44 protein-coding genes and 2 pseudogenes are annotated in these 43,658 nt (G+C 68.3%); 27 read left to right on the forward strand and 19 right to left on the reverse strand.

The window, feature by feature from the left end; translation table 11 throughout:
• Positions 1-39 precede the first annotated feature (39 nt).
• Positions 40-2,487 carry a CHAT domain-containing protein gene (locus RWO82_RS06195; protein WP_314424795.1) on the forward strand — a complete coding sequence of 816 codons (2,448 nt, stop codon included), beginning with the start codon at positions 40-42 and terminating at the stop codon, positions 2,485-2,487.
• Positions 2,488-2,709: 222 nt separating this feature from the next.
• Here the strand turns inward: RWO82_RS06195 and RWO82_RS06200 are convergent, their stop codons facing one another.
• Genes RWO82_RS06200 through RWO82_RS06220 form a run of 5 tightly spaced genes read right to left on the reverse strand, consistent with a single transcriptional unit; the run spans position 2,710 to position 7,234 of the window.
• Entirely contained in the window at positions 2,710-3,486 is a 777-nt protein-coding gene (locus tag RWO82_RS06200; protein WP_314424797.1) for a DeoR/GlpR family DNA-binding transcription regulator, read from the reverse strand.
• A 27-nt stretch (positions 3,487-3,513) separates the two neighbouring features.
• Positions 3,514-4,386, reverse strand: a complete 873-nt coding sequence (locus RWO82_RS06205) for a class II fructose-bisphosphate aldolase (RefSeq protein WP_314424799.1) — start codon at positions 4,384-4,386, stop codon at positions 3,514-3,516.
• Complete coding sequence (locus tag RWO82_RS06210; protein ID WP_314424801.1) at positions 4,383-5,324, reverse strand: 1-phosphofructokinase family hexose kinase; 942 nt, start codon at positions 5,322-5,324, stop codon at positions 4,383-4,385. Before RWO82_RS06210 ends, RWO82_RS06205 begins: the two co-directional genes overlap by 4 nt.
• Positions 5,321-6,313, reverse strand: coding sequence for an ROK family protein (locus RWO82_RS06215; RefSeq protein WP_314424804.1), 993 nt, complete (start codon positions 6,311-6,313; stop codon positions 5,321-5,323). The genes RWO82_RS06210 and RWO82_RS06215 overlap by 4 nt, the downstream gene beginning before the upstream one ends.
• A gap of 24 nt (positions 6,314-6,337) precedes the next feature.
• Positions 6,338-7,234 (reverse strand): sugar isomerase, encoded by an 897-nt coding sequence (locus RWO82_RS06220; protein WP_314424807.1) that lies wholly within the window; start codon positions 7,232-7,234, stop codon positions 6,338-6,340.
• A 289-nt stretch (positions 7,235-7,523) separates the two neighbouring features.
• Here RWO82_RS06220 and RWO82_RS06225 point away from each other — a divergent pair, with 289 nt between their 5' ends.
• The 3 genes from RWO82_RS06225 to RWO82_RS06235 are packed head-to-tail and all read left to right on the forward strand — an operon-like array spanning position 7,524 to position 10,716.
• Entirely contained in the window at positions 7,524-8,768 is a 1,245-nt protein-coding gene (locus tag RWO82_RS06225; RefSeq protein ID WP_314424809.1) for an extracellular solute-binding protein, read from the forward strand.
• A 50-nt stretch (positions 8,769-8,818) separates the two neighbouring features.
• Positions 8,819-9,793 (forward strand): sugar ABC transporter permease, encoded by a 975-nt coding sequence (locus RWO82_RS06230; protein WP_314424812.1) that lies wholly within the window; start codon positions 8,819-8,821, stop codon positions 9,791-9,793.
• A 2-nt stretch (positions 9,794-9,795) separates the two neighbouring features.
• The gene (locus RWO82_RS06235; protein WP_194285985.1) at positions 9,796-10,716 is read left to right on the forward strand and encodes a carbohydrate ABC transporter permease; all 921 of its coding nucleotides are present in this window, start codon (positions 9,796-9,798) and stop codon (positions 10,714-10,716) included.
• A gap of 72 nt (positions 10,717-10,788) precedes the next feature.
• On the opposite strand, the gene RWO82_RS06240 is transcribed toward RWO82_RS06235, so the two are convergent.
• Both RWO82_RS06240 and RWO82_RS06245 read right to left on the reverse strand, forming a co-directional pair.
• Complete coding sequence (locus RWO82_RS06240; protein ID WP_314424815.1) at positions 10,789-11,970, reverse strand: ROK family protein; 1,182 nt, start codon at positions 11,968-11,970, stop codon at positions 10,789-10,791.
• A 111-nt stretch (positions 11,971-12,081) separates the two neighbouring features.
• Entirely contained in the window at positions 12,082-12,381 is a 300-nt protein-coding gene (locus RWO82_RS06245; RefSeq protein ID WP_241795736.1) for a chorismate mutase, read from the reverse strand.
• Positions 12,382-12,475: 94 nt separating this feature from the next.
• Between RWO82_RS06245 and RWO82_RS06250 the strand changes: the two genes are divergently transcribed.
• Positions 12,476-13,756 carry an AI-2E family transporter gene (locus RWO82_RS06250; RefSeq protein WP_314424819.1) on the forward strand — a complete coding sequence of 427 codons (1,281 nt, stop codon included), beginning with the start codon at positions 12,476-12,478 and terminating at the stop codon, positions 13,754-13,756.
• Positions 13,757-13,766: 10 nt separating this feature from the next.
• Positions 13,767-14,735, forward strand: a complete 969-nt coding sequence (locus RWO82_RS06255; protein ID WP_314424822.1) for a phosphotransferase — start codon at positions 13,767-13,769, stop codon at positions 14,733-14,735.
• 101 nt (positions 14,736-14,836) lie between these two features.
• Here RWO82_RS06255 and RWO82_RS06260 read toward each other — a convergent pair whose 3' ends face one another.
• The 7 genes and pseudogenes from RWO82_RS06260 to RWO82_RS06290 form a co-directional block, all read right to left on the reverse strand.
• The gene (locus RWO82_RS06260) at positions 14,837-15,757 is read right to left on the reverse strand and encodes an ABC transporter substrate-binding protein (protein WP_314424824.1); all 921 of its coding nucleotides are present in this window, start codon (positions 15,755-15,757) and stop codon (positions 14,837-14,839) included.
• A gap of 48 nt (positions 15,758-15,805) precedes the next feature.
• A complete protein-coding gene (locus tag RWO82_RS06265; RefSeq protein ID WP_314424826.1) occupies positions 15,806-16,606 on the reverse strand; it encodes an ABC transporter permease in 801 nt (266 codons plus the stop codon).
• On the reverse strand, positions 16,603-17,283 hold the full coding sequence (locus RWO82_RS06270; protein WP_314424828.1) for an ABC transporter permease subunit: 681 nt from the start codon (positions 17,281-17,283) through the stop codon (positions 16,603-16,605). Before RWO82_RS06270 ends, RWO82_RS06265 begins: the two co-directional genes overlap by 4 nt.
• A complete protein-coding gene (locus RWO82_RS06275; protein ID WP_314424830.1) occupies positions 17,280-18,167 on the reverse strand; it encodes an ATP-binding cassette domain-containing protein in 888 nt (295 codons plus the stop codon). The genes RWO82_RS06270 and RWO82_RS06275 overlap by 4 nt, the downstream gene beginning before the upstream one ends.
• Before the next feature lie 64 nt (positions 18,168-18,231).
• Complete coding sequence (locus RWO82_RS06280; RefSeq protein ID WP_314424832.1) at positions 18,232-18,534, reverse strand: DUF427 domain-containing protein; 303 nt, start codon at positions 18,532-18,534, stop codon at positions 18,232-18,234.
• Between the two features lie 202 nt (positions 18,535-18,736).
• The gene (locus tag RWO82_RS06285; protein WP_314424834.1) at positions 18,737-20,170 is read right to left on the reverse strand and encodes an NAD(P)/FAD-dependent oxidoreductase; all 1,434 of its coding nucleotides are present in this window, start codon (positions 20,168-20,170) and stop codon (positions 18,737-18,739) included.
• A 102-nt stretch (positions 20,171-20,272) separates the two neighbouring features.
• Positions 20,273-20,359 (reverse strand): annotated as a pseudogene (locus tag RWO82_RS06290) (helix-turn-helix domain-containing protein); the annotation flags it as partial.
• A 255-nt stretch (positions 20,360-20,614) separates the two neighbouring features.
• Here RWO82_RS06290 and RWO82_RS06295 point away from each other — a divergent pair.
• The 5 genes from RWO82_RS06295 to RWO82_RS06315 all read left to right on the forward strand — a co-directional run bounded on the left by RWO82_RS06295 (position 20,615) and on the right by RWO82_RS06315 (position 25,228).
• The gene (locus RWO82_RS06295; protein ID WP_314424836.1) at positions 20,615-21,781 is read left to right on the forward strand and encodes a glutathione-independent formaldehyde dehydrogenase; all 1,167 of its coding nucleotides are present in this window, start codon (positions 20,615-20,617) and stop codon (positions 21,779-21,781) included.
• Between the two features lies 1 nt (position 21,782).
• On the forward strand, positions 21,783-22,352 hold the full coding sequence (locus RWO82_RS06300) for a type 1 glutamine amidotransferase domain-containing protein (RefSeq protein WP_314424838.1): 570 nt from the start codon (positions 21,783-21,785) through the stop codon (positions 22,350-22,352).
• Positions 22,349-22,651, forward strand: coding sequence for an antibiotic biosynthesis monooxygenase (locus tag RWO82_RS06305; protein ID WP_314424840.1), 303 nt, complete (start codon positions 22,349-22,351; stop codon positions 22,649-22,651). Before RWO82_RS06300 ends, RWO82_RS06305 begins: the two co-directional genes overlap by 4 nt.
• A gap of 140 nt (positions 22,652-22,791) precedes the next feature.
• Positions 22,792-23,925 (forward strand): FAD-dependent oxidoreductase, encoded by a 1,134-nt coding sequence (locus RWO82_RS06310; RefSeq protein ID WP_314424841.1) that lies wholly within the window; start codon positions 22,792-22,794, stop codon positions 23,923-23,925.
• 751 nt (positions 23,926-24,676) lie between these two features.
• Entirely contained in the window at positions 24,677-25,228 is a 552-nt protein-coding gene (locus RWO82_RS06315) for a zinc-binding dehydrogenase (protein ID WP_314424843.1), read from the forward strand.
• Between the two features lie 270 nt (positions 25,229-25,498).
• Here RWO82_RS06315 and hxlA read toward each other — a convergent pair whose 3' ends face one another.
• Both hxlA and hxlB read right to left on the reverse strand, forming a co-directional pair.
• Complete coding sequence (gene hxlA / locus RWO82_RS06320) at positions 25,499-26,122, reverse strand: 3-hexulose-6-phosphate synthase (RefSeq protein ID WP_314424845.1); 624 nt, start codon at positions 26,120-26,122, stop codon at positions 25,499-25,501.
• A gap of 28 nt (positions 26,123-26,150) precedes the next feature.
• Positions 26,151-26,729, reverse strand: a complete 579-nt coding sequence (hxlB, locus tag RWO82_RS06325) for a 6-phospho-3-hexuloisomerase (protein WP_314424848.1) — start codon at positions 26,727-26,729, stop codon at positions 26,151-26,153.
• A gap of 100 nt (positions 26,730-26,829) precedes the next feature.
• Here hxlB and RWO82_RS06330 point away from each other — a divergent pair, with 100 nt between their 5' ends.
• Together RWO82_RS06330 and RWO82_RS06335 are read left to right on the forward strand one after the other, a co-directional pair.
• Entirely contained in the window at positions 26,830-27,654 is an 825-nt protein-coding gene (locus RWO82_RS06330; protein WP_314424850.1) for a LuxR C-terminal-related transcriptional regulator, read from the forward strand.
• A 144-nt stretch (positions 27,655-27,798) separates the two neighbouring features.
• Positions 27,799-28,380, forward strand: a pseudogene (locus RWO82_RS06335) (recombinase family protein).
• 248 nt (positions 28,381-28,628) lie between these two features.
• On the opposite strand, the gene RWO82_RS06340 reads toward RWO82_RS06335, so the two are convergent.
• Together RWO82_RS06340 and RWO82_RS06345 are read right to left on the reverse strand one after the other, a co-directional pair.
• Positions 28,629-29,738, reverse strand: a complete 1,110-nt coding sequence (locus RWO82_RS06340; protein ID WP_314424852.1) for a beta-propeller fold lactonase family protein — start codon at positions 29,736-29,738, stop codon at positions 28,629-28,631.
• 6 nt (positions 29,739-29,744) lie between these two features.
• The gene (locus RWO82_RS06345; protein ID WP_314424854.1) at positions 29,745-31,031 is read right to left on the reverse strand and encodes an adenylosuccinate synthase; all 1,287 of its coding nucleotides are present in this window, start codon (positions 31,029-31,031) and stop codon (positions 29,745-29,747) included.
• A 335-nt stretch (positions 31,032-31,366) separates the two neighbouring features.
• On the opposite strand from RWO82_RS06345, the gene RWO82_RS06350 reads away from it, so the two are divergent.
• The 14 genes from RWO82_RS06350 (at position 31,367) to RWO82_RS06415 (ending at position 42,615) form a co-directional block, all read left to right on the forward strand.
• Positions 31,367-32,299 carry a DMT family transporter gene (locus RWO82_RS06350; protein WP_314424856.1) on the forward strand — a complete coding sequence of 311 codons (933 nt, stop codon included), beginning with the start codon at positions 31,367-31,369 and terminating at the stop codon, positions 32,297-32,299.
• 199 nt (positions 32,300-32,498) lie between these two features.
• Positions 32,499-33,203, forward strand: a complete 705-nt coding sequence (locus RWO82_RS06355; protein WP_314424858.1) for a Pr6Pr family membrane protein — start codon at positions 32,499-32,501, stop codon at positions 33,201-33,203.
• Between the two features lie 414 nt (positions 33,204-33,617).
• The gene (locus tag RWO82_RS06360; RefSeq protein WP_314424884.1) at positions 33,618-34,583 is read left to right on the forward strand and encodes an AAA family ATPase; all 966 of its coding nucleotides are present in this window, start codon (positions 33,618-33,620) and stop codon (positions 34,581-34,583) included.
• A 7-nt stretch (positions 34,584-34,590) separates the two neighbouring features.
• Complete coding sequence (locus RWO82_RS06365; RefSeq protein ID WP_314424860.1) at positions 34,591-35,478, forward strand: DUF58 domain-containing protein; 888 nt, start codon at positions 34,591-34,593, stop codon at positions 35,476-35,478.
• Positions 35,465-35,956 (forward strand): hypothetical protein, encoded by a 492-nt coding sequence (locus RWO82_RS06370; RefSeq protein WP_314424862.1) that lies wholly within the window; start codon positions 35,465-35,467, stop codon positions 35,954-35,956. The genes RWO82_RS06365 and RWO82_RS06370 overlap by 14 nt, the downstream gene beginning before the upstream one ends.
• Positions 35,947-36,933: a VWA domain-containing protein gene (locus RWO82_RS06375; protein ID WP_314424864.1), complete on the forward strand. Its 987-nt coding sequence runs from the start codon at positions 35,947-35,949 to the stop codon at positions 36,931-36,933. The genes RWO82_RS06370 and RWO82_RS06375 overlap by 10 nt, the downstream gene beginning before the upstream one ends.
• Entirely contained in the window at positions 36,930-37,964 is a 1,035-nt protein-coding gene (locus RWO82_RS06380) for a VWA domain-containing protein (protein ID WP_314424866.1), read from the forward strand. The genes RWO82_RS06375 and RWO82_RS06380 overlap by 4 nt, the downstream gene beginning before the upstream one ends.
• On the forward strand, positions 37,961-38,803 hold the full coding sequence (locus RWO82_RS06385; protein WP_314424868.1) for a hypothetical protein: 843 nt from the start codon (positions 37,961-37,963) through the stop codon (positions 38,801-38,803). The genes RWO82_RS06380 and RWO82_RS06385 overlap by 4 nt, the downstream gene beginning before the upstream one ends.
• Positions 38,797-39,906: a hypothetical protein gene (locus RWO82_RS06390; RefSeq protein ID WP_314424870.1), complete on the forward strand. Its 1,110-nt coding sequence runs from the start codon at positions 38,797-38,799 to the stop codon at positions 39,904-39,906. Before RWO82_RS06385 ends, RWO82_RS06390 begins: the two co-directional genes overlap by 7 nt.
• Positions 39,907-39,986: 80 nt before the next feature.
• On the forward strand, positions 39,987-40,277 hold the full coding sequence (locus RWO82_RS06395) for a WXG100 family type VII secretion target (RefSeq protein WP_314424872.1): 291 nt from the start codon (positions 39,987-39,989) through the stop codon (positions 40,275-40,277).
• Positions 40,274-40,795 (forward strand): hypothetical protein, encoded by a 522-nt coding sequence (locus tag RWO82_RS06400; RefSeq protein ID WP_314424874.1) that lies wholly within the window; start codon positions 40,274-40,276, stop codon positions 40,793-40,795. The genes RWO82_RS06395 and RWO82_RS06400 overlap by 4 nt, the downstream gene beginning before the upstream one ends.
• Before the next feature lie 8 nt (positions 40,796-40,803).
• Positions 40,804-41,127, forward strand: a complete 324-nt coding sequence (locus RWO82_RS06405) for a hypothetical protein (RefSeq protein ID WP_314424876.1) — start codon at positions 40,804-40,806, stop codon at positions 41,125-41,127.
• A complete protein-coding gene (locus tag RWO82_RS06410) occupies positions 41,124-41,927 on the forward strand; it encodes a hypothetical protein (protein ID WP_314424878.1) in 804 nt (267 codons plus the stop codon). The genes RWO82_RS06405 and RWO82_RS06410 overlap by 4 nt, the downstream gene beginning before the upstream one ends.
• A 7-nt stretch (positions 41,928-41,934) precedes the next feature.
• Positions 41,935-42,615, forward strand: a complete 681-nt coding sequence (locus RWO82_RS06415) for a hypothetical protein (protein WP_314424880.1) — start codon at positions 41,935-41,937, stop codon at positions 42,613-42,615.
• Positions 42,616-42,648: 33 nt separating this feature from the next.
• On the opposite strand, the gene RWO82_RS06420 is transcribed toward RWO82_RS06415, so the two are convergent.
• Positions 42,649-43,353 (reverse strand): hypothetical protein, encoded by a 705-nt coding sequence (locus RWO82_RS06420; protein WP_314424882.1) that lies wholly within the window; start codon positions 43,351-43,353, stop codon positions 42,649-42,651.
• Positions 43,354-43,658 lie beyond the last annotated feature (305 nt).

Consider the following 43,658-nt stretch of genomic DNA (forward strand, 5'->3'; position numbering starts at 1 on the left):
ACACTTCCCTGCGGTCAGACATAGCGGCATTCTGGTGCAATGCCCCTGTCTGCTCTCGAGCTGCATCAGCGCGGCGTCGACGCAGCCAACTCCCGACGGTTCGCTCAGGCTCGACGCGCGCTGACCGCGGCATCCGCCCGCACCGACGACGCCGATCTGCGCGCGCGCATCGACGGGACCATGGCCTATGTGCTCGCCCAGACGGGTCGGCCGGCCGAGGCCGAGCAGCTGTCGCGCGAGGCGCTGTCGCGGCCGGGCCTCAGCGACGCGACCATCGCACTCGCGAACGGGCAGCTGGGCACGCTGCTGCTGCACGGCGGACGCCTGGACGAGGCTGATGTGCTTCTCACCCGGGCGATCGACGCGCTCGAGGACGGCTCGATCGAGAGCGCGAACTGTCTGATGAGCCGTTCGATCGTCGGCATGCAGCGACACCGGCTCGACGCGTGCACGGCCGATCTGCGGCGGGCGATCGCCGCATACGAGGCCCATGGAGCCGAGGAGCCCCTCGCCGAGGCTCGCCACAACCTCGGCTACGCCGCACTGCTGGGCGGCGACCTCGTCACCGCGCTCGCTCTCATGACCCGATCGCGCCCGATCCTCGCCGCGACGAGCGACCTCGCGGCCGCGATCAGCGACCTCGACCGTGCCGAAGTCCTGCGCGACGCCGGCCTCACGACCGAGGCGGAGGAGCTGCTCGGTGCGGTCGCCGTGCGGTTCGGCGCGCAGCGCATGCGGCAGGCGCGAGGCGAAGCGGAGTTCCATCTCGCCCGATCGCTGCTGCGACACGACGTCGCATCGGCCGAACGGGCCGCCGCGACAGCCGCCCGCCGTTTCACCGCGTTGGGCAGCGAGGGATGGGCCGCCCGCGCCGAGGCGGTGCGCCTGGAAGCCCGACTGCGAACCCGACCGCAGAAGCCGCCGAGCGCCGCGGAGTTCGCCCATGCCGTCGACGCCCTCACCCGAGGGGGATTCCGCACCGAAGCCACGGCCGTCTCGCTCACCGCCCGACTGGCCGACGGTGGGCGACTGCCCCGGCTCTCCGCTGACGCCCCCACGCCGCTGCGGCTGCGCGCGTACGAGATGCGAGCACTGCGTGCCGCCGCCCGGGGCGAGGATGCACGGGCTCGCCGCATCGCCGCCGAAGGACTCGACCTTCTCGCCGCGTGGCAGCAGTCGTTCGGCGCCCTCGACCTGCAGGCGTCTGTGGCGATGCACGGCACCGAACTGATGTTCACGGGTCTCGCGGCGGCCGCCCGGTCTCGCGACCCCGAGGTGCTGTTCGAGTGGTCCGAGCGTGCCAGGCATCTGAGCCAGCACGTCGCCCCGGTGCGCCCGCCGCACGACGGAGACCTCGCCGCCGACCTGGCCGAACTGCGGATGCTGCGCGCCGACCTCGCGGGGTCGGACTGGACGACCGATGCCCGCGTGCGCGAGCTGCGCGACCGGGTGCGCGACCGGCAGTGGTCGTCGACCGGCGTCGGCGGGAGCCATGAACGCCTGGGGCTCAGCGAGACACGGTCTCGGCTGGGCGACGACACCGCGATACTCGCGTACGTGTTCACTCGCCGTGATCTGCTGTGCGTGGTCGTGACGGCATCCGGTTCGTCGATCGTCGAGCTGTCGCTGCCGCGCATCGAGTCCGCGCTCGACGGACTCCGCGCCGACCACGATGTGGCAGCGCTGACTCATGGGGGCTCGATGGCGCGCGTCGTGGCGCGCTCGCTCGACGACAGGCTGCGACGGCTCGACGACGCCCTCCTCGCGCCCGTCCTCGCCGCGGCAGGCGGTGCGGCACAGCTCGCGCTCACGGTGCCCGGCATGCTGGGCGGGATCCCGTGGGCGATGCTTCCCGGGATGCGCGGCACGCCGTTCACGATCGCGACCTCGGTGTCGCGCCTGCTCGGCGACCCCGATCGCACCGCGATGCCTCCCGAATCGCCCATGAGGGCCGTGACGGCCGGATTCGCGACCGGCCCTCGCGTCGTGCGCGCCGAGGAGGAGGTGCGGCGGGCCGCCTCGTCGTGGGGCGACGCACGTGTGCTCACCGGCGAGCACGCACGGGTGTCGGCCGTCACCGAGCTCGCCGAGCAGGTCGACGTGCTGCACATCGCCGCCCACGGTCGCCACGCGGTGGACAATCCGATGTTCTCGGGATTCGAACTCGCCGACGGCACGCTGTTCGGATACGACGTCGACCTGATCTCGCGCCCACCCGAGACCGTGGTGCTGTCGGCGTGCGAGCTGGGCCGCTCGTCGGTGCGCTGGGGCGAGGAGGCGCTGGGGATGACACGCGTCTGGCTGCATGCCGGCACGGGCTGCGTCATCGCCGCCCCCGTGGTCGTCGCAGACGACGTCGCCTGTGAGCTGCTCGCCGCCGTGCACGTCGAGCTGGCGGCGGGTGCGAGGCCGGCGGTCGCGCTGGCCGCGGCGGCCGAATCGACGGGAGTGAGCGCACCGTTCCAGTGCCACGGCAGCGGGCTCTGAAACTTTTCTCCAGTCGATGTATCAGAACATCGGTGGTGCGCTCCTTATCTCCAGAAGGTGCCCGGCGAAGGGCTTCGGAAACGAAGCGCGAGGGAGGCGCAGTCGAACTGGGGACCCTCGTGCACTGGGGAGTGTGAGGGAACGACAGGGACACCATCTACTGGGGGGTGCCGCGAGAGGGGTCGCGGCACCCCCGCTCCGCGCCGCCAGGCGATCAGGCGATCAGGCGATCAGAACCTCGTAGCCCGCGTCGCGGAACGCGGCCAGGGAATCGGGGTCCGCGCCGTCGTCGGTCAGGAGCACGGGGAACAGCTCCGGGCCGCCGACGGCTGCGAACGTCACCGTGCCGATCTTGCTGCTGTCGGTGACGACCACTGCGCGGCGAGCGCGCTCCGCCATCATGCGGTTCACGGCGGCTTCGCGTTCGTCCTGCGTCGTGGCGCCCGCCGCGGCATCCATCCCGTTCACCCCGATGAAGGCGATGTCGAGACGCACCCCGCGCAACAACTGTTCGACGAAGGGACCCACGAGTTCGTAGCTGCGGGAGTGGATGACGCCTCCCGTCACGACGACCTTCATGTCGGGGCGGGTGGCGAGCTGGGCGGCGATGTTCACCGCGTTCGTGACGACCGTGATGCCCGATCCTGCGGCGAGATCGTCCCTCGCGGCGAGCGCTGCGGCGATCGCCGTCGTCGTGGTTCCGCCCGAGAGCCCGACGACCATGCCGGGTGCGACGAGCGCGGCCGCCGCCTGCGCGATGCTCTCCTTCTGCTGCGTCCGCTGATGGCTGCGGTAGCGCACGGGCAACTCGTAGGCGACGTCGTGCGCGACGGCTCCGCCGTGGGTGCGGGTGAGCAGGCGCTGCTCGGCCAGCGTGTCGAGGTCGCGGCGCGTGGTCGCGGCCGAGGCACCGAAGCGCTCGACCAGTTCGTCGACGTTCACCTCGCCGTCCGCGGCCAGCAGGTCGAGGATCGCGTTCAGGCGTGCGGCTCGCTTCATGTCATCATCCTGCCCGGGTTCCGGCGCTCATCGTGCCACCGCGACACCCACGGCGGCATCGCCGGATTCCAGGGCGAACAGCCGCAGCATGCGAGCGGCCTCTGCGGCGAGCGCCTCGCGGGCCGGTGCGAGGTACTTCCGTGAGTCGACCAGCCCGGGGTCGGCGGCGAGCGTCGAGCGGATCGCTCGCGTGAAGAAACCGTTGAGATGCGTCGAGCCGTTGATCTTCGTCATCCCTGCACGCACGGCGGCGTCGATGACGGCATCCGCCACACCGGACGATCCGTGCAGCACGAGCGGCACCGGCAGCGCCTCCCGCAGGCGTGCGATGAGCGCCAGATCGAGGGATGCGGTGCGGTCGGTCATGGCGTGCGACGACCCCACCGCCACGGCGAGCGCGTCGACGCCGGTCGCTGCGACGAACGCCCGGGCCTCGTCGGGGTCGGTGCGCACTCCCGGGGCGTGTGCGCCGTCCTTGCCCCCGACCTCGCCCAGTTCGCCTTCGAGGTACACCCCGGCCGCGTGCGCGCGTGCGGCGACGGCTGCCGTGATCGCGACGTTCTCGTCGTAGGGCAGCGCGCCGCCGTCGAACATGACCGAGCCGAAGCCGAGCGAGATGGCCTCGTCGACGAGTTCGGGTCGCTCGGCGTGATCGAGATGCACCGCGACCGGAGTCTCAGCACGCCGCGCCAGGGCGAGCGTGGCCACCGCGATCGGCTCGAGTCCGCCGTGATAGTCGGCGCAGTTCTGCGAGATCTGCAGGATGACGGGCAGCTGGGCCAGGGTCGAGGCCCGCACGAGCGCCTCGGCGGTCTCGAGGTGGATCACGTTGAACGCGCCGATGCCGGTGCCGCGGGATGCGGCATCCGTCACCAGCTCTCGGGCGGATACCAGGGTCACAGACGTTCCTCTCGAGCGGTGGGGTCGTAGGGCGTGACGATCAGGCGCGATTCGAGCGCCGGCCACTCGTCGGAGATCTCGCCGGCCAGCGGCATGAGCACGGCGGCGGCCGACCACGCCGTCGCGCGCGTCAGGATCATCGCAGGGTCGCGGATGCCGTCGGCGTAGAGCACGGCGCAGGCGGCCACTCCGGCGTCGCCTGCCCCGGTCGGGTTGCCTGCGAGCGGCGCATCGAGACGCGCATGGAGCACCTCCGACGCGGTGACGGCGAGCATCCCCCGCGCTCCGAGCGAGAGGAGCACGAGTTCGACGCCGCGCGCCGTGAGCGAGCGGGCGCCACCGACCGGGTCGCTGATGCCGGTCGCCTCGACGAGCTCGGCGGCGTTGGGCTTGACGACGGATGCTCCGGCGTCGGCCGCGTGCAGCAGGGCGGGGCCGGACGTGTCGACGATCACGGGCACACCGGCGTCTCGGGCGGTGCCGATCAACAGGGGCAACAGGGTCGGGGGCGCCCCAGGCGGCAGGCTGCCCGAGATCACGAGCACCTGTGCACCGGGCAGGGCATCGACCACTTCGCCGAGCAGCTCGGCCCACTCGGGATCGGCCGGGTTGACGCCCCGTTCGTTCAGGATCGTCGTGTCGCCGCGCGACTCGTCGACGATCGCCACGCTCTGCCGCGTGGCACCGGCCACCGGGACGAGGCGGTTCGGAACGCCACCGGCTCCGAGGTCGGCGGCGAACTCGACCCCGGTGCGTCCCCCGACGGTCGACACCGCGAGCACCGAGGCTCCTTGCGAATGGGCGACCCTGGCGACGTTGACGCCCTTGCCCCCGGCACGCGCCGCTCCGGCGTCCGTCCGGTGGGTCTCACCGTGGGTCAGCCGATCGACGCGCCAGGTGCGGTCGAGCGCGGGGTTGGGCGTGACCGTGAGGATCATGCGAGTTCCCTCGCGCGCAGCGCCGCGCCCAGGATCCCGGCGTTGCCCGAGAGCTCGGCCGGCACGAGCGCGGGGAGGCGATGGAAGCTCAGTCGCGCGGCGAGTCGGGTGCGCAGCTCGTCGAACAGTGCACCGCCGGCCCGCGAGAGTCCTCCACCGATCACGATCGCCTCGGGCGCGACGACGGCGGTCAACTGCGCGAGCGACAGCGTGAGGGCGTCGAGCGCCGAGTTCCAGATGTCGGCGGCGATGCGGTCGCCGGCGGCGGCACGGGCGATCACGTCTCTGGCGCCGTCGGGAACCACTCCTGTCGCCTCGCGGTAGCGGCGCGCGATGGCTCCCGCCGACGCGACCACCTCGAGGCATCCGCGCGCACCGCAGGCGCACACCGGCCCGTCGGCGATCGGGGAGTGGCCGATCTCGCCGGCATAGCCGCCCGCCGTGTACGGCTCTCCCCCCACCAGCAGAGCGCCCGCGATGCCCGTGCCGATCACGAGCACCACCGAGTTCGAGTAGGCGCGTGCACCGCCGAGGCGGTGCTCGGCCCAGCTCGCCGCACGCACGTCGTGGTCGAACGCGACCGGCAGGCCGAGCGTCGCCGAGGCGAGGTCGCGCAGGGGCGAGTCGCGCCAGCCGAGGTTGCTCGCGAAGACTCCGAGCCCTGCCTCGGCGTCGACGATCCCGGGCACCACGAGCCCCGCCGCACGGGGAACGACGTCCGGATGGTCGGCCCGCAGCTCGGCGGCGAGCACGCCCAGACGCTCGATCAGCACCCCCGTGCGATCGCCGTCGGCCTCGGGAGTCGGCGTGCGGCGAAGTCCGAGCGCGGTGCCGTCGGCGTCGAAAAGGGCGGACTTGATGTCGGTCCCGCCCACGTCGAAGGCCAGCACCGGCGCTCCGCGTCCCAGGGAACGCGCGGCGGCGAGCCGCTCGCCCGATGCGTCGCTCACGACGTCGGCGATGCTCGCGGCATCCTCAGCGCTGGTCATCGATCACTCCGCCGGACGACCGAGTCACGCGTCCAGAATGACCGAGCGGGTGAGGTTGCGCGGCTGATCCGGGTCGAGCCCACGCGCCACCGCACGGTCGAGTGCCACGCGGTGCACACGCACGAGGTCGGCGAGCGGGTCGATCGGGTGCTGCACGAACCGCGCTCCCGTGGCCTCGACCTGAGCGGCCAGCCCCTCGGGCGCATTGCCGAACTGCCAGGTGACGCGGCCCGGTGCGGCGATCGCGATCGGGCCGTGGCGGTACTCCATCGACGGGTACGACTCGGTCCACGACTGCGAGGACTCGCGCATCTTCAGCGCGGCCTCATGAGCGAGGCCGACGGTCCAGCCGCGTCCGAGGAACGAGTACTGCTCGGCATCGCGCAGCTCGTCGTCGTAGTCGGCGGCGAGCACGGCAGCGGCGTCGTCGATCGCGCCCGTCAGGTCCTCGCCGAGGGAGGCGCGGAAGAGCGCGAGCGCCGTGGTCGCGAATCGCGTCTGCACGACCGACTTCTCATCCGCGAACGGCAGCACCACGGCGTCGTCGACGAGGGAGACCAGGGGCGAGGTCGCGTCGCCGATCACGCCGATCGTGGGCACCGTGCCCTTGATGCGATCGACGAGCTCGAGCACCTCGGTCGTGGTGCCCGAACGGGTCAGAGCCACCACGGCGTCGTAGCCGCGGTCGGTGAACGCCTCGGATGCGGCGAACGCGTCGGTCTCGCCCTGACCCGACGTCTCGCGCAGGAACGCGTACGACTGCGCCATGAACCACGAGGTGCCGCAGCCGACAACCGCGATGCGTGCCCCGCGTGCAGGCAGCGTCGCCTGCTCGTCGCGGAGATCGGCCGCACGCGCCCATGTCTCGGGCTGCGAATTCAGTTCTTCGCGCATGTGCGCGCCGGGCAGAAGAGCGGTCATGTCAGGCCTCCGGACGAGAAGTTGCAAGTTTGTGATTGTTTTGACGACTATTCGATCATAGTATTTCGACTCAAGGAGATTGCGCAAGAAAACTCCTTGATTTGTTTATTCTCCTGACAAATAATCAGACAACAGCTTCACCCCCCCTCTGTCGGACCGGTTCGCAGAGGGTATTTCGAGCCGAACCGGCTTGACAGACCGCTCCTCCCCCGAGAAGCGGTCACACGCACCGTCGCGTGAGATGTGCTTGCGACTGTGCACCACCTACACAGTGAGGAATGCAATACACATGAAGAAATCACTGCGATTCGGCGCCGTCGCCCTGGCGGCCACCGCCACGCTCACGCTCGCGTCGTGCGGGTTCGGCGGTTCGACCGACGGCGGCGGCGACTCCGATGGCGCCTCGACGCTCGACCTCCTGGTCCCCAGCTACTCCGACGCCACCAAGGGCCTCTGGGAAGACGTGATCGCGGGGTTCGAAGAGGAGAACCCCGACATCACGGTCAACCTCGAAGTGCAGTCGTGGGACAACCTCGAGAAGGTCGTCTCGACCAAGATCCAGGCCGGCGAAGCCCCCGACATCTACAACGGCGGCCCGTTCGCCGGGTTCGTCGGCGACGAGCTGCTCTACCCGGTCGAGGACGTCGTCTCGGAGGAGACCTACTCCGACTTCCAGGACGCGTTCCTCGCGAACGCCGAGGTCGACGGCACCGCGTACGCGCTCCCCCTGATCGCATCCGCTCGTGCGCTGTTCGTCAACAACGCACTGCTCTCGCAGGCGGGCGTCGAAGCTCCGACGACCTGGGACGAGCTGCTCGACGCGGCCACCAAGGTGTCGGCGCTCGGCGGCGGTGTCGCCGGCTACGGCATGCCGCTCGGCTCCGAAGAGGCGCAGGCCGAGGCAGCCGTGTGGCTGTGGGGCGGCGGCGGATCGTTCGGCGACGCGTCCGAGATCACGATCGACACCCCCGAGAACCTCGCCGGTGCCGAGCAGATCAAGAAGATGATCGATGCCGGCGCCACCCAGGCCGACCCGGGTTCTACCCAGCGCTCGCCCCTGATGGACATCTTCATCCAGGGCAAGATCGGCATGCAGGTGGGTCTGCCCCCGACGGTCGGCCAGATCGAGGAGGGCAATCCCGAGCTCGACTACTCGATCGTCCCGATCCCGACGAAGGACGGCTCGCCGTTCACGCTCGGCGTCATGGACCAGCTGATGGCCTTCGAGAACGACGGCGACAAGCAGGAGGCGATCACCAAGTTCTTCGACTACTACTACTCGGCCGACGTGTACGTGCCGTGGGTGCAGGCCGAGGGCTTCCTGCCGGTCACCAAGTCGGGTGCCGAGCAGCTCTCCGGCGAGGAGGCGCTCGCTCCGTTCCTCGAGGTGCTTCCCGACGCGCAGTTCTACCCGTCGACCAACCCGAAGTGGTCGGCCACGGACGGCGCCTTCAAGTCGCTGTTCGGACAGCTGCAGTCGAAGCCCGCGCAGGACGTCCTGACCGAGATCCAGGCACAGGTCGACGCGGGCTGAGGCCCGCCGACGCCACCGACACCGACTGACGGAGAGGTTCGGGTTTTCCCATGAGCCAGACGAAAGAATCCTCGAACCTCGCGGGGGCGGCCACCGGCCGCCCCCGCACCCCGGCGGACCGCTCGCGCGCCGCCGCCGGCAGACCGGGCGGCAAGGACCTGCTTCAGGCGCTGCCCTGGATCGCTCCCGCACTCCTCCTCATCATCGGCGTGGTGCTGTTCCCCGCCGCGGTGATGTTCTTCAACTCCACGCGCGACATCTCACTGTCGGGCCTCGACAAGGGCTCGGTCGGCTTCGACAACTTCGTGACGGTGTTCACGTTCGCGGAGTTCTGGCCCATCATCTTCCGCACGATCGTCTGGGTCGTGGTGGTGGTGGCCTTCACGGTGCTCATCTCGCTCGGACTCGCGCAGATCCTCAACAAGGCCTTCCCCGGTCGGCAGATCGTGCGCATGGCCGTGATCGTTCCGTGGGCGGCATCCGTCGTGATGACGACCATGGTCTTCTACTACAGCCTCGAGCCCTACTTCGGGGTCTTCAACAAGTTCCTGTACGACATCGGACTGTCGGACGATGCGGTCGGTTACGGCTGGACCAAGAACCCGGCGACTGCCTTCGCGTGGTCGATCGTCATCGCGATCTTCGTATCGCTGCCGTTCACGACCTACACGATCCTCGCGGGGCTCCAGACGGTCCCGGCCGACACCCTCGAGGCCGCCAAGATGGACGGCGCGGGTGCCGCGCGCACCTACTGGACGATCGTGCTGCCGCAGCTGCGCAGCGCTCTCGCGGTCGCGGTGCTCATCAACATCATCAACGTGTTCAACTCGCTGCCGATCCTGAAGGTGATGACCGGATCGATTCCCGGCTACGGCGCCGACACGATCATGACGATGATCTTCAAGTACATCGAGCTGCAGAAGAAGGTCGACGTCGCGAGCGCGCTCTCGGTCGTCGCCTTCCTCATCGTGATCGTGATCGTCGCGATCTACGTCAAGGCCGTCAAGCCCATGAAGGAGGTCTGATCATGACCCTGACCGAGACCGCCCTCGTCACGACCGCAGGCGACGACGCCGCGCCCCGCATCCCCGGGCGCAAGCGCCGGTACACCGAAGACCAGGTCACTCTGCCGCGCGTCATCCTGCGCATGGCCGCGGGCATCCTGGTGCTGGCGATCTTCGTGCTGCCGTACCTGATCATGTTCTTCGGCTCCGTGAAGACGAAGTCGCAGATCCGCTCGGTCGATCCGACGTACCTCCCGATCGAGTGGCACTGGGAGAACTACATCTCGATGTGGTCGACCCCCGAGACTCCGCTGCCGTACAACCTGATCTCGACGATCATCATCGCCGTGTTCGCGACACTGCTCGTGCTGCTCGTCTCGCTCCCTGCCGCGTACTACACGGCCCGCTTCAAGTTCCCCGGGCGCATGGTCTTCCTGTTCCTCGTGATCGTCACGCAGATGCTGCAGCCGGCCGTACTCACCTCGGGCCTGTTCCGTCAGTTCACGGTGCTGGGCCTGGGCGACACCTGGGCCGCGATGATCTTCATCAACGCCGCGTTCAACCTGTCGTTCGCGGTCTGGATCATGCACTCGTTCTTCGCCGGCATCCCGAAGGAGATCGACGAGGCCGCCCAGATCGACGGCGCCGGACGCTTCACCGTGCTGTTCAAGATCAACCTGCCGCTGGTGTGGCCGGGCATCGTGACCGCGATCGTGTTCACGTTCGTCGCCTGCTGGAACGAGTTCGCCGCATCGCTCGTCATCCTCTCGACCGACAAGAACCAGCCGCTGTCGGTGGCGCTGACGAAGTTCGTCGGCCAGTACGAGACCAGCTGGCAGTACGTGTTCGGCGTCTCGATCGTGGCGATCCTGCCGGTCGTCATCCTGTTCATGCTCATCGAGAAGCGCCTCGTCGGCGGTCTGACCGCGGGTTCGGTCAAATAGCCCCCTTCGAATCGCTTACTTTGCAGTTTCAGCACCCGCTTTTCTGCAAAGTGAGCGATTCGAAAGCGCGTGTCAGGATGCCGCGCGCAGCTGAGCCGGGCTCCACCGCACGCCGAGGGCGCTCGACAAGGCCACCTGTGCGACGCCGGTCGAGATCGAGGCGTCGGCGTCGGCATAACGCACGGGCACGCTCGCGGTACCGGTCGCGGTGTAGTCCATCTCGGCCTGCACGAGCTGCAGGAACCCGCCTCCCAACGCCCGAGCCGGCCCGCCGATCACGACTTCGGCGGCATCCAGCACGGCGGCGATGAGCTTGATCGTGCGGGCGAGCGCCCGTGCGCCCTCTGCCAGAACCTCTCCGTCCGCGGATGCCGCGAGCGCGGCAATCGTGGAGTCGTCCATCGCGTCGTCGAAGTCGTCTCCGAGCATCGCCGTCATGGACGACGCCGACTCCAGGCACCCCCGTCGTCCGCACCGGCACGCGCGCGCATCGTCGCCGAACTGCACCTGCACATGCCCGATCTCCCCCGCCCGGTCGTGACGGCCCGGGGCGAGCTCGCCGTCGAGCGTGACCGCAGCGCCGATGCCGGTGCCGATGTGCACGAACAGCCGGTAGCCCGATGGTTCGTCCTCCGTGGCCGCCTCGGCGATCGCCTCCGCGTCGACGTCGTTCACCAGGAGCACGGGCACTCCGAGCAGCCCCTCGAAGCGATCTGCGAGCGGAACGTCGGTCCAGCCGAGTTGCACGCTCTCGAACACACGTCGTCCGTCGGTGGTGCCCGGCAGCTGGACCCCCGCGACGAGAGGCCGCCCCGCGTATGCGGCAGCGATCTCGGAGACGGCGGCGTCGAGCATCCGGTCACGCGTGGCGTCGGTGTAGGCGACTCTCCGACTGTCGACCTCGGTGCCGTCGAGCGCGATCAGAACGATGCGGGTGTCGGTGGGCCTGATGACGACCACGACCAGCAGGTGATGATCCCCGTCGATGCTGAGCGTGGTCGGCCGCTTGCCTCCGGTGCTCGCGGCGGGCTCGCCCTCCGCGACGAGCCGCATCTCGATGAGCTCGGCGACCAGAGACGAGGCCGTCGCGGCGGTGAGGCCGGTCGCGCGAGCGATGCCCGCGCGAGTCTGAGCGCCCGGCTCATGGAACACCAGTTGCAGCGCCCGCCGCAGATTGGCCCGGCGGACAGCGGCCTGCGTGTCGAGTGCGTCGTCGCCGTTCAGCATGGGTTCGTTCCCGATGTCGGATTCCATTGACAGACCGCGGGGTCCTGCGTACCCTCGATCATAGTTTATTCAATAAACTTAGTTCGGTCTCCGGGCGAGTGGGTGCTGCACACACTGCTACTCGCCCGGACGACCGGATCATCGCCCTTCGGCCGCCTCTGTGTGGTGCCGGATGACTTCGGCCACGACGAAGTTGAACCACTTCTCGGCGAACTCGGGGTCGAGATGCGCCTGTTCGGCCAGAGACCTCAGACGTGCGACCTGCTGCTCTTCGCGCCCGGGATCGGATGCCGGCATCTCATGCTCGGCCTTGAGGCGGCCGACCTGCTGCGTCGCGCGGAATCGCTCGGCGAGCATGAAGATGAGTGCGGCGTCGATGTTGTCGATGCTCGAGCGCAGTCGGAGGAGTTCAGCCCGGGGATCTTCGGCAGCGGTCATGCCCCCCACTCTACGGAAACACGGGCCGGAACGACCCACCCCGACGGGGCCGGGGATCCTGAACCCGGCCGTGCACGAACGCTATCGTGAGCACATGAGCCGAGAAGAGCAGGAACCCTCGTCGAGCACCGCAGACGACTCCGGGGCGCAGCGGACGGGTTCCTCGCGGAGGGATGCGACCGCAGCCCCCGCACCCGCCGATGCGTCGGACGCCCCACCGGCGGTGGCCGGGTCTCACCATCCGGAGGCCTCCGAGCAGCCGAACCACGCGTCAGCGCCCGCGCACCGCGCCACCGTGGTCGACCCGCTGCCGTCGACCCGCTCGTTCTGGACCCGCATCGATCGCCCCTTCGTGTTCGGCTTCCTCGTGACGCTCGGCGGACTCGGCGCGATCGTTCTCGGCCTCGCGATCGCCAACCTGTCGACCGTGCTCATCTACATCGCTCTCGCGCTGTTCGCGGCGCTCGGACTCGACCCCACCGTCCGGTTCCTCGAGCGTCGCGGCCTCTCCCGGGCGATCTCGGTGGTCGTCGCGATCCTCGCGCTGATCGTCGCGATCGGTCTGATCCTCTGGATGGTGCTGCCGGTCGTGATCGATCAGATCGCGAGCTTCGTGCGGTCGGTGCCGGGGATGATCCAGGAGTTCACCCGCAGCGACATCTACGCCACGCTCGACGCCCAGTTCGGCGACCAGTTCCAGAGCCTCGTCGCCGATGTGCAGACGTTCCTCACCGATCCGGGCAACATCGCCGCGATCGGCGGTGGGGCCCTGCAGGTCGGCGCCTCGATCGCCAACGCCATCTCGGGCATCATCGTCGTGCTCGTGCTCACGCTCTACTTCGTCGCCACACTGCCGTCGATCAAGGCGGGGATGCTGCGCCTCGCTCCCGCTCGCGACCGCGCTCGCGCGGCCGACATCACGGATCAGATCACCGACTCGGTGGGCGCCTACGTCATGGGTATGGTCGTGCTCGCGTTCTGCAACGCCGTGCTCGCATTCCTGCTCTACATGTTCCTCGGGCTGCCGTTCCCGCCGCTGATGGCGACCGTCGCGTTCTGCATCACACTGATCCCTCTCGTCGGTTCGGTGATCTTCTGGATCATCGGCACCGGACTCGCCCTGTTCACCAACCCCGTCGCGGCGCTCATCTTCGCTCTCGTCTACCTCGTGTACATGCAGATCGAGGCGTACGTCATCACTCCGCGAGTGATGAACCGCGCCGTCGCCGTGCCCGGCGCGCTCGTCGTGATCGGAGCCCTCGCCGGCGGCACGCTGCTGGGACTCCTCGGCGCTCTCGTGGCGGTGCCGGTCGCGGCATCCATCCTCATCATCATCAAGCAGGTGCTGATCCCCCGCCAGGACGCCCGCATCTAGCCCGCCGACGATGAGCAGTCCCGCGAGCGACCCCGCTGACCTTGAGACCCTGCAGGAGCTGATCGAGCGATTCGACGTCGCGAGCGCACTGGGTGCCCGGGTCGACCGGCTGTTGTTCGCCTCGGGCAACCTCAGCCGGGTGTACGGCATCGAGACGAGCGCCGGTGAGCGCGTCGTCCTCAAGGTGAGAGCCGATTCGGTGCGGCTCGACGCCGTCGCCCGGGTGCAGTCGCTGCTCCATCGGGCGGGACAGCCGCTGCCCGAGCCCCTCGCCGGTCCGTGGCGCCGTGACGGCGTGGCGATCTCGGCGGAGCGGCTGGTGCCGGGTGGCAGCGCACGCGGCCCCGCCGGTGACGCCGCGCGCGACTTCGCGGAGGTGTTCTTCGCGCTCCTCACGGCAGCTCCCCCGGGAGAGGACTTCCCCGAGCTCCGAGAGGACGCGCCGCCCTGGGTCAACTGGTCGCACACCGAGGATACGGTGTGGCCCGCGCGCGATACGCCCGGCGCTGAGATCCGCGGTCCCGGGCCCGACGACGTCGACGATGCGGGGCGCGCGGCGGCGGAAGTGCTGCGGGGGCTCGATCGACCTCGCGTGATCGCCCACGCCGACTTCGAGGACCAGAACGTGCGGTGGCGGGACGGGCGCATCCATGTCGTCCACGACTGGGACAGCCTGGCTCTCCTGCCCGAGTGCGCTGCCGTGGGATCCACGGCAGCGGCATGGCCCGCCGGGGTCGTGCAATGGTGCGCGACGGTCGAGCAGTCGGAGGATTTTCTCACGGCCTATGAGCTGGTGCGCGGCCGTCCGTTCGATGACGCTGAGCGCCGCGCCGCCTGGGCGGCGCGGCGCCTGGGCGGCGCGGCGCTGTGGCATCGGTCTTTCAACGCACGGAAGGATGCTGCGGACGGGGGCGGCATGCAGCTCGATCTGTTCCGACGCGACGCCCGACGACTGCGCGCACTGGCCGGCGTCGGCTGAGCACCGTCGCCCGGCTCTGCGCCCGCGCTCTCGCGCATCGTCCTCACGAACGTGCCCGGCCCCCTACGGAGCCGGGCACGTTCGCCGAGGATGACTCGAACTCAGACGAGGTCGTTGTCTTCCAGCCACTTCGTGGCGATGTCCTCCGGCGACTCCTGGTCGACCGTGCTCAGCACGTTGAGGGCGACGAGCTCTTCCGCCGTCAGCTTGGCGCTGATCGCGTTGAGGACGTCGGACACCTCGTCGGCGACGTCGCTCGAGACGATCGGCACGACGTTCGACGAGATGATCAGGTTCTCGGGGTCTTCGAGAGCGACGATCTCCTCGGTCTCGAAGGCCGGGTCGGCGGTGTAGATGTCGGCGACCTGGATCTCGCCGGCGAGCAGCGACTCGAGCGTGGTCGGGCCGGTGGCCGAGAACGCCAGGTCGACGCCGTAGACCTCCTTGGCCGCGGCCGGGCTGTAGGGGCGCTGCTCGAACTCGGGCGCCGCGCCGATCGTGACCGGCGAGGTGACCTTCGCGAGATCGCCGATCGTCGTCAGGCCGTTCTCCTCGGCGAAGCTCTTCAGCACGGTGTAGGAGTCCTGGTCGGACGCCTCGGCGAAGTCGAGAGCCGTGAGGCTCTCGGGCAGTGCCTCCTGCAGGGCGGCATAGACGTCATCGGGGCTGGTGACGGTGACCTCGTCGTCCGAGATGTACTCGAGCAGGCTGCCCGTGTACTCCGGGAACACGTCGATCTCGCCCGACTCGACGTCGGGCATGTACGCGTCGCGCTGCCCGATGCTGAACTGACGATCGACCGTGAGGTCGGCCGCCTCGAGGGCCTGCGCGTAGATCTCGGCGATGATCTCGTTGGAGTAGTAGGCCTGCGAGCCGACGACGATCGCGTCGCCACCCGAGCTCTCACCCGAGTCGGCGGGCTCGCCGAGCGATTCGCTCGAACCGCAGGCGGTGAGGGCGAGTGCCGCCGCGGCGACAAGGCCGACGGCGAAGACTGAGCGCTTGCCTCGTGCTGTGAACATGGACTTCCTCTTCTCTGGGGGACTTCTGGGAACTGCTGTGCTGTGGATTCAGGCTGTGGCGGTGTCGGACGCGACTCGCGTCCGACCCTCGGAGGTGAGTGCGTCGGAGGTCGAGCCGTCGGAGGTCGACGGCTCGGCTGCGGGCGCGAGCGAGCGTGAGCGGCGACTCGACGGACGCCCCCCGGTGCGGAGGCCCTGCGGCACCGCGAGATGCTGGGCACCCGCGAGCAGCAGGTCGACCAGCAGTGCGAGTGCGGCCACGAGGATCGCCCCTGCGACCACCTGGTCGAAGCGCTGCAACGGGATGCCCTGGATGATCGGATACCCGAGTCCACCCAGTCCCACGTACGCGGCGATCGTGACCGTCGCGATGACCTGGAGCAGAGCCGAACGGATGCCGCCGACGAGAAGCGGCAGACCGAGCGGCACCTCGACCTTCCAGAAGATCTGCCAGCCGGTCATCCCCATGGCCTTCGCCGCGTCGATCACCCTCCGGTCGATGGCTTCGAGACCGGTGTACGCGCCCGCGAGCAGAGACGGGATCGCGAGCAGCACGAACGTCGTGATCGCGGCCTCGGGGATGCGGAGCACGCCGAGCAGGAGCACGAGCAGGATCATGAGGCCGAAGGCCGGGATCGCACGCGCCGCACCGGAGACCGCCACCGCGATCTCGCGCCCCCTGCCCGTGTGGCCGATCAGCCACCCGAGCGGAACGGCGATGGCCGCGGCGATGAGCACGGAGATCGCCGTCAGGGTCAGGTGCTCGCCCAGCAGCTTGGGCAGCGCGTAGTTGCCGGTCCACTGGGCCGGGGCGAACATCCAGGCGAAAGCCTCGAGGAAGAGGTTCATGCGGGCGCTCCCACGGCGACGGGCCGCACGGCGGTCGCCTTCGTCGTGGCGCGGGTCCACGGCATGAGGGCACGCCCGAGGAGGAGCAGGAGCAGGTCGATGACGAGTGCGATCACCACGACGGCGATGACTCCGGCGAACACCTCCGCGATGATGCGACGGTCGAGACCGTTGGTGAAGAGATAGCCGAGATTCGTGATGCCGATCAGGATTCCGACGGTCGCCAGGGAGATCGTGCTGACCGCGGTCACCCGGAGGCCCGCCAGGATCACCGGACCCGCGAGCGGGAACTCGACGGCCCAGAAGCGGCGGAACGGCCCGAATCCGGTGGCGGTCGCCGCCTGGCGGATGTCGTCGTCGACCGAGTCGAGTCCGTCGGACACTCCGCGGACCAGGATCGCGATCGCGTAGATGGTGAGCGCGACCATCAGGTTGGCCTCGCTGCGTGGCGAGTATCCGACGACCGAGGGCAGCAGGATCAGCAAGGCGAGCGAGGGAATCGTGTAGAGCAGACCCGTGAGCAGGATGATCGGCCCCCGGACGAGCTTGAACCGCCAGGCGACCCATCCGAGCGGGAGCGACAGGACGAAGCCGAGCACGATCGGGATGATGCTCTGCCTCAGGTGCACGACCGTCAGCTCGAGGATCAGATCCAGGTTGTTCGAGACCCAGTTCACGTGAGCCCGCCCCCGGTTACCCCCAGCGCCGCAGCATCCGGGCCCGCCAGCGGACCGTCGGACCTCTCGGCCTCCGACACGATCGCGCCCTGCGTGCGCCCCTCGGAGTCGACCACCACCGTGCCGTGCGGGGTTTCCTTGAGGTGCAGAGCGCGGCGACCGCGATCGGCGCCGATGAAGGACGCGACGAAGTCGTCGGCCGGGTTCTCGATGATCTCGCTGGGGCTGCCCACCTGCACGATGCGGGCGCCCTTGTCGAGGATCACGACCTGATCGCCGAGCAGGAACGCCTCGTCGATGTCGTGCGTGACGAACACCACCGTCTTGTCGAGCTCGTGCTGCAGCCGCAGCGTCTCCTGCTGCAGATCGGCCCGCACGATCGGGTCGACCGCGCCGAAGGGCTCGTCCATCAGCAGGATGTTCGGGTCGGCGGCGAGTCCGCGGGCGACGCCCACGCGCTGCTGCTGACCGCCCGAGAGCTGGCTGGGGTACCGCTCGGCCAGCGACTGATCGAGGCCGACCGTGTCGAGCAGTTCTCGCGAGCGCCGATGCGCCTCGGCCTTCTTCACGCCGTTGAGCCGGAGCACGGTGGCGACATTGTCGATCACGGTGAAGTGGGGCATCAGCCCGGAGTTCTGCATGACGTAGCCGATGCGGCGACGCAGTGCGACGGGGTCGCCGCCCAGCACGCTCTCTCCGTCGATCTCGACCTCGCCCGAGGTCGGCTCGACCATGCGGTTGATCATGCGCAGCAGGGTGGTCTTGCCGCATCCCGAGGATCCGACGAACACCGTCGTCTTGCGAGACGGCAGCACCAGGCTGAAGTCCTTCACGGCCGTCGTGCCGTCGGGGAACTGCTTGGTGACGTTGCGGAACTCGATCACGATTACTCTCCGGAGGGTCGATCGACGAGGCGGGCGTCAGCGCCCCGGCTGCGGCATACAGAGGTCATTCGGAGATCTCGACCCGCGGATCGAAGGCGACGAAGCCCGAGAAGTCCTTGCCGACGCGGTCGAAGGCGCTCGGATACGGCGTCGGGTACGACCATGCGTAGTCGGTGTGCAACTCGCCTCCGGCCTGCACGGAGTAGTACTGGGCTTCGCCCTTCCACGGGCACGTGTACGGGGTCGGGCTCTCGACGAGCGCCCCCTCCGTGATCGACGCGGGCGGGAAGTACCAGTTGCCTTCGATGCGGGCGAGATCGTTCTCGTCGGCCTCGGCGATGACGGTTCCTGCGAGTACAGCCTTCATGGTCCTGCCTCCTCGGATGTGTGTTCGAGCGTATAAGAGGTCTGCGACATTGAACCGAGGGTTGCGCCCGGGGTCGTCAATGTGGGAAACAATCCTGCTCCGGTCGCGCCAGGTCGCGCCAGGTCTCCCGGTGACTGTTCGGAGCGGATGCCGGAACGGATGCCGTCGCGCGGCATCCGTTGTCGGCATCCGCCCGACGCAGTCATGCGGACTGCCGCCCGTAGGACTCGAGCAGCCGCAGCCAGATCTCGCTGATGGTCGGATACGCCGGAACCGCGTGCCAGAGCCGGGCGATCGGCACCTCGCCGACGATCGCGACCGTGGCCGCCTGCACGAGCTCGGCGACCTCGGGGCCGACGAAGGTCGCTCCGACGATCACGTCGCGCTCCTTGTCGATCACGAGTCGGGCCTGCCCCGCGAAGCCGTCCTCATAGAGGCTCGCACCGGCGACCGACCCCAGGTCGTAGTCGACGACCGCGACGTCGGTGCCGCCCTTGCGGGCCTCAGCCTCGGTCTTCCCGACCGAGGCGACCTCGGGGAACGAGAACGTCACCTGGGGAGCGCCGGCGCTGTCGGCCGTGGCGACGTGACGCCCCCACGGCGCATCGTCGACATCCTCGCCGTTGGCGCGGGCGGCGATCACGTCTCCGGCCGCACGCGCCTGGTACTTGCCCTGGTGTGTGAGCAGCACACGACCGTTCACGTCGCCGACCGCGTACAGCCACTCCGACCCCGGCACGCGCATCGTGTCGTCGACCGTGATCCAGCGGCCCGGCTCCAGGCCGACCACGTCGAGGCCGATGTCACCGCTGCGCGGAGAGCGACCGGTGGCGGCCAGCACCTCTGAGGCCGTCACGGTCGATCCGTCGTCGAGCACGATCTCCACGCCGTCGGCGGTGCGCGTGACGCTCTTCGTGCCGGTGTCCGTGCGCACATCGACGCCGAGCTCCTTCAGCCCCGCAGCGACCCGCTCGCCGGCGAACGGCTCCATCGATCCCAGCAGCCCGCTGCGGGCGATGATCGTCACCGTCGAGCCGAGCGCCGCGTAGGCGGTCGCCATCTCGACCGCGACGACTCCGCCGCCGATCACGGCCAGGGACTCGGGGAGCTCCTCGGCGCTGGTCGCCTCGCGGCTGGTCCACGGCGACGACTCGCGCAGTCCGTCGATCGTCGGGATCACGGCATCCGAACCCGTGCTGATCGCGACCGCGTGGCGGGCGCGGAGCACGCGCGTGCCGCCGTCGGGGTCGGTCACCGTGACCTCACGCTCGCCCGTGAGACGACCGTGACCGCGGGCGAGATCGATGCCCGCCGAGTCGAGCCACTTCACCTGACCGTCGTCGGACCAGTTGCTCGTGAAGCCGTCGCGGCGCTCGAAGACGGCGCGAACGTCGAGCTTCCCGGTGACGGCCTCCTTGGCGCCGGCGACATGCTGGGCCGCGCGCAGGGCCTGCGCCGAACGCAGCAGCGCCTTCGACGGCATGCACGCCCAGTACGAGCACTCCCCGCCGACGAGCTCGCTCTCGACGATGATCGCGGTCAGCCCGCTCTGCACGGCGCGGTCGGCCACGTTCTCGCCGACCGGCCCTCCGCCCAGCACGATCAGGTCGTATTCGTCAGTCTTGTCCGCAGCCATGGGGTCCACCTCTCCGTCGCCCAGTCTTGCTCACAACCAACGTCGAGTCACGGGTGTGAGTAGCTTCGCTCGGTGTCGTCCTTCTCGCTTCGCTCGGTGTCGTCAGGCGGCGGGTGGGTTCGCTCCGCCGCGCTGGATCGCTCGGTACACGGTTGATCGTGCGACACCGAAGAGCTCGGCGATTTCGCTGGCTCATCATCAGAACCGCTGTCAACGTCACGATGATAACGAGCACAAGGGCGAATGGCGCGACCACCGCAGGCGTGTACAGAGCGTATGCCCTGGGATCGAGCAACGCACCCGGGCATTGTCCCGGCTCGATCGATACACGTCAACTCCCCTTGACACGTGGTTCCTGGGGGCGTTCGCTGTCTAGCGATGGGGCCGGCGTCGGAGAGGCCTTGCCAGAAAGACATAGAGCAACACAATCTGATCGGAGTGGACATGAAGGCAGTGGTGTACGAGGGACCCCGTCAGGTCAGCACGAAGGACGTCCCGGACGCGAAGATCGAGCGCCCTACCGATGTCCTGGTCAGGGTAACGACGACGAACATCTGCGGCTCGGACCTCCACATGTACGAGGGGCGGACCTCCTTCGAAGTAGGCCGGACGTTCGGTCACGAGAACATGGGGGAGGTCATCGAAGTCGGTAGTGGCGTGGAGAAGGTCAGGGTCGGAGACCGGGTTGTGCTCCCGTTCAACATCTCGTGCGGATTCTGCAAGAACTGCGAACGCGGCCTGACCAACTACTGTCTCACCACCCAGCCCGAACCATCATTCGCCGGAGCGGCCTATGGGTTCGCCGACATGGGGCCCTATGGCGGTGGCCAAGCGGAGCTGCTCCGCGTGCCTTTCGGTGACCATAACGCACTGCGCCTGGGCGAGGATGCGGAAGAGAGGGAGAACGATTACGTCATGCTCTCTGACATCTTCCCCACCGGCTACCACGCCACCGAGATGGCCGGCGTGATACCCGGCGACAGCGTTGTGATCGCTGGGGCGGGTCCGGTCGGATTGATGGCCGCCCTGTCCGCGATGATCAAGGGCGCAGCAAAGGTGATGGTGGTCGATCGCCACCCTGACCGGCTCGCGCTGGCCGAGCAGATCGGTGCGATCGCCATCGACGACTCCAAGGTCGACCCCGTGCAGGCTGTGCTGGACGAGACGATGGGGCTCGGAGCTGACCGTGGTTGCGAATGCGTGGGCTACCAGGCCCACGATCCCCAGGGCAACGAGGACACCGCCGCCACGCTGAACATGCTCATCAACGCGGTCCGCTTCACCGGAGGAATCGGCACCGTTGGCGTGTTCGTCCCCCAGGACCCGGGGGCCAAGAACGAATTGGCCAAGCAGGGCAAGGCAGCCATCGACTTCGGCACACATTGGTTCAAGGGTCAGACCATGGGAAGCGGTCAGGCCCCGGTCAAGCGTTACAACCGCCAGCTGCGGGACTTGATCGCGGCCGGCAAGGCGACCCCTTCGTGGATCGTCTCCCACGAGATCTCGCTGGACCAAGCCGCCGATGCCTACAAGAACTTCGACGCCAGGTCCAAGGGTTGGACCAAGGTCCTCATCAAGCCCGGCATGTCAAACGGAAAGAAGGAAAACTGAGATGGCAGCAGATCTTCAGGGCAAGAGGGTCGCGATCCTCGCCGCCGACGGAGTCGAACGCGTTGAGCTCGAGCAACCCCGCGAAGCACTGGAACGGGCTGGCGCTCAGACCGAGGTCCTCTCGATCCACGACGGCGAGATCAAGGCCCGTAAGAACGACCTGGATGAAGCGGGCACGTTCACCGTCGACGGGTTGGTCGCCGACGCCTCGGTGGGCGACTACGACGCCCTGCTGCTTCCCGGCGGCACGGTGAACCCCGACCAGCTCCGGGTCGACAAGGACGCCGTTTCCTTCGTCCGCGACTTCGTCGAGAGTGGCAAGCCCGTGGCGGCGATCTGTCACGGGCCTTGGACGTTGATTGAGGCTGGCGTCGTCGGAGGTCGCACCTTGACGTCCTTCCCGAGCATCCGCACGGATCTGCGCAACGCCGGTGCGGAGGTCGTTGACCAGGATGTCGTGGTCGACGGGAACCTGATCACCAGCCGCTCACCCGACGACCTGCCTGCGTTCAGCGATACGATCGTGGCGAAATTTGCGAGCACTTCGACCCAGGAAGAGGTGACGTCATGAGCGTGACGAAGGGACTGCTTGTCAGGCTGGAGGCCCTGCCCGGCAAGGAAGACGAGGTCCAGGAATTTCTCGGCATCGGGCGAGGGCTCGTCGACGAAGAACCGGCCACCATCGCGTGGTTCGCGATCCGTCTCGGCCCGTCCTCATTCGGGATCTTCGACGTGTTCTCCGATGACGCCGGCCGCGACGCGCACCTGTCCGGCGCAGTTGCGACTGCTCTCGGCGAGCAGACCGGCAAACTGTTCAGCGAACCGACGATCGAGAAGCTCGACGTTCTGGGCTCCAAACTCCCCGCCTGACACACAGACCGGGAGTACTGGCCCAGGAAGGAGGGGTCGCTGCGCGCGGTGACTTCGGGCTTACACAGCCCGCTGACGTCGTGGCAGCGGCCCCTTCTCTTGCGGCCTATCGCTAATCACCAACAGATCGGGGAACCGCGATGACAGGAACTGACGACGGCGTTGCCCCGACGCGTTCACCCGAGGTAGCAGTGATCGGGGGCGGGATCGTCGGTCTGTCGACGGCGTACGCGCTGCGGGAGCAGGGCGTGCCGGTGCGCTTGTACGAGGCTGGTCTGCCCGGGACGGGTCAGTCCGCAGGCGAGTCGCGGATCTTCCGGCATGCCCACGACGACCCGCGACTCGTGGCTTTCGCGCTCGAAAGCCGCGGCGTATGGGATGAGTGGGCCGAACACTTCGACGTCGAGCTGGTCTCATCAGACGGTGTCCTGGCGATCGGAGACAGCGCCCTGGCGCGGCTGCGGGTGCTCGACCAGGTCGGCGGCGTGGAAGCGCACGAGGTCGACGCGGCCGAGGTCGCCCAGCGGATGCCGCTGCTCGCTGGGTACTCGGGGCCAGCGGTGCTCGACGAGTCGGGCGGCGCGATCCGCACCCGCACCGCGATCACGGCACTCACGGGTGCCCTCGCAGATGCGGTCACCACCGGTGAGGTCATCTCCATCGATCCCCGCGCCGACGGGACGGTCGAGGTGCGCAGCGTCACCGACCGGGCTGTTTACTCCAAGGTGGTCGTGTGCGCCGGCCGCGAAACCGCCCGCCTGGCACGCAGCGTCGGCCTGTCGCTGCCGGTTCGCCTTGCCGCACACGTCAGGCTGACCTTCGACGTGAAAGCCGCCGCCCCGGCACGAGTCGCGTGCCTGCAGGACAGCAGCGGCGTCTTCGGCGAAGTCGGCGTCTACGCGACGCCGCTACCGGGCAACAGAAACTATTCGGTCGGACTCAGCGACACCGTCGGCGTCCGCGACGACGGAACTTTCATCGACCCGGCGGCGATTCGATCGCTGGACGAACGCGCACGCGAATACGTGACACGGGCGCTGCCCGGTCTTCACCCAGAGCCGCGCGACTTCCTTCACTGCTGGGTGACCGACCTCCCGTGGAGTGAGGACGGCGTGGCCGTGTGGGAGGCAGGCCCTGTCCTTTTTGTGGCCGGTCACAATTTGTTCAAACAGGCACCTGCGCTGGGTCGCGCTCTTGCCCGGGCTGCGACCGGCGGCGGTCTCCGCGCCGAGCTCACGCCCGAAGCGCGCCTCGGCGAGGCCCAAAGCCTGTAGGGACCGTCGCTGAAGAAGAGGCAGCGAGGTCTTAGCGTGCGCAGCCCGCCCGTGAGTGATCCGCTGACGGACACACGAGCCCCCATGAGAAGGGTTCATGACGGTGAGCTGTCGGTCGCGCCCGTGTTGGCGCCCCGGCTCGGGTTGGCGGCGGACTCTGTCGCCGCCCGCGCGGCTGCCGCAGCCGTGGCGAGTTCGATTCGGATCGCCCTCGAAGACATGGTCACAGCGGGCGCTGATCCGGAGATCGCTTACGTGCGGACCCTCGCACAATTCACGTCGGGACCTCTCATTGCCACCCCACGCCGTCTCCTCGAGGTGGGCAGCCCGCCGCGCCACGCGAACCTGACGTCGATGGGAGGTGCGAACTCAACGCCCTGATCGAACAACACTGGCGCTTCGACGAGTCGCCTCCTGCGACCGCATGGCAACCAGGCGACCGCAAACCACCATCCCCAACAAGGCCCGCTAATGGCGTATCTGTGAACAGAAAAGGAAGCACATCAAGAAAGCAGCACGACTGAACGAAGTAGGGTCGGATTTCGTCATCGAGGACATCCCTACTCCAGAACCTGGGCCTGGGGAGGTCCTGATACGAATCGGTGGATCCGGGGCTTGCCACTCCGACCTGCACGTCAAGTCCGGTCGTGCCGTCCGTGCGGCAGACGGACTCGACCCTGTAGAAGCAGCCGCTCTCACCGATGCAGCCCTTACGCCTTACTCGGCGGTCAAGAAGGCACTGCCCCACCTCGTGCCCGGCACTAGCGCGGTCTTGATCGGCGCTGGAGGGCTCGGCCAGTACGGAGTCCAGTTCCTGAAGCTGCTCTCCCCTGCAAAGGTGATTGTCGTCGACACCGACGAGAAGAAGCGTCAGACCGCACGCGAGCTCGGCGCCGACGTCACCGTCGTCCCCCGAGATGCTGATGCCGCGGAACAGATTCGCACTGCCGCCGGCCGGGACGGGGTAGCGGCTGTTCTCGACTTTGTCGGAATCGACACGACCATGGCCCTTTGCGCTGGAGCGGTGGACCGGCTCGGTATCTTTGTGCTCGTCGGGCTCGCGGGCGGCAGCTTCCCGTTCTCGTTCTTCCGCTTCGCCGCCGAAGCAGCGATGATGACGAGCAACTGGGGTACCCGGAATGAACTCGAGGAGGTACTCGCGCTAGCCCGCTCTGGGCGCCTGGTATCGGCGAGTGAACGACACCCACTTTCGGAAATCAACGAAGTGTTCGAACGCCTCGCCACCGGTCAGATCCCCGGACGGGCCGTGCTGGTCCCGGGAGCACCCTCCTCGAAGGGCTGAGCGCCCAACGGCCAGGACGATGCCCCTCCCACGAGAGAACAGCAGGCTGGGGCATCGTCCTCGCCACCACGATCGGGAATCGTTGACGCAAGCGGAACCGATCATTTCCCGCGGACGTGCACTGTATCGCTCGACTTGTCGAGAAATTGAGCCGATGAGTTGCGAGCGGGCCGCGATTACGTCTGCCGAAAAGGTGGTGCGAAACCGGGTTCCGGCCGGGTTTTTCGGCTGATTCGCTCTCTGTGCGTGTGGGTGGCAAGACCTAGGTCGTCAGACGATGGCTGCACGAAGTTCCGCGGCGGCAGCACCGACATCGGGAGCGCCGTAGATCGCGCCTCCCGCCACAGCCACCTCCGCACCAGATTCCTGCACCGAAGCGATCGTCGAGCTATTGATGCCGCCTGCGACTGAGAACGGCACGCCCGAAGCTTTGCCGTCCTCGAGCAGGGTGGCAAAGGTGAAACCCTCTTCGGCCTGCTCGTCGAGGCCCGCGTGCATCTCGACGAACTCTGCTCCAAGTGCAACGACCTCTTTCGCACGCTTCGCCTTGTCGCTCACGCCGATGAGATCGACGACAACGCCCTTACCGTGCTTCTTCGCCGCCTTCACGGCACCGGCAATCGTGCTGTCACCGGCGCTACCGAGGACCGTCACGAGATCGGCACCCGCAGTGAAGGCAATATCAGCCTCGAGCTCGCCGGCATCCATCGTCTTGAGGTCGGCGAAGACGACCTTGTCGGGGTGGGCCTTCTTGATCGCGGTGATCGCCGAAAGGCCAGCACTCTTGATAAGCGGGGTACCGAGCTCGAGGATGTCGACGTGCGGCGCGGCGGCAGCAGCGAGTTCGAGGGCGGCCTCGGTGGAGAGGGTGTCCATGGCAAACTGCAGTTTCATTTGGATTCCTTTCGTGCAGTGGTTTGAGTCATTCGAGATTTGCGTGGCGAGGCCAGAGCTCATCAGCGGTCAAGCCGGAGCGGCGCCAGAGTGTGTGGAAAAGCGCGTCGCCGAGGACAACGACCAATTGCTCGAAGAGACTGCCGGCATACTGCTCAGATGCCGCTTCAGAGCGATCAAGCTTGCCGGCAGCCGGCACGACTACCGTGACGGCTGCCAGCGTTGCGAGCGGAGAGTCTGGGACTGTTGTAACAGCCGCCACCCGGGCGCCAGCATCGACGGCAGTCTGTGCCGCGCGCACGATGCCGCCCGTCGTTCCGGAACCGCTGGCAGCGAGGAGCAAGTCACCTGGTTCGATAGCAGGAGCGGTGACCTCCCCGACGACGTGGACGGCCAGGCCAAGATGCATGAGTCGCATCGCGGTCATTCGCAGCGCGAGCCCCGATCGGCCTGCACCCAGCACGAAGACTCGCGGAGCAGCGCCGACGATATCCGCGAGCTCCGCCAATCCCGCCCGGTCGCGAGCGATCAGTCTGTCGGTGGCGAGTTCGAGTTCGCGGGCGATGCGGCTGAGCGAGTTACCCACACCGATTTCGAGGACATCCATCGCTCTATCATCACGGCCGTCGGTCGCGTTGGCTCCCCCGCAAAGGAGCGGGCCCACCTACCCGTAGGCATAGGCCTACCTGAGTGGGTAGGTTGTCACCATGGACCTCACCGAACTGGCGTCGCCCGCGTCACGTCAGCATGTCGCCGACCACGACCGAATCGTCGCCGAGCATGCTGACCGGCACGCGATCACGCTCGAATCTATGCTCGCGCTTCTGCGATCGCCCCGCCTCGATGACCGCGCAGCACGCAACATGGCGATCGAGGCGGCAACGAGCGCCTTGATCGGGCTGCGCGCTGTCACCGATCAGGAACGCAGCAGCATCCTCGAACCCGTCGTCGGTGCGTTCGCCCGACTGCAGACCGACCTGCTCCCCCTCGTCCGGTTCGGCGATCTCGACGTGCAGTTCGTTGAGCCGCCCGCGACCGGTCGGGCACTCCCAGGAGAGGTCGCGCACGCGGCGCGCGCCATCGTCCGCAGCTCGGTGCTCGCATTCGCGGATCGCAGCGAGGCTCGGCGGGTGCGCATCCAGTGGGACTGCGACGGCCTGAATCTCCTGATCGGCATCCGAGATGACGGGGCCGGCGAACTTTCCGCACACGACGACTCGATCCGCCCAATCGTCGAACGCGTCACAGCCCTCGACGGTGCGATTGCGGTTTCCTCAACACCCGGCTGGGGGTCCTCAGTCGACATCCGGCTCCCCCTCGATCCGCCGGCGGAACCCGAGCCACTTCCGGAATTCTCACAACTCTCCATGCGCGAACGAGATGTGTTACGGCTTCTCGCATCGGGAGCGCGCAATGCCGAAATCGCGGAAGAGCTCCTCATCTCCGTCAACACGGTGAAGTTCCATGTGTCGAACCTTCTCCGGAAGGTCGGCGCGCGCAATCGGGCGCAGCTTATTGCAACGTCGAGATGATTTTCACCAGCAGTCACCCGTGGTCTACCCGACACCGATCGCAGCGAAAACGACGACACACCCAGCAACTACCTAAGCCTTCGATTCCCGTAAGACTGTCCCGCAAAAATGCCCGGTGAAGGACATAAACGCTACAGTCGTCGCATGCTTGTCGGATACGCCCGCGTCTCAACCTCTGGGCAGGACCTCGCCGCGCAGCGGGACGGCCTCCACTAGCTCGGCGTCGATCCCGAGAACGTGCACGTCGACCACGGCATGACCGGAACGAGCCGTGAACGCCCGGGGCTCCGCGAAGCGCTTGCCGCGGTCCGCAAAGGTGACGTCCTGGTCGTCACCAAGCTCGATCGCCTCGCAAGATCACTCCCCGACGCTCGTGATATCGCCGACGAGCTGACGCGCAAGGGCGTGACGCTGAAGCTCGGAGGTTCCGTCTACGACCCAACCGATCCCGTTCGGCGACTGCTGTTCAACGTCCTCGGGATGGTCGCGGAGTTCGAAGCCGGCCTCATCCGTGCCCGCACGCGCGAGGGGATGGCGATAGCGAAGGCCGCGGGCAAGCTCCGCGGAAAGAAGCCCAAGCTCTCCGTCTCGGAGGAGAAGCACCTGGTCGCGCCGCACCGTGCCGGCACGCACACCACGAGCGAAATCGCCGAGATCTTCGGTGTCGCACGCTCAACCGTGTACCGAGCGAGCCGGCGCGGCGGAGCGAACCCACGCGCCGCCTGACGACACCGAGCGAAGCGAGAAGGACGACACCGAGCGAAGCTGCTCACGGGTCACGGGTGTGTTGTTCCTCGACGCTCCGGCCGGGCAGGTCGTGTCGGTCGCTCGATCGTGGTCGGTCGCTCGTGGTCGGTGTGCACAACTCAGCACAGATGACCCCCGACGAGGCGGGAGAACGGTTTCACGAGCTGGCGCCCTGCATCCGTGCTGAGTTGTGCACAGCGGGAGCCGAGCTCGGCCCGCGCGGCGGCTCAGCGGACGGGAAGGAAGTGCGTCGGGGTCGGCACCACGGTGCGGTGGCGGATACCGAGCGGCGCGCCCGTGCGCTCATCGAGGTCGAGCAGCGCGACCGTGTCGGAGCGCTGACCCGCGACGAGCATCTTGCCCTCGTGCACCAGGTGATGACGCGGCCAGTCCACCCCGGAGTCGGCGAGCGCGAACGGCTCGAGGCTCTCGCCCGCACCGCGCACCCGCAGAGCGGCGATGGTGTTGCTGCCGCGCAGTGCCGTGTAGACGAACTGTCCGTCGCGCGAGCGGGCGAGCTCTGCGGGGAAGTCGGTGCCGATCTCCGCGATGGGGCTCGTGAGCACGGACCCGACGACCGCCCAGGTGCCGTCGACACCGGCCGCGAGCGTGAACACCTCGCACGAGTACTCGGTCACGACATGCAGGTGTCCGCTCGGATGCACGACCATGTGCCGCGGCCCCGTGCCCATCGGCAACGCGACCTCGTGGTCGAGGATCAGCCCGTGGGCGCCGTGCCGCCAGATGCGCACCAGGTCGAAGCCGAGATCGGTCGTCGCGATGCGCCCGTCAGCGAGGAATGCCGCGGCATGCGCGTGCGAGACCCGCTCGCCGCCCTCGGCGGTGCGTGCACCCGCGTAGGGGTCGGATGCCGAGGCGGCGACCCCCGCGGGAGCGGCGGCCTCGAGCGGCTCGCCGAGCAGAGCCGCACGAAGCTCGGCGGCCTTGTTCACGGCATCCGCGATCAAGCGCCCCTGAGGATCCACGCCGATGCGCACGACACGTCCGTCGCCGTAGCAGCTCGCGACCACGAAATCGCCGCGCGGCGCGACGGCCACGTGGCACACTCCGTCACCCACGGCGACCGGCTCGCCGAGAGGCTGCAGGCTCGACTCGCCCGAACGCACGAAAGCCTGCACACCGGCATCCGCCTCGAGCGCCGCATAGACGACGTCGAGGGTGGGATGCTGCGCGAGCCACGACGGCGAGGGGGTCTGCGTGACCGCCCCGCGGTACGCCAGCGAGGTCTGCCGGTCGGCGTCTCCCGCGAGCAGTCCGATCCCCTCGGCCTGCCCGTCCATCGCGGAGCCGTAGCCCCCGACCCAGAAGCGCGTCATCGCAGGTCAGTCGAGCAGGTCGTGGCGCACCACGACCTGGTCGCGCTCGGGACCGACGCCGATCACCGAGATGCGCGTGTTGCTCATGCTCTCGAGCGCAATCACGTAGTCCCGCGCGTTCTGCGGCAGGTCGTCGAACGTGCGTGCCGTCGAGATGTCTTCACTCCACCCCGGGAAGTACTCGAGGATCGGCGTCGCGTGGTGGAAGTCGGTCTGATTGACCGGCACCTCGTCGAAGCGCTGACCGTCGACCTCGTAGGCGACGCACACGGGGATCTGCTCGAGACCGGTGAGGATGTCGAGCTTGGTGAGCACGAGGTCGGTGATGCCGTTGACGCGCGTCGCGTAGCGGGTGATCGGGGCGTCGTACCAGCCGACGCGGCGCGGACGCCCGGTCGTGGTGCCGAACTCGAAGCCGCGCGAGCGCAGCCATTCGCCCTTCTCGTCGAACAGCTCGGTCGGGAAGGGGCCTGATCCCACGCGGGTCGTGTAGGCCTTGACGATGCCGACGATGCGGTCGAGCGCCCCGGGTCCGACGCCCGAGCCCGAGGCCGCCCCCGCGGCCGTCGCCGTCGACGACGTGACGAAGGGGTAGGTGCCGTGGTCGATGTCGAGCATGGTCGCCTGTCCACCCTCGAACACGACGACCTCACCGCGGTCGAGCGCCTCGGCGATCAGGTATCCGGTGTCGGCGACCATCGGACGCAGGCGCTCGGCGTACGAGAGCAGCTCCTCGACGATCTCGTCGACCGTCACCGCGCGGCGGTTGAAGACCTTGACCAGGAGATGGTTCTTCTGATCGAGCGCGCCCTCGACCTTCTGGCGCAGGATGTTCTCGTCGAACAGGTCCTGCACGCGGATGCCGACGCGGTTGATCTTGTCGGCGTAGGCGGGGCCGATGCCGCGACCCGTGGTGCCGATGTTGCGCTTGCCGAGGAAGCGCTCGGTCACCTTGTCGAGAGTGCGGTGGTACTGCGTGATGATGTGGGCGTTCGCGCTGACCTTGAGCCGCGAGACGTCGATGCCGCGGGCGCCGAGCGCCTCGAGTTCGTGGAACAGCACCTCGAGATCGATCACGACGCCGTTGCCGATCACCGGCGTGACGCCGGGCGACAGGATGCCGGAGGGCAGCAGGTGCAGCGCGTACTTCTCGTTGCCGACCACCACGGTGTGACCGGCGTTGTTCCCGCCGTTGAACTTGACGACCCAGTCGGTGCGCTCGCCGAGCAGGTCGGTGGCCTTGCCCTTGCCTTCATCGCCCCACTGGACGCCGACGATAACGATTCCTGGCATGGGTATCCCCCTTGCTTTCGCCGGGTTTGCACCGGCTGATGAGCTGGCCCTTGTCGGGCGGCTCCATCCTATCGAAGGTCGTTCGTCGACCCTCCGGGCCGTGGAGTGGCGAGGCTTCGCTGCAGGCGGATGCCGCCCGTGGCCGTGCATCTGCGTGACCGATTCACGGATGCAGGGCGAGAGCTCGGAGTTCGCCCTGCATCCGTACGTTCACCCTGCAGATGCACGACCGAAACAGGCTCTGCGGGAGGAGCGGCGGAGGGCTGGCGGAAAAGCATCGGATGCTGTCGCTCGCGCGCATGGCCGATGTCGGTGGCCGGTGCCAGGATCGAAGGATGCCGAAGACCGGTCGCGCGAGCCGCGACGACAGCCCGATCACATCGAAGCCCCGATCCCAGGGGCCGCTCGTGCTCGTCGCCGCCCTGGTGACGGTGGTGCTGTGGGCGTCGGCGTTCATCGGCATCCGCGGCGCGGGGCCGCACTTCGATCCCGGCGCGATGGCGCTGCTGCGCATGGCCGTGGGCACGGCGGCGCTCGCGATCATCGCGGTGCGCCACGGCATCCGTCTTCCCGAACGCCGCCACTGGTGGCTCGTCGCCGTGTGGGGGATCGGCTGGTTCTGCGTCTACAACCTCGCCCTCAACGCCGCCGAGCACACGCTCGATGCCGGCACAGCGGCGATGGTCGTGAACCTCGCGCCGCTCATGGTCGTGGTCTTCAGCGGGCTCTTCCTGAGGGAGGGCTTTCCCAAGCCGCTCATCATCGGAGCGCCGATCGCGTTCCTCGGCGTCGTGCTGATCGGCATGAACTCGTCGACGAGCGAGGGCCCCGACATCACCGGCTTGCTGCTCGCGCTGCTCGCCGCCGTGATGTACGCGGGGTGCACCCTGTTGCAGAAGCGCCTGCTCAGCGCGGGCACCGACGCGACCACGTTGACGTTCCTCGGTGCCGCCGCCGGCACGGTCGCGCTGCTCCCCTGGGCGGGCAGCCTGATCGGCGCTCTCCAGACGGCTCCGCTCGACTCGACGCTGTGGGTCGTGTACCTCGGCATCTTCCCGACGGCGATCGCCTTCACGACGTGGGCCTACGTCCTGCAGCGCAGCACCGCCGGACAGACCTCGGCCACGACGTATGTGGTGCCGGCGATCGCGATCCTCATGTCGTGGGCGATCCTCGGCGAGGTGCCGACTCCGCTCATGTTCGTCGGCGGCGCGCTGTGCCTGCTCGGCGTGCTCGTGACCCGGATGCGCTGGGGCCGTCGCTCCTGACGATCGCGACTCTCCCGTTCGCTGTGCACATGCGGCATCGAGAACTCAGCCAGGAAGCGGGCTGGGAATGCGGAACCGACCCCGGGTCGTCCTGTCGATGCACATTCGACTCTGCATCGCGCGGCGTGCGGACGCGGTCGCGGTATCGGTCCTGGGGCGCGCGGAACCCTGACCGATAAGGTGAGCGGCAGAGGTGACCATGATCACGACCTGGTGGCCCTATGCGCGACTCGCGGCAGCCGCTCTGTCGCTCGCAGCCGTCATCGCCCAGCTCTCTCTGACCGTGCGGGTGGCGCTCGAAGCCACGACGCCGTGGGGCTCGCACCTGCCGACGGTGGCGGCGAACTTCCTCAGCTTCTTCACGATCGAGTCGAACCTGCTCGCGTCGATCGTGATGATCATCGGCGCGATCTGGGCCTTGCGTCACCGCGGAGATGCCGAGCAGGAACCGCGCTGGCTCGCCGTGCTGCTGGTCTGCGTCAGCACCTACATGATCGTCACCGGGCTCGTGTACAACACACTGCTCCGCGGCATCGAGCTGCCGCAGGGCACCACCGTTCCATGGTCGAACGAGGTGCTGCACGTGGTGTTCCCGCTGTTCCTGCTGCTGGATGTGCTATTCGCGCCGCGGCGACGGGCCCTGCCCTGGAGCACGGTGTTCGTCGCCGCGATCTTCCCGCTCGTCTGGGCGGCCTACACGATGATCCGTGCGAACCTCATCACCGCCCCCTCGACCGGCAACGCCTGGTGGTATCCGTATCCGTTCCTCGACCCGCGGCTCGTCGGCGGGTACGTCGGTGTCGCGGGCTATGTGCTCGGCATCGCCGCGGCCATCATCGGCGTCGCCGCGCTCGTGGTGTGGGTGGGTCGCAGACGCGGCGCATCGGTCCTCGTCGGCGCCTGACGGCATCCGTCATCCGGAGCCGACCCGCGCACGTGCATGCTCGAATCACACATGCATGCTCGGACGGCGGTTCTGAGCATGCATCTGTGATCCAGAACTGCAGGTGCGCCGGATGCTGGGCCGGGGAGTGGGGATGGGTCCCCCTCCCCGGCAGGGATCACCGGGATCCGATGCGGTTACGCTGGTCGACGGGGGATCGTCGACGCGTCCCCGTGGGAACGAGGAGACACACCGATGAACGAGCCCTACTCGCCCGGCCCCTCTGCCGGTTCGACACCGCCGCCTCCGCCCGCGCCCCCGGGACACGCCGTACCGCCGGCTCCCCCTGCGGCCCGTGCCGAGGCACCCGCCGGCTCCGCCACGTCGACCGCGACCTCCGCATCCACGAACTCCGCTGCTCCCACCGACGCCGAGATGCGTCGCGCGGCCGAGGTGCTGAAGACCGTGTCCGACGCGTACTCGGCCAAGATGGTCGGCCAGGAGCGTCTGCGCATGAGCCTGCTGATCTCACTGATCGCGGGCGGCCACATCCTGCTCGAGAGCGTGCCCGGCCTCGCCAAGACCACCGCCGCGAGCACGCTCGCCGACACCGTGAAGGCGCAGTTCAAGCGCATCCAGTGCACCCCCGACCTGCTGCCCAGTGACATCACCGGCAACCAGATCTACGACGCGGCGACCGGTTCGTTCCGCACCGTGCTCGGCCCGGTGCACGCCAACTTCGTGCTGCTCGACGAGATCAACCGCTCGAGTGCCAAGACCCAGAGCGCCATGCTCGAGGCGATGCAGGAGCATCAGACCACGATCGGCGGCGAGGTGCACCATCTGCCCAAGCCGTTCCTCGTGATCGCGACGCAGAATCCGATCGAGCAGGAGGGCACGTACGAGCTGCCCGAGGCGCAGATGGACCGCTTCCTCCTCAAGGAGATCGTCGAGTACCCGAGCCCGGCCGAGGAGTTCGAGATCCTCGGGCGCATCGACTCGGGCGTGCTCGACCCCGACCGCCACGTCTCGAGCGCCATCACGCTCGACGACGTGCATCTGCTGCAGGACGTCGCGAGCCGGGTGTACGTCGACCCGGCCATCCGCAACTACATCGTGTCGATCGCCTATGTCACCCGGAATCCCGCGCCCTACATCGGTGAGGAGCGCGCCCGCTACATCAAGTACGGCGCGAGCCCCCGTGCGAGCATCGCGTTCCTGCAGGCGTCGCGCGCGCTGGCGCTGCTGAACGGCCGCGCGCACGTGCTCCCGGAGGACATCCGGTCGCTGCGCCATCTCGTGCTGCGGCACCGCGTGCTGCTGACGTTCGAGGCCGATGCCGAGGGCATCCGCAGCGAGGAGATCATCGACCAGATCTTCGCCTCCGTCCCCACTCCGTGAGCCCCGGATGCCCAGCCTGATCGCCCGGGTGAAGAGCAAGCTCTTCATCCACTCGTCGCGCAAGTCGCTGCATGCGCTCGACGGCGCCTACGCGTCGCTGCTGCACGGTCGCAGCCTCGACTTCGAGGACCTGCGCAAATACGAGTACGGCGATCAGGTGCGCGACATCGATTGGCGGGCCACGGCCAGACTGGGCACTCCGCTGGTCAAGAGGCACCGCGCGATGCGCATGCACACGATCCTCTTCGTCGTCGACACGGGGCGTTCGATGTCGGCGCTGGCCCGGGACGAGAAGCCGAAGAAGGATCTGGCGATCCTCGCGACCGGCATGCTCGGCGTGCTCGCGCTGCGTCACGGCGACGACTTCTCGCTCGTGCACGGCGACGCGGCCGGAGTTCGCCGACGCGCCCCGGGCCGCAGCGAGGGCGCGCTCGAGCACGCGCTGCGCACGATCGACGGAGCGATCTCGGGAAGCACGGCGCCCAGCGACCGCGATGCCCTGCTGTCGTACGTCACGCGCACGATCTCGCGACGCATGATCGTCGTCGTCGTGACCGACGAAGCGGCGATCACGACGGAGACCGAGCGGATGCTGCGCCGGCTGCGCGTGCAGCACGACGTGCTGTGGCTCACACTGCGCGACGCGGATCCGGTGCTCGACCACACGACGAAGACGGTCCGCGCCGACGTCGACAGTCTCTGGGAGGTGCCGGACTTCGCGCAGGGCGACCTCGACATCGTGGGAGAGCTCATGGCGCAGACGCAGGCTGATGCCGCGCGCCTGGCCGATCTGCTCACCCGCATGGAGATCAGCCACGGGGTGCTCTCCGGCCAGGACGATGCGATCTCGCAGCTGCGGCAGCTGCTGAACCGGAGGTCGCATGCCCGGCTCTGACGAGCTCTATCCCCCCGGCCAGTACGGCTGGGGCTGGATCCTCCTGGCGATCGGCGTACTGGTGCTCCTGATCGCGGCCGCCTGGGTCGTGACCCTGCTGACTCGCCCGCGGCGCGACCTCACGCTCACCGCCGACCAGGCGCAGCCGATGCTGCAGACGACCGATGTGCTCTCGCAGCTGCGCGTGGAGTATCTGCAGAGCATCCAGCGCATCGAAGACGACTACCGCGCGCGGACGCTCTCGGCACGCAACGCCAATCTCGAGCTGAGCCGCGTCGTGCGTGCATTCGTCAACGAGTACAGCGGTCTCGAAGCACCGGTGCTCGCACTCGACGACCTGGTCGCGCGCGGCGTGCATCCGGCCCTCATCGATGCGATGCAGCGGCATTACTACCCGAGCATCTTCCGGCAGGGACCGGCGATCGATCCGCTCGCCGGAGCAGAGGCGGCCAGAACGGTGGTGCGCTCATGGCACTAGCGAACGGGTGGATGCTGCTCGTCGCCGCCGGCATCGTGATCGCCGCGGTGGCGATCGGGCTGCTGCTCGGTCTGCGGCGCACCGGCCGATCCGACCCCCACGAGCGGGCGCGCATCGCACGTGCCGAGCGGGTGCGCGCGCTCCCCGCGTTCCGCACGGCGCTGCACCGCCGCATCGTCGCACTCTGCGGCATCCTGCTCCTCGGCGTCCTCGCGATCGTCTCGGCCGGCGTGGTCGCGGCCCGACCGATGTCGTCGCAGACGATCCAGCCCGTCAACACGAGCCGTGACATCATGCTGTGCCTCGACGTCTCGGGGTCGATGACCGAGGTCGACGTCGAGGTGCTCACCGTGTTCGAGGAGCTTCTGAAGGAGTTCGAAGGCGAGCGCATCGGACTCACGATCTTCAACAGCTCGCCCGTGCAGATCTTCCCCCTCACGGACGACTACCCGTTCATCCGCGAGCACCTGCAGAGCATCCGAGAGAGCTTCGATTTCGTCGAGCAGACTCCCGAGCACTGGGTGGGCACGATGAACGGGAACGGTGCCTCGCTCATCGGCGACGGCCTCGCGGCCTGTGCGCTCGCATTCGACCACCCCGACGACGAGCGTTCTCGGTCGATCATCTTCGCGACCGACAACGAGATCAACGGCGCGTCGATCGTGACCCTGCAGGAGGCCGCGGCCTATGCGAAGTCGGTCGGCGTGCGCGTCTTCAGCCTGAACCCCGTGCAGGGCAAGGATGCCGAGGTCAGTGCCGAGCTCGCGGAAGCGGCCGAGACCACCGGCGGCACCGCGTACGGGCTGCGCGACACCACCACTGTGGAAGACATCGTCGCTCAGGTGCAGGAGCAGGAGGCCACGGCCCTCCAGGGCCAGGCTCAGGTCGTGTGGAGCGACAGCCCCGATCTCTGGATCGTCGTGCTCATGATCTCGACCCTGGCCTTCGTCGTGGTGCTGTGGAGGGTGAGACTGTGATCTTCCAGCCCGTGCTCAACATCTTCCTCCTGGTGCTGCTGTTCGCCCCGGTGGCCGCGTTGGCAGTGCTCGCGCTGGTCAAGGCTCCGACCACCGGCTCCGGCACGAGATCCGGGGTCCGAGCGCTCTGGGCCCTGCGGCTCGTGATGCTGCTCGCGTGCTTCGTGATGCTGCTCCGGCCCGGCATCCCCGGTGGCACGACGCAGACCCTGGCCACCGACACCGACATCGTGCTCGTGGTCGACACCACCGCGAGCATCGTCGCCGAGGACTGGGCCGAGGGCGAGCCGCGGCTCGACGGTGTGCGCGCAGACGTGCAGAAGATCGTCGACGAGTATCCGGGGGCGCGCTTCGCGCTGATCACCTTCGACGCGTCCGCCGACGTCCGGATGCCGCTCACGACCGACACGACCTCTCTGGTTTCGTCTCTCGAGGTGCTGCGCCCCGAGGTCACGAGCCGCTCACGCGGCAGCTCGGTCGGGATCGCCGCCGAACAGCTGCAGGAGACGCTGTCGAGTGCCGCCGCGAACTCGGAGGATCGTTCGCGCATGGTGTTCTACTTCGGCGACGGCGAGCAGACGGCGCTGTCTCCCCCCGAATCGTTCGAGGACAGTGCGCCGTTCACAGACGCCGGCGCGGTGTTCGGCTACGGCACCGCCGAGGGCGGTCCGATGAAGCTGACCACGGGATCGCTCGATCCGGCGGAGGGCGAGGGCTACATCGAGTACCAGGGATCGAACGCGCTGTCGGTCATCGACGAGGCGAACCTGCAGACGATCGCGGATGAGCTCGGAGTCGAGTACCAGCACCGCACCGCCGACTCCGAGCCGGTGCTGCCCGAGGCCCCGGCGACGACCGTGGGGTACTCCGACTCGGGAGAGGTCGGTAACGTGACCGAGCTCTACTGGATCGCCGCCCTCGTCATGGCCGCTCTGCTGGGCGTCGAGCTCGCGCGGGCGACCATGCTCGTGGCTCGCCTGCGCCGCCTGCGTTCCGCCTCTCGCACGACGACCGATGGAGATGTCTCATGACGACTCCGCTCCTCCCTCCCGGCGCCCCGACACCGCCGGAGGAACCCATCAGCGCCGCCGAGAAGACCGCCGCTCCGCAGACACCCGCCGAGCTCCGGGCGACCGCCGCGGCGGCCCTGCTCGCGTCGAATCGACGACGACGCCGCATCCGGCTGTGGGTCGGCCTCTGCACCCTGCCCCTCACGCTCGCCGCGCTGCTGTTCGTCGGCAAGCTGCTCAGCATGTACGCCTTCGCGCATCAGTCGATCAGCTCCTATGTGGCCGACGACTACGCCGGAGCGGAGTCCGCGGCGCGCGGGCAGGAGTTCCTCAACTGGTTCGAGCCCTACAAGGCCCCGTTCAATGTGGCCACGGCTCTCGCCGGGGCCGAGAAGCTGCCGGAGTCGCGTGCGAAGTTCGAGGAGTCGCTGGAACTCGCGACCGGCCTCGAGGTGTGCAGCGTGCGCATCAACCTCGCGATCGTGATCGAGAGGATGGGCGACGCGGCCCGCGCCGACGGAGACGGCGCGGGCGCCGCCGAGCTCTATGGCGAGGCGCTGACCGTGACGGCCGAGATGCCCGAGGAGTGCAACAGCGACGAGGCGCAGGAGCAGTCGTCCGACCCGGACCGCGACATGCAGCAGAGCCGCGAAGACCTCGAGGACCGCCTGAAGCAGAAGCAGCAGGAAGAGGAGCAGACTCCGCCGGAGGAGCCGCAGCAGGAAGAGCCGGAGCAGCAGGAGCAGCCGTCGGACGAGAAGATCGAGGACCTCCAGAAGCAGCTCGAGCAGGGCACTCAGGAGCGCGACCAGCGTGACGGCGACGATGACGGCGGCTCGGGAACGGACAAGCCATGGTGAGTGATCACGAGAGGCAGCGCGCGCGGTACGTCGCCGGCAGCGAGGGAGCCCCGCCCGTCCCGCCACCCGGCGGCTATCACAACGCCCGCCGTGCATCCGGTCCCGTGCTGCCGTCGCCCGCGGTGCCCGGGCTCACGGCCACCGCCACGGCAGAGCCGTCCCCGAAGACCGCGAGCCCCCTCGGATGGATCGCGCTCGTCATCGGCATCCTGTTCGCCGTCATCCTGCTGATCGTCCTCGCCGCGGGCGGCACCGACGCGCTCTACGGCGTCACGATGCTCACCCTGCAGTTGATCGTCGTCGCCGTCATCGTCGGTGCCCTGTTCTCGCCCCGCGCACGGAAGTTCGCGGCGATCGCCCTCGCGCTCACGGTCGTCGTCAACGTCGCGACCGTCGGAGGCGTCGGCGCCGTGCGCACCTCGGCGACCGGCAGCTACGACGGGGTGAAGAGCGACGAGCAGAAGCACGAGGAGGCATACCCCGGCATCAAGGACCAGAACCCCCGGGATGCCCTCGACCAGCAGTCGCTGGAAGAGGTGCGCGCCGCGGCCGACGCGCTGTTCGCCGACGTCCGCCGACGCGTCACCGACGAGTTCGGCTACGAATGGGTGCAGGTCGGCGAGGAGGATCTGCGCCCCGAGCGCAACGGCTACGGCGGAGAGTCGATGCTCATCGAGTACACGTCGATCGGCTGGGCGACCACCGAGCCCATCCACGACTACGACGTGAAGCTGCAGGTGATGGACCTGATCGACGACGTGATCGCGGAGCACGGCCTGTCGTACCTCTACTCGTTCAACGACGAGTACTCGGGCATCGAGCCCGCCATGAAGCAGAAGCTCTACGGCAGCGACGACCCGCGCCTGCAGCACACCTGGGAGTACTACGCCGAGAACTACCCCGAGCCGATGCGTTTCTACGCCAACATCTTCGACCTCGCGAACGATGCGACCGGGGACTTCCGCACGGCGCGGGAGGCGCAGAGCGCGCGCACCGGTGAACCGTTGGAGGGTCTGCAGATGGTCGTCATCGCGAGCGCTCTGCTCAGCGAGGCCGACCGCGCCGAGTTCGAGCAGAGGCTGCGGGAGTACCCCGGATTCTGAGTGCGGGAGCAGTCCGGCACCCTCCGCGCACATCAGGATCGCCCCTAGCGATATTCCGCTACCTCAGTAGACTCGTGGGCATGAGTCCCGTGAAGTCATACGACCCGGGGCGCATACGGGGGGTAGCGGCTGCGGTGGGAGAGGCCAACCGCAGCATCGCTGAAGCCTTGGATGCGCTCGATGCAGAAGTGTCCACACTCCGAGCGGCGTGGAGCGGCGAAGCCTCCGACGCCTACGACGCGGCCCAGGCCCAGTGGTCGGCTCGTCTCACCGAGATGAACCGCATCCTGGCACTCGCCTCGGGCGCCGCCGCGAACAGCGCCGAGCGATACGCGCGCGGGCGATCGAAGATCGAGGCGAGGTGGGCATGACCGGCGCCGAGCAGCCCTCGCTCCTCGAACGGATGCAGCTGCTGCAGGCGCAGAGCGCCGCCCTGCAGGACCAGCTGCGCCAGACGCAGAAAGACGTGGAGCGCGAGCTCGCGCAGTACGTCCCGCCGAACCCGGTGAATGTGACGGTGTCGCTGAGCGACACCGGATTCCCGGCGGGCCTGGAGGTCGTGGGGCCGGAGCAGGACCGCACCGCAGCGATCTACGCGTCAGCCATCACCACGGCGTTCCAGCTCTCACAGGCGACCGGACCCGCTCTGCCGATCGAGGCCTCGACCGCGATCATCGATGCGATCACCTCGGGGCAGGAGCTTCCCGCCACGACGATCTCCGACGACTTCGGGCAGTTCTCGGTGACGGCATCCTTCGGCTCCGTGCGCGGGGTCGAACTGAAGGACCAGTGGGTGCAGTCCTGCACCGACCAGCTGATCGCGGAGGAGATCCTCCGCGTCGCCCAGCACGCAGCGAAGGCGTCGGACGCCTTCCACCGATTCGAGTAGGGGGAACCATGGCCGATTACGACGAGGAAGCGCTGCGCGACGATGCGAATGGCTCGTGGCAGCCGTGGAGTCAGCAGCTGCAGAAATGGGGCGAGACGATCGACGCCATCTCCCTGGACAGGCAGGCGTTCTCCATCGCCCCGGGATCCGATGAGCTGTTCGGCGCATTCACGACCGCACTGAACTCGGTGCGCACCTACGTGGGCGAGGGCGAAGAGGTCTTCGAGGGCATCGCACGAGCCCTGCTCGACTCCGCCATCGAGTACATGGAGATGGAAGGCTACGCGGCCGATGAGATCGCCCGCGTCGAACGGGAGATGGCAGCACTGTGAGCAGCTACGTCGACGTCCTGCGCGAACAGATCGTCTCCCAGCTCGATCAGGCGGAAGACCGCGTGAACGATGCCATCCGGGTCGCACCGGGTCTCATCCGCGCCGCGGTCGAGGCCGCCGCAGACCACTACCTCGGCACCGTCGCCGTGCTGATCCCCGACGCGGCGATCGACTGGCTCTCCGAGCAGATCACCTCGGCCGCCCTGGCCGCGCTGCAGGACTGCCTGGTGCGCATCGCGGTCCTGCGCGAGGCCGCCGCATACCTCGGCAGTCCCGACGACCTCCGGGCCGTGGCCGAGAAGCTCGGCGAGATCGGCGGCTACGCGTCTGCGATGGACATCAACAAGGATGCTCTCGACGGTCTGATGTCGTGGGACGACGGTGAGCCGACCCGGCGCTACGAGGTCGCGGTCGAGAACCAGATCGACGACCTGGCCAAGGTCGCAACGGCGATGAGCTCGATCAAGGACGTGCTCCGCACGCACGCCGACGACATCGAGAACTACTACCTGCAGCTTCTCGCCCTGGTCGTGGGAGCCGTCGCCGCGATCCTCGGCGTGGTCGCAGCGATCCTCAGCCTCATCGCGGGTGCGCTCACCTTCACGACCGGAGCCGGACCGGTGATCGGCATCATCGCGGCGGCTCTGTCGCTCGTGACGGCCATGATCGGGGTCGTGGTGTCGGGCATCGCCGCCGTGCAGCTGTTCGTGACCTCGACGCAGGGTGCGGCGAACAAGCTCGACGCCCTGCAGATCGATGCGCTCGAGTGGAGGAAGCCGTCCTTTGCGCAGATCGAGTAGAGCCGGTGTGCTGCTGGCATCCGGGATTCTCGCGCTGGTGCCGCTCGTGCTGACGGGATGCGCCGGCGGGTCCGGCAGGCCGGAGCCGACCGCGGTCGTCTCCGAGTACCTCGAGGCGATCGCATCGGGCGACGCCGCCACGGCGACCGAGCTCGACGCGGCTGCGGTCGCGGCGCAGCACGCGGGGTCGACGACCGAGGAGGTCGGCGACTTCGAGACGCTCCGCACGGATGCGGTGCTGCAGGGCGCCGAGGGGCGCATCGAGAGCGTGTCGGTGGAGACGCGCGCGGCGCCCGTCGGTGGAGACGACGATGTGCGTCGCGTGCTCTTCACGTACGAACTCGACGGCGAGGAGACCAGTTCGTCGTTGCAGGTGAAGTGGGACGAGTCGTCGTCGGCATGGGAGCTCACCCAGTCGCTCACGCTCTCGATGTCGATCGAGGCCGTGCAGAGCAAGGTCTCCCTCGAGCCCGCGCCCTTCCGCATCGGCGGCGTCGACGAGATCCTGGCGACGGATGCGCAGGACGCACCTCTGCTGTATCTCGTCTACCCGGGGGTGTACCGCATCACCTCGGAGATCCCGAGGGAGCTGCTGCTCCCGGGCACCGACACCGCGCAGACGGTGGTCGCCGCGATGCCGGGAGACGTCTTCGTGCAGTTCGACGTCAGCGCACTTCCTTCGAAGTGATCCTCGGCTCGTCGACTCGGCTGACGATCGGCGTCACGCGAGCGACAGCCCTGCGGCGAGCGCGAAACCCAGCACGGTCGCGAGCCCTGTGACGGTCTTCGCCTTCTGCTGAGCATCGGGCACCATCGAGTCGACGAGCATCACGAGCAGAGCTCCCGCGGCGAACCCGCTCGCCGCCGATCGGAACGCGTCTCCGGTGACACTCGCGAGTGCGAAGCCCGCGACCGTCGCGACGGCGCAGATCACCGCGATGCCCGCCCAGATCAGCATCACCCGCGCTTTCGTCATCCCGCCTTCGAGCAGGTCGGCGGCGGAGCCGATCGACTCGGGCAGGTTCGAGACGACGATCGCCACGACGAGGGCGATGCTCACGGGTTCTCCGGATGCGAGCCCGATGCCGAGCACGAGCTGCTCCGGGATGCCGTCGAGCAGAGCACCGAGGGCGAGGGGTGCACCGGCGCTACGGTCCTTCGACTTCGCGGCGCGTGCGTCGAGCATGCGGTCTGCGGTGAAGTACGCCAGTGCTCCTGCGACCACGCCGGTGATGAGCGGGATCGGCCCCGCGATGTTCAGGCCCTCCTGCCACAGCTCGAACGCGATGGAGGCCATGAGGGCACCGGCGCCGAAACCCAGCACGATCCCGAGCCAGCGAGGCGGCCAGGTGCGCAGCAGCGCGAGCACCGCCCCGACGAACAGGGGCGACGCGGCGACGAGACCCCAGAGGATCGCCTGTGACATGTGCCGCCTCCTTCAGGGACACTATGCCACTGCGAGCGCCGTCCCGTCGGCATCGCCGACCCGCCGTTCGGGCTTGGCCCGTGGGGCGCTGGGCCTATGGGGCGCTGGGCCTGTGGGGCGCTGAGATCCGGACGACCGCGCCAGATCCGCACGCGCACGCACCCCGCATCCGCTCCTCGCGCCGTTCACCGGATCTCGCGCGGGCCGCATCCGCATCCGCTGCCGAGATCCGGTTGACCGCGCCAGATCCGCACGCGCACGCACCCCGCATCCGCTTCTCGCGCCGTTCACCGGATCTCGCGCGG

Origin of the sequence: uncultured Microbacterium sp. (assembly GCF_963521645.1) — a bacterium.
Lineage (GTDB): Bacteria > Actinomycetota > Actinomycetes > Actinomycetales > Microbacteriaceae > Microbacterium.

What these genes read in the sequence shown, in the direction of transcription:
- RWO82_RS06195 (WP_314424795.1), top strand. Translation starts at nt 40, where the DNA reads ATGCCCCTGTCTGCTCTCGAGCTGCATCAGCGCGGCGTCGACGCAGCC.
- RWO82_RS06200 (WP_314424797.1), bottom strand. Translation starts at nt 3,486, where the DNA reads ATGAAGCGAGCCGCACGCCTGAACGCGATCCTCGACCTGCTGGCCGCG.
- RWO82_RS06210 (WP_314424801.1), bottom strand. Translation starts at nt 5,324, where the DNA reads ATGATCCTCACGGTCACGCCCAACCCCGCGCTCGACCGCACCTGGCGC.
- RWO82_RS06215 (WP_314424804.1), bottom strand. Translation starts at nt 6,313, where the DNA reads ATGACCAGCGCTGAGGATGCCGCGAGCATCGCCGACGTCGTGAGCGAC.
- RWO82_RS06220 (WP_314424807.1), bottom strand. Translation starts at nt 7,234, where the DNA reads ATGACCGCTCTTCTGCCCGGCGCGCACATGCGCGAAGAACTGAATTCG.
- RWO82_RS06225 (WP_314424809.1), top strand. Translation starts at nt 7,524, where the DNA reads ATGAAGAAATCACTGCGATTCGGCGCCGTCGCCCTGGCGGCCACCGCC.
- RWO82_RS06230 (WP_314424812.1), top strand. Translation starts at nt 8,819, where the DNA reads ATGAGCCAGACGAAAGAATCCTCGAACCTCGCGGGGGCGGCCACCGGC.
- RWO82_RS06235 (WP_194285985.1), top strand. Translation starts at nt 9,796, where the DNA reads ATGACCCTGACCGAGACCGCCCTCGTCACGACCGCAGGCGACGACGCC.
- RWO82_RS06240 (WP_314424815.1), bottom strand. Translation starts at nt 11,970, where the DNA reads ATGGAATCCGACATCGGGAACGAACCCATGCTGAACGGCGACGACGCA.
- RWO82_RS06245 (WP_241795736.1), bottom strand. Translation starts at nt 12,381, where the DNA reads ATGACCGCTGCCGAAGATCCCCGGGCTGAACTCCTCCGACTGCGCTCG.
- RWO82_RS06250 (WP_314424819.1), top strand. Translation starts at nt 12,476, where the DNA reads ATGAGCCGAGAAGAGCAGGAACCCTCGTCGAGCACCGCAGACGACTCC.
- RWO82_RS06255 (WP_314424822.1), top strand. Translation starts at nt 13,767, where the DNA reads ATGAGCAGTCCCGCGAGCGACCCCGCTGACCTTGAGACCCTGCAGGAG.
- RWO82_RS06260 (WP_314424824.1), bottom strand. Translation starts at nt 15,757, where the DNA reads ATGTTCACAGCACGAGGCAAGCGCTCAGTCTTCGCCGTCGGCCTTGTC.
- RWO82_RS06265 (WP_314424826.1), bottom strand. Translation starts at nt 16,606, where the DNA reads ATGAACCTCTTCCTCGAGGCTTTCGCCTGGATGTTCGCCCCGGCCCAG.
- RWO82_RS06280 (WP_314424832.1), bottom strand. Translation starts at nt 18,534, where the DNA reads ATGAAGGCTGTACTCGCAGGAACCGTCATCGCCGAGGCCGACGAGAAC.
- RWO82_RS06285 (WP_314424834.1), bottom strand. Translation starts at nt 20,170, where the DNA reads ATGGCTGCGGACAAGACTGACGAATACGACCTGATCGTGCTGGGCGGA.
- RWO82_RS06295 (WP_314424836.1), top strand. Translation starts at nt 20,615, where the DNA reads ATGAAGGCAGTGGTGTACGAGGGACCCCGTCAGGTCAGCACGAAGGAC.
- RWO82_RS06300 (WP_314424838.1), top strand. Translation starts at nt 21,783, where the DNA reads ATGGCAGCAGATCTTCAGGGCAAGAGGGTCGCGATCCTCGCCGCCGAC.
- RWO82_RS06305 (WP_314424840.1), top strand. Translation starts at nt 22,349, where the DNA reads ATGAGCGTGACGAAGGGACTGCTTGTCAGGCTGGAGGCCCTGCCCGGC.
- RWO82_RS06310 (WP_314424841.1), top strand. Translation starts at nt 22,792, where the DNA reads ATGACAGGAACTGACGACGGCGTTGCCCCGACGCGTTCACCCGAGGTA.
- hxlA (WP_314424845.1), bottom strand. Translation starts at nt 26,122, where the DNA reads ATGAAACTGCAGTTTGCCATGGACACCCTCTCCACCGAGGCCGCCCTC.
- hxlB (WP_314424848.1), bottom strand. Translation starts at nt 26,729, where the DNA reads ATGGATGTCCTCGAAATCGGTGTGGGTAACTCGCTCAGCCGCATCGCC.
- RWO82_RS06330 (WP_314424850.1), top strand. Translation starts at nt 26,830, where the DNA reads ATGGACCTCACCGAACTGGCGTCGCCCGCGTCACGTCAGCATGTCGCC.
- RWO82_RS06340 (WP_314424852.1), bottom strand. Translation starts at nt 29,738, where the DNA reads ATGACGCGCTTCTGGGTCGGGGGCTACGGCTCCGCGATGGACGGGCAG.
- RWO82_RS06345 (WP_314424854.1), bottom strand. Translation starts at nt 31,031, where the DNA reads ATGCCAGGAATCGTTATCGTCGGCGTCCAGTGGGGCGATGAAGGCAAG.
- RWO82_RS06350 (WP_314424856.1), top strand. Translation starts at nt 31,367, where the DNA reads ATGCCGAAGACCGGTCGCGCGAGCCGCGACGACAGCCCGATCACATCG.
- RWO82_RS06355 (WP_314424858.1), top strand. Translation starts at nt 32,499, where the DNA reads ATGATCACGACCTGGTGGCCCTATGCGCGACTCGCGGCAGCCGCTCTG.
- RWO82_RS06360 (WP_314424884.1), top strand. Translation starts at nt 33,618, where the DNA reads ATGCGTCGCGCGGCCGAGGTGCTGAAGACCGTGTCCGACGCGTACTCG.
- RWO82_RS06365 (WP_314424860.1), top strand. Translation starts at nt 34,591, where the DNA reads ATGCCCAGCCTGATCGCCCGGGTGAAGAGCAAGCTCTTCATCCACTCG.
- RWO82_RS06370 (WP_314424862.1), top strand. Translation starts at nt 35,465, where the DNA reads ATGCCCGGCTCTGACGAGCTCTATCCCCCCGGCCAGTACGGCTGGGGC.
- RWO82_RS06375 (WP_314424864.1), top strand. Translation starts at nt 35,947, where the DNA reads ATGGCACTAGCGAACGGGTGGATGCTGCTCGTCGCCGCCGGCATCGTG.
- RWO82_RS06385 (WP_314424868.1), top strand. Translation starts at nt 37,961, where the DNA reads ATGACGACTCCGCTCCTCCCTCCCGGCGCCCCGACACCGCCGGAGGAA.
- RWO82_RS06390 (WP_314424870.1), top strand. Translation starts at nt 38,797, where the DNA reads ATGGTGAGTGATCACGAGAGGCAGCGCGCGCGGTACGTCGCCGGCAGC.
- RWO82_RS06395 (WP_314424872.1), top strand. Translation starts at nt 39,987, where the DNA reads ATGAGTCCCGTGAAGTCATACGACCCGGGGCGCATACGGGGGGTAGCG.
- RWO82_RS06400 (WP_314424874.1), top strand. Translation starts at nt 40,274, where the DNA reads ATGACCGGCGCCGAGCAGCCCTCGCTCCTCGAACGGATGCAGCTGCTG.
- RWO82_RS06405 (WP_314424876.1), top strand. Translation starts at nt 40,804, where the DNA reads ATGGCCGATTACGACGAGGAAGCGCTGCGCGACGATGCGAATGGCTCG.
- RWO82_RS06420 (WP_314424882.1), bottom strand. Translation starts at nt 43,353, where the DNA reads ATGTCACAGGCGATCCTCTGGGGTCTCGTCGCCGCGTCGCCCCTGTTC.